This is a genomic window from Pseudomonas aylmerensis (assembly GCF_001702265.1).
Taxonomy (GTDB): Bacteria; Pseudomonadota; Gammaproteobacteria; order Pseudomonadales; family Pseudomonadaceae; genus Aquipseudomonas; species Aquipseudomonas aylmerensis.
Genome location: NZ_MAUE01000033.1, coordinates 56,962 through 110,757 on the forward strand (window position 1 = coordinate 56,962; position 53,796 = coordinate 110,757).

Here is a 53,796-nt window from a genome sequence, read left to right on the forward strand (position 1 = left end):
AAAACGCGGTCTTGCGGCGATGCCGCAGATTACCTTGTTTTCTGAAAAGGCTGACAGTGTGATACCGACGCAAAGACCAACGGCTACGTGCGCGCGTCGTTACGTGCGACCCAATCGAGGATCGCCTCGACGGACTGCTCGACCGACAGCGCCTGGGTATTCAAGTGGACTTCCGGAAAGATCGGCAGGTCATACCGCGAATCAATACCGGTGAAGTTCTTGATCAGCCCGGCGCGGGCCTTTTTATACAGGCCCTTGGGGTCGCGTTGTTCGGCGGTTTCCAACGGCGCATCCACATGCACTTCCACAAACGACTCATTGCCGATGATCGAGCGCGCGTAGTGCCGGCTCGCCGCCGAGGGTGAGATCAGCGCGACGATCACGATCAGCCCCGCCTCCAGCATCAGCCGCGCCACTTCGGCGACGCGCCGGATATTCTCCTCGCGGTCGTTGTCGGTAAATCCCAGGTCCCGGCACAGCCCGCCTCGCACGGAGTCGCCGTCCACGATGCAGGTAAATCGCCCCTGGGCCTGCAGGGCAATGTCCAGTGCATCGGCAATGGTCGACTTGCCGGAGGCAGAGATGCCGGTCATCCAGATGACCAACGGCCTTTGCTTCATGCGCGGGTGTTCGGCGCGTAGATGGCTGAACGCAAACGCATGCAGGTTCTGGCCTGGACCTTGCGCAACATAGCTCATGGCTTCTCTCCCGCCGTCATCGAAACAGGTTGTTTACCCAACATGAACACCATCACGCACTGCGCGAACAACAAGAGCGCAACCACCCAGTAGACGCTTGAGAACGACCCCGTCAGGTCCTTGGAAAACCCGCCGAGGAAGTTACCGCACACGCCCCCCAGGCCGATCAGGACATTGGCGATGCCAAAGGCCTGGGTCAGGCGGCTGACCGGGACGATTTGCCCGATGTAACTGGGGACAAGCCCGAAGATCGGGTAGAACGCCAACGCGAACAAAAAGGCCGCGAGGTAGAACAGTGGAAGGCTGTTGAAACTGAATACCAGGGTGGCGGCAAGCCCCGCGCTCAAAAAGCACATCGCCAGGGATGCCCGCACGCCGACCTTGTCGGCGATCCACCCGACCAGAAACCCTGACGCCATGCCCACGGCACCGATGGTGGTCCAGATAAACCCGGCATCCTGCACCGACACGCCCAGCTCATCGCGAAGAAAAGGCGCCAGGTATGTCTGGAACGGCAACAGTGCCATGCCGTTGAGAAAAGCGATGGCCCAGGTCAGGTACAGCGAACGACTCAGCCAGGGCCGATCACCGCCCGCCACTGCCGAGTGCTCCCCGGAAAAGCCGACATCCTGGCTCGCCCCCAGGTTACGCAACAGAAACCAGGCCACCAGGCACAACGCCACGGAGATCAGGCCGGCGGTGAGCCAGATCGAACGCCAGCCGCCGTTCAAGGTGAGAAACGAGACCAGCAATCCATTGATAAACACCCCGTAGCTGGTGCCACTGGAAATCAGCCCCATGACCCGCGAGCGATTCCCCGGGCTGAATCCCTTGGTGACGATCTCGGCCAACGGGATATACACCGAGGCGGAACAGCCACCGAGCAGAATCAGCAGCGCGCCGGACAGCCAGATGTTGTCGCTGATACTCAAGCCCAGCAACGCCAGGGAGGTCATCACGGTGGACACCAGGCTGATTTTCCAGCCCTCGAAAAACCGGCTGATATAGCTGGTGACCGAGGAAAACAGCAGGAAGCCGACCTGCGCGCCGCCGGTGATCACGCCGACCGTGGTGTAGTCGAAGCCGATGTCCCGGCGCATGTCCACCACGAGGTTGGCGAACAGGTAGACGCCGAACCCATAGGTGCTGGCCACGAAGCCGGTCAAGACCACCGCCAGCACCACACTGTCGAGGGTGCGGGGGTTGCTCTGTACGAGTGTACTCATGCTCTGACCCTCAGACGGCGCGCGCGGTGTGGATGACAAAATCACAGGTCATCATGTCGTAGTCGCGCTGGAAATCACCGTAGCTCTCATGCGCGCCAAACCCGGACGCAAGCACCTCGGTGGCCAACTTGCCCGGCAACAACGGATACACCTTCAAGCGATACTGTTCGGTCTCATCGAAGGTGTAGATGAACTCACACAGGTGTTGATCGACGTGCCCCAGGGTCACGCAGGCGTTGGTGCCGCAATAGTAGTAATTGCCGCTGGCCTTGAAGTTACCCGCGCGAATCGCGAAGAAATTGCGCTGATCCACAATCAGCAGGCCGCCCGGCTTGAGCAGTGCCCTGAACTTCTCCAGCACCCGCAATCGATCATGGGCTTCAAAGACGTGGCACAGCGAACTGCCCAGGCACACCACCGCGTCGAACTTGCCCAGCACGGTAGGATCCAGCGCGAGCCAATCCATGTAGTGCGATTCAATCTCCAGGCCGCGTTGCCGGAAGTTTTCCCGCGCCTTGGTCAGCATGGTGCTGCTGCCGTCCGTGGCCACCACCTCAAACCCAGCTTCCTTGAGCTGGACCGCGTGGAAGCCGCTGCCCGTCGACACATCGATCACCGAGCGCACACCGTGCTGGCGCAACAGCTCTTCAAAAAAGCCGCTCTCCCCGGCCTTTCGTTTTTCCCAATCGATCAACTCGTCCCAACGCTCCACGAAGTCTGCGGAGTATTGCGTGGCATAACTGGCGACTTCGCTGTGTTTGCGCCCTGACATCTGATTCATCACACACCTACCAAGTTGAATTTTTGAAGGCCAGGTACTTGCTCGCCAATTCCCGGGCAAAGTCGGCGGACTGCTCGATGGACATGGTTTGCTTGGAGTACCCCAGCAGCGCCTGCATGACGGCCATGCATTGCGGGTTGTAGGTGACCGATCCGTCACAGTGGATTTCGTCGATGCCATCCTGGCCCTGGCAGATGCTATTGATGCGCACCGCCTCGTCCTGGGGGCAGGCCTCGCTGAACTGCACGTCGATCCGCCCCTCGTGCAGCTTCACCGGATAGCCACCCGGCAGCCCAAGCGGGCCCGGTGCATGCACCCACACCGGCGTGGGGGAAAACAGGCCTTCGATGATGGTGACCGCAGAGCAGGCCGTCAGGAACTGCCCATCGATCCCGCCCAGGCGGCGGAACTCGGACTTCACCGTGGAGAAGATCTCTGCGTCTGACAGGTGCGTCACTGGCGGCCGGTCGCGCACCTCGTATAACAAGCGGTAGCTGGCACGCGGCGGCAACCCACCGCGCGGCACGTAGTGGCTGAAGTAGTGCTGGGTATACAACTGCACCTGCACGTCCGCGGGCGCGCACTCGAGCAACCGCGCGATGGAAAGCTGCGTGGCCGGGATCAGGTTGGCCACGTTGCCTACGCCGATATCCGGCGCCAGGCCGACCCTGGCCAGAATCGGATTGACGGCATCGGGGAAGGCCGCATTCACGGTCCTGGCCGAGATGCCGGAGGCTTTTACCGCCTGCATCAGGCAATGCATCAACGTCAGATGCATAGGCAACCAGGGACCGAATTGCGCCTGGTCGAGCTGCTCGAACGACAACCTCGGCAAGCCGGTAATCACCCGCCACGATTGCAACGACGCGCAGTTCACCAGCATGTCCGGCGCTTCTTCACGCAGCACTCGCGTCACCTTGGGGATGTCCGTCAGGTCGGCGATCACCGGCTTGATTGCGATGTACTGGCCCAACTGGGCGCAGGACAGCGCCACCAGGTTGCACAGTCGGACAGTCGACTCTTCGTTGCGCCCCAGCACCACAAATTCGAAGGCGTTTTTTGGCCCGAGAATCTTCAGGATCTGCAGGCACAGGTTGCCGGCGCCCACCAGCAGCAGTTTTTTCTTGCGCAGGGACTGGCTCACCGTGGGTAGGCTCCGTTGTCCACGGGGATGACCTTGCCGGTCATGTGCCGGAAGCCCTCACCGATCAGCAGCAAAATCACCTCGGCCACGCCGCTGGGCAGGATGGGATCCTTGAGGATCTCCTGGCGTGCGTACTCCACACGGCGGTACTCGGGGATGGTGTCGTAGATCGCGGTCTCATGGATCAGCGCCGGCGAGACCGCGTTGACACGCACAAACGGCGCGAAATTCCAGGCATTGGCCTTGGTCAGGCCGATGACCGCGGCCTTGGTCGCACCGTAGAGTGCGTCACAGCTGCCGACCTCGCCCGCGACCGAGGAAATATTGACGATGGCACGCGGGGCCTCGTGCTTCATCTCGCGCTCGGCAAAATCCTTGGACAGATAGACCAGCGCCTTGAGGTTCACATTGAGGATTTCGTCGATCTGCTCATCGGAATAGGCGTAGACGCTTTTGCCGTGGTAGATCCCGGCGTTATTGACCAGCCCGTAGATCGTTGTATGGCGCTCATACAGCGCGGGGATAAACCCCTTGATAACGGCGGGGTCGGAGAAGTCGGCGACGTGGGTCTCCAGGACCTCGCGGCCATGAACCCCCTGCAGCCGCTCCAGGCCCTGTCGATCCTTGTCGGCCGCAATAACGAAGTAACCGTCTTTAATCGCCTGTTCGACAGTCGCCCGGCCGATGCCATTGGCCGCGCCGGTAATAATCAACTTCTTCATACCACAATCCTTATTGGCAAAATTCATTCATGCGCGCATAAAACGTGCGGTGGTATTCGTACAATTCCCGCAACTTCGGAAATTGATCGAGTACTGTCATATCAATCTGTTGTTTAGCCGGTGAAATAATCCGCTCACTGTTCTCTGCCGCCACGTGCCAACTTCTCCAGGTTTTCCACTGGGGCGGGCATTCACGTTTCCACGTCATGGCGTGAGGCAGGAATTCAATCTCCAGGTAATCACATAGTTTGCGTATTACCCGTTCAGGCTCAGCCGCCAGATCATCGGCATTGATCACATAGGGCACTGTTCCGGTCAGTTTGGTGACCACGCAAAAGATGTCATATAAGGCTTTATGCCCAATGGCCTGGATAGGCATATCGGGATGGACCCGATGATGGGAAATAATGCTGCTGGCCGGTTCACGAATAAGAAAGATATTGGCTTGTTGTGCAAGAAACCCAAGATCAACTTTCAAGTCATCCAGACAGTGGTAGCACATGTCTTTATGAAACACATTGCTGCGTTCTTTAGCTGTAAGCAGGTGCTCTTTGATGCCCTCGTACGTGGTGGGCAAACTGTGGTCCCACTCATCCGAAGGAATCGCCGACGCCTCGGTAAACGCCATGTGCGCAAAGGGCTCGTGGAACACTTCAAAATCTCCACGCTCGATGAACACCCGTTCCAGCACGGTGGAACGCGAGCGCGGGTGAGCCCACAACCCGATCATCTTGTTCATGCGATCACCCCGAATTCGGCAGCGAGCAACGCGGTGAGCGACCGCTTGAACGGCTTCGCCACCGGGCAGAGTCGCACGCAGTAATCGGCCAGCCGCCGGTGCGCGCTGTTGGCCTCATTGCAGGCGTTGATAAACGCCTCATGGTTGCCGAAGTCGTACGCCTCGATGCTGTCGATGAAATAGGCTTCGCAGAAGTACGGAATCCGGATCAGCTTGGCGAAGATCGACGCCGGCGGCGTCAACGGCTGCGTCGCCGGGACAACCGGCTTGCCGTGGCTCTCACGCTCGATCAGAAACTCCACCACGTCCGGCGTCAGCGTGTAGCAGGTCGCCTTCAGCCCGGTTTTTTCCAGGTGCCAGCAATGCTTGTTGCCGCGCTCGTCGACATCGATCTTGATGCTGGACAACAGGGTCTTGACCGGCACCGTCGACGCCGCGACCAGCGCCTGGATCTGCTCGTAGACCATCAGTTCGGCCCAGCGCAGTTCCTCCGGACTCAGCGCCAGGCCGCGCTCTGCCGCCTGCAACGCAAATTCCGGCTGACAGGCAAACCGTCCGATCATGAAGGTAATCACGTGCCGGCAGTGACGGGTGTCGATACCGTGACTGCGTGCGGTCGCCATGCCCCGCTCGATGGCCTGCAGGCCGGCCTGGAACTGCGAGACCGTGAAGCAGAAGGTGATATTCACCGAACCGCCCCGGGCCACCAGGTATTCGACGGTGGCCATGCCCTCCAGGCTGCCGGGCACCTTGACCATCACGTTCGGCGCCAGCTGCTGCAGCTCCAGCCCACGGGCCGTCATGCGTTCGATACAACGCACATCCACCGGATCGACCTGCGCGCACATCCAGCCTTCGACCTGGCCCGACTGCACCCAGAGCGCCTGGAGCGCTGCGGCGCCCTCGGCGATCACTTCGTTGTAGAGCTTCTTGCGCAATTCTGCGGGCGACAGGCTCGCCAGGTTGAAGCGCGACGACCAATACTCGCGCTTGTCGAGAATCGCTGCGGTCACCAGCCGGGGGTTGGTGGTCACACTGCTGAAGCCGCTGCCCTGCGAGAACTCATCGGGCATCACCTGCTCGATATGCGCAATCGCCGCCGGGTACTTGTCCAGCAAATGACTTTTAAAAGGCGCGTACACCACCGGCGATGAATCCCACCACACTTCTGAACCGGGGTCATTGGCCTTAAGCCGTTCTCTATAACCGTGTACGCTCACAACGCCTCCTCCCTGAGTAAGGTCAATGATTAATAAGGGACAACACTTCACGCATATCGGAAAACGGTAATGCCCCGGCCGCTGCCAACTGTGCGTGGCGACTGGGCGGGCCAAACCCCAGCACTTTTATATGCGCTGCCATCGCCGCCTGGACGCCGGTGACACTGTCTTCAACTACCCAGGCGTCAGCGGTGTCAATGTTGTAAGTTGCACAGGCGGTTAAAAACACCAGGGGATCGGGTTTCCAACGGCCCAACTCATAACAACTGAATATCCGCCCCTCGAAGTAAGGCAACAGCCCGGTAATGCGCAGACAGTGTTCTATCTTGTTGCGCGGCGCACTCGACGCTACGCAATAAGGCACCGTCAAGGACTGCAGGACTTCAACCATTCCATCAGTGGCTTTCAAGTTGAGTGTCAGTGCCGCCAGGGCCTGGTGTCGAAAGTGTGCTTCGAACTGACTGTCCAACTCGATATTTAATAACCCTTGCGCTTCGCGCAGACACTCAGCGATGCGACGACCGCGGAAGCGCTCGATATACGTTTCTTCATCCAGTTTGAAACTGCCCGTTACTTGGGCATTCAGCAGGGTAATCAACACAGACAGGGTGATTTCTTCACTGTGAACTAAGACACCGTCGCAATCGAAGATAATCAACTTGGGAGCGCGTAATAACGCGGCCCGTTTTTCCTGCTCTGGTAGTTCCCCTATAACGGCCGACAGGCACATACATTTCTCTTATAGGTGGCCCCGCGATGACATCCGAACTACCAACGGAGCGGGTTGAGGTGTGCCTATAAGACACGCGACAAAAAATCCTGTCAAACGCTTTTGAGCGGTTTTTTAGTATCTTATGGTTATTTCTTATTATTCTTTTATTCCATTTATCACCATGGTTGTAGTCGCTAAAATCACACGGATGAACTTCCGTTGCGCGACGTCAGTCAGCTACTTGAACTCACGAATTTAAGGTCGGGTGGGCAATGCACATCTCGTTGGAGCAACAAGTGGCACTGGTGACAGGCGCCAGTTCCGGAATCGGCGCCGGCGCGGCCAAGGCGTTGGCCCAGGCAGGCGCCGCCGTCGTGCTCAATTACAACGCCCAGGCCGCACCGGCCGAAGCCCTGGCGGCCCAGATCAATGCAGAAGGCGGCCGGGCGATTGCCATTGGCGCCGATGTGTCCAAAGAGGCCGACGTAGAACGTTTATTCGCCCAGACCCTCGAGGCCTTCGGTCACCTCGATATCCTGGTGGCCAATTCCGGTATGCAAAAGGACGCCAACCTGGTCGACATGAGCCTGGACGACTGGAACAGCGTGATCGGCGTCAACCTCACCGGGCAGTTCCTGTGTGCACGCGCGGCCGTGCGTATCTTCAATCGCCAGGGCCTGCGTGAAGGCGTGTCGCGGGCGGCCGGCAAGATCATCCACATGAGTTCGGTGCACCAGCTCATTCCCTGGGCCGGGCATGTGAATTACGCGGCGTCCAAGGGCGGCGTGGAAATGTTGATGCGCACCCTCGCCCAGGAAGTCAGCGAACAGCGCATCCGCATCAACGGCATTGCGCCCGGCGCGATCCGCACCGCGATCAACCGCGCTGCCACTGAAGGCGCGGCAGCGAAGGAGCTGCTGAAGCTGATTCCCTACGGCCGTATCGGCGATGTGGAGGACGTGGCCAACGCGGTGGTGTGGCTGGCCAGTGATGCCTCCGACTATGTAGTGGGCAGCACCTTGTTTATTGACGGCGGCATGAGCCTTTATCCGGAGTTTCGTGGCAATGGTTGATTTGAATGACGAGCAACAAAGCGCCATCGATGCCCACGGCATCATTGGCGACATGCGCAGTGCCGCCCTGGTGAATGACAAAGGCAGCATCGATTTCTTCTGCTGGCCGGAATTCGACAGCCCGTCGATCTTCTGCTCGCTGCTGGACACCCCCGGTGCCGGGATTTTCCAACTCACCCCCGACCTGCCCAACGCGCGACGCGAGCAGATCTACCTGCCTGATACCAATGTGCTGCAAACCCGCTGGCTCAGCGACGAAGCCGTGGTCGAAGTCACCGACCTGCTGACCATCAGCGAAGAAATCGACGACCTGCCCCTGCTGATCCGCCGCGTGCGTGTGGTCAGCGGCAAGGCCACCCTCCACCTGCATTGCGCCGTGCGCCATGATTACGCGCGCGCGTCCACCCACGCCGCCCTCGATAACGGCACCGTGTGTTTCACCGCCGATGGCCAGCCAGGCCTGCGCCTGGCCGGCAGCTACCCGCTGCAGATCGAAAACGACGCCGCCGTGGCGCACTTTGAGCTGGGCCAGGAAGAAGGCGCCGAGTTCGTGCTCGGCGGCCAGGACGATGAGCGCGTGGACAGCGGCTGCACCGACCTTGCACTGGCCCATACCTTGAAGTTCTGGCGCGGCTGGATCGCGCAGTCGAACTATCGCGGACGCTGGCGCGAGATGGTCAACCGCTCGGCCCTGGCGCTCAAGCTGCTGACCTCGCGCAAACACGGCGCAATCATTGCCGCCGCGACCTTCGGCCTGCCGGAAACCCCAGGCGGCGAGCGCAATTGGGACTACCGCTACACCTGGATCCGCGACGCCTCGTTCACCGTCTACGCCTTCATGCGCCTGGGCTTCGTCGAAGAAGCCAACGCCTATATGCGTTGGCTCAAGGGCCGGGTCAGCGACTGCTGCGGCCAGCCGACCAAGATCAATATCCTCTACGGCATCGACGGTCGCCAGGAGCTGCCCGAAACCCAGCTGGAGCATTTGAGCGGCCACGGTGGCGCCAAACCGGTGCGCATCGGCAATGAGGCGGTCGACCAGATCCAGCTGGATATCTATGGCGAACTGATGGACGCGGTGTACCTGGTCAACAAGTACGGCGAGGCCATCTCCCACGAGGGCTGGAAACACACGGTGGAAGTCACCGATCAGGTCTGCGAGATCTGGAACCGCAAAGACGTGGGCATCTGGGAGATGCGCGGCGAGCAGCATCATTTCCTGCATTCGCGGCTGATGTGCTGGGTGGCCTTGGACCGCGCGATCCGCCTGGCGTCCAAGCGCTCGCTGCCGGCGCCGTTTGCACGCTGGGACCAGACGCGCCAGGCCATCTACGCCGACATCTGGAGCAACTTCTGGAACGAGGAACGCGGACACTTCGTGCAGCACATCGGCAGCACGGCGCTCGACGGCTCGATGCTGCTGATGCCGCTGGTGCGCTTCGTCGCCGCCACCGACCCGCGCTGGCTCTCGACCCTGGAAGCCATCCAGAAAAGCCTGGTGCGCGATGGCATGGTCTACCGCTACCGCAACGACGACAGCCAGATCGACGGCCTGCAAGGCACCGAAGGCGCGTTTGCCGCCTGCTCGTTCTGGTACGTCGAATGCCTGGCCCGCGCCGGGCAGGTGGAGAAGGCCCACCTGGAGTTCGAGCAACTGCTGCGCTACGCCAACCCGCTGGGGTTGTACGCCGAAGAGTTCGACAGCCAGGCCCACCACCTCGGCAATACCCCCCAGGCCTTGAGCCATCTGGCGTTGATCAGCGCGGCCACCTTCCTGGACCGCAAGCTCAGCGGCGAGAAGACCACCTGGCAACCGTGAGGTGGGCTGTGCACAATGGGGCGCCCCTCGACCCGTCACGGGAGCCCCATGCGCCAGGTACTGCTGATCATCGATGTGCAACCTTCCTTCAACCCTCCCGAGTGGCTGGTGGACGGCATCAATGCCCTGCTCGGGCGATTGCCGTCAGTGGCCACCGTGGAGCGCCATGACGAAAGCATCACGCCCTTCACCCGCCAGCTCGGCTGGCAACCGGCCCCGGATGACCCCAGCCTGATCGCGGCAGATCGCGTCTTCATCAAGCACGGCTATGCGCCGACACCCGAAACCATCGCCTACCTGAAAAGCCTCGCCCCCGAGCGCGTGCTGGTGTGCGGCATCCAGACCGACACCTGCGTATTGGCGGCGGGGTTTGCGTTATTCGATGCTGGGCTGCAGCCGACCTTGATCAGCGACTTGACGGTCGGCTCGTCGCTGGATCGCTCGGGCAAGCTCGGCGTGGATCTGTGGCGGCACCACTTCAAACAGGTGCGCAGCAGCGCCGAGCTGGACCTGGACAAGTAACCCTACTGTCTTCAGGCGCGCCCTATCCCGTCACGCCCGTGGACTACAGTTGCAACACCGCTGACCCACCGACAGGAGCCCCCATGACCGCACTGCTCTATATACGTACCTCCATGCTCGACGTGGCTTATGAAGCCCATGGCCCCGCCGACGGTACCCCGGTGATCCTGCTGCATGGCTTTCCCTACGACCCGCGCGGCTACGACGCGATCGCGCCGGTGCTGGCCGCGCGCGGGTGTCGGGTGCTGGTGCCGTACCTGCGCGGTTATGGCCCGACGCGGTTTATCAATGAGCAAGTGCTGCGCTCCGGGCAACAGGCGGCGCTGGCCAAGGATTTGCTCGAGTTCATGGATGCGTTGTCGATCCCGCAGGCCACGCTTGCCGGGTATGACTGGGGTGGCCGCGCCGCGTGCATTGTCGCAGCGCTGTGGCCGCAGCGGGTGCGCGGGTTGGTGACCGGGGACGGCTACAACATCCAGGACATCGCCAAGTCGCTCAAGCCGCGCTCGCCCGTGACGGAGCATCGGTTGTGGTACCAGTTCTACTTTCATACCCAGCGCGGCGTGGATGGGCTGACCGCCAATCGCGCGCAGTTGTGCAAGTTGCTCTGGTCACTGTGGTCGCCGTCCTGGGCCGAGGGGCCGAGCCTGTATGACCAGACGGCGCCGTCGTTCGACAATCCGGACTTTGTCGAGGTGGTGATTCACTCCTATCGCCATCGCTTCATGTACGCACCCGGCGACCCGGCGTTGGAGCCCATCGAAGTGGCCCTGGCCCTGCAACCGCCGATTTCGGTGCCGAGCATTTCGCTGTGTGGCGCCGATGATGGCGTCGGACCAGCGCCGGAAGAGGACGACGATGTGGAGCACTTCAGCGGCTTTTACCGGCGCGAAGTGTTGCCCGGCGTCGGCCACAATATTCCCCAGGAAGCCCCGCAGGCGACTCTGGCAGCGATCATTGAGTTGCTCGACCGACGCTAGGGCGCAGCCGCAAGCCGGAAGCTGAAGACGCAGGGCACGGGCGACATGCAGCGCGGCGGCATGCCGGGGTGTCACGGCGCGCTCCAGTTCGAGAAACAGTACAGATGTGTACGTTTTCGTTCAAACCGGATCGTAGAACCGTTCGCGGTAGGCCTGGGGCGTGACTTGCAGCGCGCGCAAAAAGCTGCGGCGCAGCGTCTCTTCACAGCCAAAACCGCAGTGCACGGCGATGCGCTTGATCGATGCGCTGCTGTCGGCCAGTTGCCGGCGTGCGGTTTCAACCCGGATCAACTCGACAGCGCGCGCGGGCGTCTGGCCAGTTTCGGCGCGGTAGTGACGCACGAAACTGCGCTCGCTCATGCCCGCCTGGGCGGCGAGCGTCGCGATGTTGAGGTCGAGGGTGAGGTTGTCGGCGATCCAGGCGTGCAGCTCGGCAAAGCGGCTGCCGGCTTTTTGCAGCGACAGGGTCACGCTGAACTGCGATTGACCGCCGGGGCGCTTGAGGAACACCACCAGGTGCCGCGCCACTTCCAGGGCCACGGCGCGGCCCAGGTCTTCCTCGACCAGGGCCAGGCACAGGTCGATGCCGGCGGTCACACCGGCGGACGTCCACACTGAGCCTTGCTGGATAAAGATCGGGTTGGACTCCACCGTCAGCGCGGGAAACTTGCGCGCCAGTTCCTCGCAGCGGGTCCAGTGGGTAGCGACGCGGCAACCGTCGAGCAAGCCGCTGGCGGCCAGCAGGAAAGCCCCGGTGCACACCGACGTCATGCGCCGGGTATGACGGGATTTTTCACGCACCCACTGCACCAGCGCGGCGTCTTCGGCGACGCCATACACGCCCCAGCCACCGGCGATCACCAAGGTGTCGCAAGGTGCGTCGACAGCGGGCAGCGGCTGCGCCACCAACGCCAGGCCCGCCGAGGTCATGACCGGCTCTGCCTGGTCGGCGATCACGCTGACGGCGTACGGCAACGGCAAGTCGCGTTGGCGCGCCAGGTCATTGGCGGAGGCGAATACCTGTAACGGCCCGGTCACGTCGAGGACCTGGGCGTTATCGAAAGCGAGGACGTGGATGATTCTGGGCATGATTGGCGTGATTGGTGGGTTCAATGGCGTATTCGCCAAAGCCTAGGCCTCTAGAGTGAAGTCGTCCACCCCCTTTAGCGGAGCTTCATTCATGACCTTGCAGATTGGCTTTCTGTTGTTCCCCGGCATCCAGCAACTGGACCTGACCGGCCCTTATGACGTGCTGGGCTCACTGCCGGAGGTGAAGCTGCACCTGATATGGAAGGACCTCGCACCGGTCACGTCCAGCACCGGCCTGGTGTTCACCCCGACCATGACTTATGCCGACTGCCCTGCCCTGGATGTGATTTGCGTGCCCGGCGGTTCCGGCGTGGGCGCATTGATGGAAGACCCGTCCACCCTGGACTTCCTCAAGGCCCAGGCGCACACCGCGCGCTACGTGACTTCGGTGTGCACCGGCTCGCTGGTGCTCGGTGCAGCGGGTTTGCTGCGCGGGCGCAAGGCCACGACTCACTGGGCCTACCACGACCTGCTCGCCCCGCTTGGCGCGATCCCGGTCCAGGCGCGTGTCGTGCGCGACGGCAACCTGTTCACCGGTGGCGGGATCACCGCCGGTATCGACTTCGCCCTGACCCTGGCGGCCGAGCTGTACAGCGAAGCGGCGGCGCAGCTGGTACAACTGCAGATCGAATACGCGCCGGCGCCGCCGTTTGATTCGGGCAGCCCCGACACCGCGCCGAAGCACGTGCTGGAAGAAGCCCACAAACGCACCGCCGAGTCGCGCAAGACCCGGGGGGAAATCGTCGCACGGGCGGCAGCACGGTTGGGCTGAGGTTGAGCCTGGCGAGCTGGCGGTACCTGTGGCGAGCTTGCTCGCCACAACAGGCTCAGGCCGGACGAGACATCAGCGCCAGGCGCACGGCCAGCACGGTCAACACCGTCGCCAGGCCCCATTTCTGCAACGCCGCACCCGCTGGACGGCCGGCAAAAAACCGGCTGACTGCCCCGCCGAAAATCCCCAGCAGCAGGTGAAATACCGCGGCGATGACGGTCAGTACGCCGCCCAGCACCAGCAGTTGTATCGCGATCGACCCCGTCTCAGGGCGCACGAATTGCGGCAGGAATACCACAAAGAACAGCAGCGCCTTGGGATTCAGCAGGCTGTTGAGCATGGCCTGCAAAAACACTCGGCCCAGCGGCACCCGCTCGACTTGGGCCTGCGCCCCACCCGGGCGTTTCTGCAGCGTCTTGAACACCAGCCACAGCAGATAGATCACCCCGGCAAAGCGGATCAAGTCGAACGACGGCGGCCAACTTGCGACCACCGCAGTGACCCCCGAGGCGGTCAACCCGGTCAACAGCAGGTCTGCCACGCCAATGCCCAGCGCCGAGGCCATTCCCCCGCGCCAGCCATGGGTCACGCCATGGGTGATGACAAACGCCATGTTCGGCCCCGGCGATAACAGCAACAGCAGCACAGCACCGGAAAACACCGCCAGGGTTGCAAGGTCGATCATGCTCGCGCCGTCCATGAGGAAAAGCCTGCAGATTAGTCGGCTCACCCCGGCCGAACAAAAAATTGTGCTGGATACATTGCGTGCCGGGAATTGCGAATGGCCACGACCACCGTCTAGAATGCGAAACATTATCAATTAAGACTGCTGCGCCAGGATGCCCATGTCGAGCGACCACCCACTGGACCATGCCGCCATCGGCCAGCTGTACCACGCCCATCATTCCTGGCTGCGTGGCTGGCTGAACCGCCGCACCGGTTGCCGTGAACATGCCGCCGACCTGGCGCAGGAAACCTTCGTGCGCTTGCTCAACGCGCGCAAGCAGCAGACCTTGCAACAGCCTCGCGCCTACCTGAGCAGCATCGCGCGCAGCCTGATGATCGACCAATACCGGCGCCGCGAATTGGAACGCGCCTACCTCGAAAGCCTCGCCCACTTCCCCGAGGTCGAGGTGCCGTCGGAAGAAACCCGGTGGCTGATCCTCGAAAGCCTGGAACGCATCGACCGCCTGCTCGACCAGCTCAAGCCACGGGTGCGCGAAGCCTTCCTGCTGGCGCAACTGGATGGCCTGACCTGCGCGCAGATCGCCCTGCGCCTGGGCGTGTCCAAGGCTACCGTGGAGCGCGACCTGGCCAAGGCGCTGCACGCCTGTTATCGGTTGCGCTATGCCGAACTCTGACCCGCGCCTGGTGGACCAGGCCATTCAATGGATGATCAAGCTGCGTTTCAACGTGGCCGACGACGCCAGCACCGCCGCGTTCGATCGCTGGCTGCACACCAGCGCCGAGCACCAGCAGGTGTGGCAGCGGGTGGCGACCATGAACGATGATTTCAACCAACTGCCGGCCCAGGTCGGCCGCCATGCCCTGCAAGGTGCGCGTCAACGCATCAGCCGCCGCGAAGGCTTGAAGCTGCTCGGGCTGGTGGCCGGGGCAGCGGGCTTGACCTGGCTCGGTCGCGACTACACACCGCTGCCCGGCTTGATGGCCGACTACCGCACCGCTACGGGTGAGCGGCGTTGGGTAGCGTTGGACGACGGCAGCAAGATCCAGCTCAACAGCGCCAGCGCCTTCGACGCCACGTTCAGTGCCGAGCGCCGCCTGGTGCACCTGCACCGGGGCGAAATGCTGGTGAACACGGGCGTCGACGACCGGCCACTGTGGGTACAGACCCGCGACGGTTACCTGCGTGCCCTCGGCAGCCGCTTCCTGGTGCGTGAAGAAGCCCAGGGCACGCTGCTCGCCGTCCAACAGGGCGCCGTGGCGTTATTTGCCAACAGCCGGGAGGCCAACGCGCGCCACGTGCTCAAGGCCGGCGAGCAGGTGCTGTTCGACCACACCGGCGTTCATGCGCCCATCGCCAACGGCCTCGATCCCTGGGGTTGGAGTGACGGCGTGATCAGTGCCCACAATATGCGCCTGGACGACTTCCTCAGCGAGTTGAGCCGCTACCGCAATGGCCTGCTGCGTTGCAGTGAAGCGGTGGCCGGGTTGCGCGTGTCGGGGACTTATCAGTTGAACGATACCGATCAGGTGCTGAGCCTGGTGGCGCAATCGCTGCCGGTCGACGTCACCTACCGCAGCCGTTATTGGGTGACCGTCAGCCCTCGCGTTTAACGCTTCGAAAAATAAATGAGGTGAATTCTCATTGCCGCTCGACCTGTAAGGAAAGGCCGATCAACAGGCCGGTTCTGTCCACTTCCTTCAGGAGCATCCCGCGGTCATGCAAGCGTTCCCCTCACAACGTTCTCCACTCAAGCGCGCGGTACAGGCCGCCTTGCTCGGTGCCTGCCTCAGTGGCGGCGCCGTGCCGCTGGCCGTGCTGGCCGACACCTTGGCGAGTGACACCCAGGCCCGCGACTGGAACATCGCCGCCGGCTCCCTGGCCAGTGCGCTGGACCAGTTCGCCCGCCAGGCCGGGATCAGCCTGTCGTACGACGCCACCAGCGTGGCCGGCAAGGCCAGCCCGGGCCTGAGTGGCCGCTTCGACCGCGAGCAAGCCCTCGGCCAGTTGCTGCGCGGCCAGGGCCTGCAAGCCCAGCGCCAGGGCAGCAGCAACTGGCTGCTGTTGCCGCAAGTGGCCGACACCGGCGCACTCAACCTGGGCGCCACCACCGTCACCGGCGACCGCCTGGGGGCAACCACCGATGGCACCGGGTCCTACACCACCGGCGCAGTCACCATCGGTAAAGGTCAACACAGCCTGCGCGAAACGCCGCAATCGGTGAGTGTGATGACCCGCCAATTGATGGATGACCAGAACCTCACCACCATCGACGACGTGATGGAGCGCACGCCCGGCATCACCTCCTATGAATCGCCGATGGGCGGCAAGTATTTCTATTCCCGTGGTTTCAAGATGCTCGGCCAGTACCAGTACGACGGCGTGCCGCTGGACATGGGCAAGGACTACGCACAGGCCGACAGTTTCAGCGCCAACATGGCGATCTATGACCGTGTGGAAGTGCTCAAGGGGGCCGCCGGCATACTCAAGGGTGCCGGCACGGCCAGCGGCGCGGTGAACTTCGTGCGCAAGCGGCCACAGGCCAGCCCCACCACCAGCCTGTCGCTGTCCGCCGGCACCTGGGACAATTACCGCGCCGACGTCGACACCGGCGGCCCGCTGAATGACAGCGGCACGGTGCGCGGCCGTGCGGCGGTCAGCCAGCAGAATCGTGGCTCCTACATGGACATCGCCAAGCGCCAGGACCAGGCCTTCTACGGCGCCCTCGACATCGACCTCAGCGCCGACACCACCCTCGGCCTCGGCGCCAGTTATGAAGATGTCGATGCCACCCCGTGCTGGGGCGGCCTGCCGCGCTACGCCGATGGCAAGAGTGCCAAGCTCAGCCGCTCGACCTGCCTGGGCCAATCCTGGAACGACTGGCAAAGCCGGCGCGCCACGTACTTCGCCGACCTCACGCAGCAGCTCAACGACGACTGGAAACTCAAGGTCGCGGCCGTGCACAGCCGCAACCTGCAAGACATCAAGTACGCCGCCAGCGAAGGCACCATTGCCTACGACAACCCAGCTCCGACCGCCGTCTCCTACGCGGCGCTGATGGATTACGACCACAAGGACTTCGGCCTCGACGCCTACCTCGACGGCAAATTCGAAGCCTTCGGCCTGCAGCACGAACTGATCCTCGGCGCCAACGGCAGCCGTGGCACTCAGGACGACATCTACGCGATCCAGAACCTGCCCACGCGCCAGAGCATTTACCAACCCAACCATCACTTCCCGGAACCGGCCGACAACACCTTCTGGCCCAACATGTACCGTGGCAGCACCATCAAGGAGACCGCGACCCAGTACGGCACTTACGCGACCTTGCGCCTGCGCCTGGCCGAGCCCTTGATGTTCATCGTGGGCAGCCGCGTGAGCTGGTACGAAAACCGTCGCCAGTCCTACAGCCTTGGTTGGGGCGAATGGTCGCTGCAGGATGCTCGCACGAAGGAAACCGGCGAGGTCACACCGTTCGCCGCGCTGATCTATGACCTCAACGAGCACCTGTCGGTGTACGCCAGCTACGCGGATATCTTCCAGCCGCAAAGCGCCTACGCCACCGCCGACGGCGCCGCGCTCAAGCCGAAAATCGGCGATAACTATGAGCTGGGCATCAAGGGCGAGTGGTTCGAGGGGCGCCTCAACAGCTCCCTGGCGCTGTTTCGCTCCATCGAGAAAAACGGCGCCGAAACCGACTACCTGAGTTTCTGCCCGACCTCCGCCGATGGCTATTGCTACACCGATACCGGCAAGGTCCGCGCCCAGGGCGTGGAGGCCGAAGTCAGCGGCGAACTGCTCGAACGCCTGCAGGTGTCCGGCGGCTACACGTACACCCAGACCAAGACCCTGAAGAACATCGACAGCACCGCAGAAGGCGGTGTTTCCAACAGCTACGTACCGCGCCACATGCTGCGGATGTGGGGCGACTACCAGCTCGACGGCGCGCTGTCGAAATGGAGCGTGGGTGCCGGGGTCAATGCCCAGAGCAGCAATTACCGCGTACAGACCATCAAGCTGGAACAGGCCGGCTACGCGACCTGGAGCGCGCGCCTGGCCTATCGCCTCGACGACACCTGGACCGTGGCGGTCAATGGCAACAATCTCTTCGACAAAACCTATTACAACACCGTCGGAACTGCATCATGGGGCAACTTCTACGGTGAACCGCGCAATTTCACCGTTAGTTTGAAAGGCAACTTCTGATCCCGCGAAACCCCCAGTGGCAGGGCACTTAGTGCGCCCTGCCACGCCCTCTTTGTCCCCCCTTCCTACTGCCGCTAGAAAAAGGTTTGTCCTTTAAAGAGGAAAAATCTCACATTTGTTCCTACACTCAAAAACACACCCATTCACCGAGTGTTCGGACAAGGAATGTCAATAAAATGCCGCTTAAAAGACTGATTAACCTGTCTAGCACGCCGCCCCCGCACCATCGTCAATTCGTTGACTAAGCACGAAAAGGGAAACACTCCTTTAGTCACTATCGCCGCAAAATCCCTTCAAATGGATAGCTTCACTGATATGTGCATTTGGATTGGTAGTTGCGTATTACCCAGAGTAGCCGTAGTTCGAAGTGCCCTCTAACGCCATAGCGGCTTTATTGAAGCGACAACGAACAACAGCAACTGGAGTGCAATGAGGGATGTTTTATGCGAGAAAAGTCGTCCGTCGACAGCCTGTTTTTAACGCGCGCCGGTTTTGTTGAGTTCTTTGTCGTTTTCGTCAAATTGATCCATGGCCTCACGGCCATTCTGCCGCCGCTGGTCCTGGTGCTTTTCCTGGACCCGTTGGCCCCTGAGTTGCGCCCGCATTTCATCGGCCTGCTGGTATTTTTCGCAGTGCTGACCATTATTCTGTTCCAGGCCTTGGGCATCTATTCCGAGGAGCTGTTCAGCAACCGCCTGCGCCTCAAAGCCAAGATCAAGGCCTGGACCGCAGCGTTTTGCATCCTGCTGTTCATGTACCAGATCCTGCAGTTTTTTCCGCAGTTGAGCCCGCGCAACCTGGCCGCGTGGTACGTCGCCAGCCTGGGCCTGCTGTGCCTCGAACGCCTGGTCATGCTGCGCCTGTACCGCCGGCTGATGAGCGCCGGCAAGTACCTGCAACGCACGGTGATCCTGGGCTTTACCGACACGGCCGTGCACGTTGCCGACCACCTGCAGCGCAACGGTGATATCCGCTCCGGCCTGATCGGTTTTATCGACGACCGCACCGAGCGGATCCCCAAGGAGCTGAGCAACCTGCCCTTGCTCGGCAACACTCGCGACCTGGAAAAACTGATCCGCGCCGAGCAGGTCAACCAGGTCATGATCTGCCTGCCGTGGGCCGCCGAGCAACGCATCCACGGGCTGGTCAACCGTCTGCGGCAGATGTCGGTGAACGTGATGCTGGTGCCCGACATGGCCGCCCTGCGCTACGGCCACAGCCGCATCACCGACGTGGGCGGGATCCTGATGTTCAACACCTCGCAATTGCCCTTGCGCGGCTGGTCGCCGGTGATCAAGCGCTGTGAGGATTTCCTCCTGGCGAGCCTGGCCCTGGTGGCGTTGTCACCGGTGATGCTGGCGACCGCGATTGCGATCAAACTCGATTCCAAGGGGCCGGTGCTGTTTCGCCAGAACCGCTACGGCTATAACGACAACGAAATCCGCGTGTTCAAGTTCCGCTCGATGTTCACCGACCAGAGCGACTTCACTGCCGAGCGCCAGACCACCCGCCAGGACCCGCGCATCACCCGCGTGGGTCGCATCATCCGCAAGACCAGCATCGACGAGTTGCCGCAGCTGTTCAACGTGCTGCTGGGCAACATGTCCATGGTCGGCCCGCGCCCGCACGCCACCGCCACCAAGGCCGCGGGCATTCCCTTCGAAGTGGCGGTGAGCGAGTACAGCTCGCGGCACCGGGTCAAGCCCGGCATCACCGGCTGGGCGCAAATCAATGGTTACCGGGGTGAGACCGACACCCTGTTCAAAATCCAGAAACGTGTCGAGTACGACCTGGAGTACATCTCCAAGTGGTCGGTGTGGTTTGACTTGTACATCGTCTTCATGACGGTCCCGGCCGTCCTTTCCACCAAGGAAGTCTATTGATGAATACCCTCAACGGATTAATTCCCTGCATCATTTCCGGTGGTTCGGGCACGCGGCTGTGGCCGGTGTCCCGGCAGAACATGCCCAAGCCGTTCATGCGCATGCGCGATGGCCAGAGCCTGCTGCAAAAGACCTTCCAGCGCGCCGCCAAGCTGCCCGGCGTGGAAAGCGTGTTGACGGTGACCAACCGCGACCTGCTGTTTCGCACCCTGGATGACTACCGCCTGGTCAACAAGGCGCACCTGCCGCTGGATTTGCTGCTGGAGCCGTTCGGCCGCAACACGGCCGCGGCGATTGCCGTGGCGGCGCTGCATGTGCAGGAGCATTTCGGCGGCGATGCGCAATTGCTGGTGATGCCTGCCGACCACTTGATCCTCAATGAAGTCGCGTTCGCCGCGGCGGTGACCCAGGCCCGCGACCTGGCCGAGGCCGGCTACCTGGTGACCTTCGGCATCCAGCCCGACCACCCGGAAACCGGCTTCGGCTATATCGAACAAGGTGAGCCGCTGAGCACCGGCAACCGGGTCAAGCGCTTCGTCGAGAAGCCCGACCTGGCCACCGCCCAGGCCTACCTCGACGGCGGCAAGCACCTGTGGAACGCCGGCATGTTCTGCTTCAAGGCCAGCACTCTGGTGGAGGAACTGGCCACCCATGCCCCCGACGTGCTGGAGGCCGCGCGCGCCGCGCTGGAACACAGCCAGAGCCTGCAGAACAAAACCTCGCGCCAGCGTGAGCTGGACGCCGATGCGTTTGGCAGCGCCCCGGATATTTCCATCGACGTGGCCCTGATGGAAAAGTCCCAGCAAGTCGCCGTGGTGCCCTGCGATATCGGCTGGAGCGACATCGGTTCCTGGGAAGCGCTGCGCCAGCTCACGCCCAGCGATGCGCACGGCAACCAGGTCAACGGCGAAGCGATCCTGCATGACGTGCACAACTGCTACATCGACTCGCCCAAGCGCGTATTGGGCGCGGTGGGCGTGCGTGACCTGATCATCGTCGACACCCCGGATGCGCTGCTGATCGCCGACGCCAACCGCAGCCAGGACGTGCGCTACATCGTCGCCGAACTCAAGCGGCAGAATCACCTGGCGTACAGCCTGCACCGTACCGTCACGCGGCCGTGGGGCACCTACACCGTGCTCGAAGAAAGCAGCCGCTTCAAGATCAAGCGCATCGTGGTCAAGCCCCAGGCCTCGCTGTCATTGCAGATGCACCACCACCGCAGCGAACACTGGGTGGTGGTCAGCGGCGCGGCGCAGATCACCAACGGCGAGCGTGAATTCCTGATCAACGCCAACGAGTCCACGTACATCCCTGCCGGGCACAAACACCGGCTGACCAACCCCGGCATCATCGACCTGGTGATGATCGAGGTGCAGAGCGGCGAGTATTTGGGCGAAGACGACATCGTGCGCTTCGACGACATCTACGGGCGCGCCCCTCTTGAGGCGAAGAAATGACATGCGCACTTCGCTAATCATCCCGACCCGAAACGCCTCCAGCCACCTGGCGCGCTTGCTGCCGGCGCTGAAGATGCAAACCCTGCAACCGGACGAGATGCTGGTAGTCGACAGCGCCTCCAGCGATGACACCGTGGCGCGTTTTCGCGAGTTCGGTGCGCGGGTCGAGGTGATCGACGCGCGTGATTTCAACCACGGCGGCACGCGCCGCTGGGCCAGCGAACAGGTGGGTGGCGACGCGCTGATCGTCATGACCCAGGACGCCATCCCCGCGACCCCGCAGACCTTCGCCAACCTGCTGGATGAATTGCAGCAGGACCCGCTCAACGGCGTGGCTTATGGTCGCCAGCTGCCGCACCCCGATGCCGGGGTGCTGGGCGCGCAGTCGCGGCACTTCAACTACCCGGAGCAGAGCCGCAGCAAAAGCCTGGCCGATGCGCCCGTGCTGGGGATCAAGACCTGCTTCAGCTCCGACTCGTTTTCGGTGTACCGGCGCAGCGTGCTGCAGGCGGTCGGTGGCTTTCCCGCCGACGTGATCGGCAGCGAAGACGCCTACGTTGCGGCGCGCATGCTGCTCGAAGGCTACAAGGTGCGCTACGCCGCCACGGCGCTGGTGCATCACTCCCACGATTACAAACTCATGGATGAGTTTCATCGCTACTTCGACATTGGCGTGTTCTACGGTCGCGAGCCGTGGATCAGACAGGCCTTTGGCGACGCCGGCGGTGAAGGCAAACGCTATGTGCTGGCCGAACTCGCGGCCTTGCGCAAAGCCGGTGCCTTGCACCGCGTACCCGAAGTGCTGGTGCGCAGCGCGTTCAAGTTGCTCGGCTACCGCCTGGGCCATCTTGAGCGCCGCCTGCCGCTGGCCCTCAAGCGGCGCATCAGCATGTTTCCCGGTTATTGGAGGTGAGCAGCATGACCCACAGGAAGTCCCGCTTGATCAAACCCGCCGTGCTCGCCTTGGCCATGCTGGCCCTGTCCGCCTGCAATACGCCGGCACGCATCGTCCCGCCCGACGACCAGACTGTCGAGGACGGCAAGCGCGCCCTCGACCAACTCGCCCAACTGCCGCCGGCGGTGGAACGCATCCGCATCGGCGACCAGTTGCGTATCGTCCGCGATGCCGGCGAGATGCCGACGCTGTCGGCGTTCAACGTCAGCACCATCTACGAGCTGACGCTGTACACGGTGCAGAACGACGGCAAGATCAACTACCCCTTCCTGGGGCCGATCCAGGTGGCGCATCGCACCCCCGCTGAGGTCGCCGCCGACCTGACCAAGAGCCTCGCGCCGGTGTACCGCGAGCCACGCGTGACGGTGAACATCAACCAGGCACCGGGCAACTCGGTGATTGTCGGTGGCGCGGTGAACAACCCGACAGCGGTCCAGATCGCCACGGCCAACACACTCGAGCAGGCAATCGTCGGCGCCGGCGGGGTCAACCCCTCGGGCAACGCGAGCATGGTCGCCTTGCTGCGTGAAGATGCCCAAGGCGCCTACCACGCCTACTTTCTGGATTTCAGCCAGTACCTCAAGACCGGCCCCAACGGGCGCAAACAAGTGCCGCTGCAACGCGGTGACGTGGTGTTCGTGCCCAAATCCAACGTAGGCGAGCGCATCCAGGGCGTGGATACCTACCTGAACCAACTGATCCCGTTCACCAAATCCATTGGGGTTGGCTACAACTACACCAGAACCAGCGGCGGCAATAACTAAAGGAGCGACATCCCATGATCGAGATCCGTTCTTTTCGTGATCTTCTGCGCCTGTTTTTCATCTTCCGCCACGAGTTCAAGCTGGCGGCCATCGCAGCGCTGGTGATTATCCTGCTCGGCGCTTTCCTGCTGCCGGCCAAGTACGAGTCCACCGCACGCCTGCTGGTCAAACCGGGGCGTGATTCGACCCTGCCGATCGAGATCAGCAACCGCCAGGCGCTGGTGATGCCCAGCACCCAGCGCGACCCGATCGTCGATGAGGAGCGCCTGCTCACCGGGCGTCCGATCGTGCGTGCGGTGGCCGAGCACTACCTGGAAGTGATCAACAATGCGCCGCCGCCCGAAGGCTTTTTCAAAAGCGCCAAGCATTACCTCAAGCAAGGCGTGGGCGCAGTCTTCGATGGCCTGCGCGTGGTTCTGGAAACCCTCGGCGTGGTGGAAAAAACCACCCCGGTGGAACGCCTTGCCGCCGGCCTGGAAAAAAGCTTTGAGGTGAGCCACGCCGCCGGCTCCACGGTGATGGACATCAGCTTTACCTGGGGCGACCCGGAAATTGCCCAGGCGGTGGTCAAGGACTGGGTCGAGACCTACATCAACGAACGCACCCAGGCCCTGGGGCGCAAGAGCCTCTATGCCTTCTACGAAGGCCAGGTGAATACCAGCGCCACCGAGATCAAGAGCTACAAGGAGCAGATCCTCAAGCACCTGAACGAGATCGGCGCGGCGAGCATCACCGACCGCCTGGAAGACTTGTCCGAGCGCATCAACGTGCTGCGCGGCGAGACCTTCAATACCACCCGCCTGATCGCCTCGTCCGACAGCGCCATCGAGAGCACGCGCAACCAGCTCAAGGGGCAGCCCAAGGAAGTCACCACGGTGCGCCAGATCGCACTGAACCCGCAGCAGCAGGACTTGCGTCGCCTGCTCAACCAGAAGCTGCTGGAACGCGCCGACATGATGCGCACCTACACCGACAACGCGCCGCCGGTCAAAGCGCTGGACGCATCGATTCGCGCCATGCAGACCCAGGTCGCCAACGAGAGCAACACCGTGCAGGCCTCGGAGAACCGTGCGCCAAACACCCTGGAAATCCACCTGCAGCGGGTGCTGCTGGATGAGTCGAGCAACAACCTGGCCCTGCGCACCCAACTGGTTCAACAGCAGAAGCAACTGGTGAATCTCGAAGACCAGCGCAAGCAGGCCCTGGAGATCGAGCCGGAGCTGGCGCGCCTGTCCCGTGAGCTCAGCGCCACCGAGCGCAACTACGCGCTGTACGTGGACAACCTGGAAAAATCGCGCATCGACCGCGAGCTGGACAACAGCCAGATCAGCAACATCGCGGTGATCGAAGAAGCCACCCTGAACCCGGGTCGGATCTTTCCGAAAACCCTGTTGATGCTGGTGTTGGCGATTCCGTTTGCAATCGTCGTCGGCCTGCTGGTGATCTACCTCTGCTACCTGCTCGACCAGCGCATTCACGACGGAGGCCTGGTGGAACGCAAGTTCGGCTTGCCGCTGTGGACCACCCTGCCGGAGCTGGACACCACCACCGCGCAAAGCGCCAACGCCTTCAATGCAAGTATCTACCGGCTGTACAGCCTGTTGCAGCCCGACCGCATTGCCGAACGCGGCCTGACCCTGGGGCTGACGTCGGCGCGGCATGGCGAAGGCGTGACCTTTGTGGTGGAACAGCTGCGCCTGTTGTTGCGCGAGAACGGCATCAATGTGCGGGTCGGCGGGCTTGCAGCCGCCGCACCCGGCGAAGTGGTGCTGCTCGACGCCTCGGCCTTGCTCGACAACCGCGAAGCCTTTATCACCTTGCGCCGCGCCGACCTGATCGGCCTGGTGGTGGAAGCACGCAAAAGTACCGTGCCGGTGGTCGAGCATGCGCTGTCGATCCTCAATACCGCGTTCGGCAAGGTCGACGGCATCATCATCAACCGTCGCAAGTTCGAAGTACCGAGCAAAGTGCTGCAGACCATCGCCAAGTACCGGGGAGCGTTCTGATGCGTATCGCCCTGCTCGCGCCCTTGCCGCCGGAAAAAAACGGCATCGCCGACTACGCGAACCACTTTCGCACGGCGCTGGAGCAGCTTGGGGTGACGGTGCTGACGCCGTTGGCCGGGGTGGCGGGCACTTCCGAGGCGATCAAGCACGCGGTCGCGACGTTCAACTGGCAGACCGTGGACCTGGTCCACGCCGAGCTGGGCGGCGGGCGCCTGGGTGAGTTCCTGGCCCTGCGCGAGTTGCGCAAGGCCTACTCGCACTTGCCGCTGACCGCCACCGTCCACGACCCGGAGCGCATTGTATGGCGCCGTGAGCGCCTGCCGTTTCCGCTGAACCTGCTGGAGCGCTTGCCCAGCCCCTTGCCGCAGGCGGCCGTGGTGCTGGCCGACCCATTGACCCTGCGTGAGGAACGCCAGGTCGCCAAGGGCCTGACCCGCCTGGTGACGCTGACTCGCCTGGGCGCCGATTGCCTGCGCCTGCGCATGCAACTGCCGACCGGCAAGGTGGCCGTGATCAACCATGCCAACCTCGCCGTGCCACCGGCACCGCTGCCCGCGCTCGACACCCTGCGCCTGCTGTATTTCGGGTTCATCTACCGCGGCAAAGGCATCGAAGACCTGGTGCAGGCGCTGGCCGATGTCTTCGCACAGGCCCCTGAACTGCGCGGCCACGTGCGCCTGACGCTGGCCGGCGGCACGGCGGCGGAAATGGCCTTTGGCGCCGGCGGCAACTACCTGGAGCAACTCAACAGCCAGATCGCCGCACTCGGCCTGACCGACGCCATCGACTGGCGGCTGAACCTGCCGGCCGACGAGATTGCCCAGACCATCCAGGCCCATCATGTGATGGTGCTGCCCTACCGCGAATCGAAAAAACTCGGCCTGCTCGGGCGCCAGCGCGGCACCAGTGGCGCGCTGTCCTGGGCCGCCGCCTGTGGGCGCGGAGCAATCACCTCCGACGCACGCGCGTTTGCCGAGGAAGTTGCCAGTGGCAATGGCGCCATCTATCCCGAAGGCGATGTGGCAGCGCTGGCCGAACAATTGCTGCGCCTGGCGCGCACGCCGGCGCTGGCCAGGGACTGGGCCGAACGCGCCGGCGAGATCGGCCGCGAACGCCTGTGGCCGCTGACTGCGCAGAAGTTCACCGAAGTGTTTGCCGAAGCCATCGCAGGAGCCCGCCATGGCGCGTAGACGCACGTTCCTTGCCAGCCTTGCGGTGGTCGCCGTGCTGGGCCTGACCACCGTTTTGTGGGGGCGCCAGGCGGATGCCGAAAGCCATGTGCTCAAGGGCAACAAGACCGTGGTGTGGAAGGACTTTTTGGGCGTGAACGCACAGTTCCTGTGGTTCAGTCCCCAGCGTTACCAGATGCAGATCGACCGTCTCAAGGACCTGGGCCTGGAGTGGGTGCGCCTTGACCTGCATTGGGATCAGTTGGAGCCGGCGCAGAACCAGTATCAGGTGGCCACCCTCGATCAACTGGTCGGCAAGCTGCAAGACAATCAACTCAAGTCGGTGTTCTACCTGGTGGGTTCGGCGCCCTTCGCCACCACCGCGCCGGCCGGTGCGCCCTATCAGGACCAGTACCCGCCCAAAGACCCGAACGTGTTCGCCAACCGCATGGCGCTGCTGGCCCAGCGTTACCCCAGCGTCAACGCCTGGCAGGTGTGGAACGAACCGAACCTGCTGGGCTTCTGGCGCCCGGTGGCAGACCCGGCCGGCTACGCCACGCTGCTCACCGCCAGCGCCGCCGCACTGCGCGCGGTCGCCCCGAACACCCCGGTGGTGGCGGCCGGCATGGCGTTCTTCAGCGAAATGCCCAACGGCCAGACCATGTTCGACGCCCTTGCCGCGCTGGGCGTGGCCAGCCTGAACACCGTCGTGTCCTATCACCCCTACACCCAATTGCCCGAAGGCAACGATCCGGCCAACCTCGACTTTATCGCCAAGACCACCCAGCTCAACCAGGCCCTGCGCAACGGCGGCGTGCAAACCTTGTGGAGCACCGAGTGGGGCTGGTCGACCTACCCCGGCCCCAAGGACGCCCAGGACATCATCACCCAGCAGGGCCAGGCCGATTACGTGGTGCGGCGCCTGGCGCTGATGAGCGCGCTGGATTACGACCGCATCTTCCTGTTCACCTTGAGCGACCTCGACCAGCGCGCCAGCGTGCGCGACCAGTTCTACGGGCTGCTGGACATCGACGCCAACCCCAAGCCGGTCTACACCGCGCTGAAGTATTTCCTCGACGTCAGCGGGCCGTCGCTCACCCCGGGTGACCCGCCGGTCGCCGACGCCTTGCCCGACGGCCTGTTCAGCATTGGCTGGACGCGTACCGATGGGCGCAAGGTGTGGTTCTTCTGGTCGGCCGAAGGCGGTAACGCGCACTTGCCCAACCTGGCCAGCGCTACCCTGTACGACCCGTTGCGCGGTACGCAAACCCCGGTAAGCGGCACCAACGGCCTGACCGTACCGGTCAAGCCGAACCTGCAAATCCTGTTATGGGACTGAGGCCTGCCATGCGCATTTTATGGATCCTGCCCTACTCGCCCTGGCCCGCCACCAGCGGCGGCAAGACGCGTCAGTTCCATCTGCTGCGCAGCCTCGCCGCGCGGGGGCACCGGATCACCTTGCTGCTGCATGACAAGCACCCGGTGTCGCTCGCCGACCGCCAGGTGCTGGAGGCGTTTCTCGAGCAACTGATCGTCCTGCCGCGCCGCCCGCTGCGCAGCGCCACGACCCTGTTGGCCGGGCTGTTTGCGCCCTACCCGCTGCTCGCCAGTGTGAACGGCCTGTCGGGCGCCTTGCAGGACACCTTCAACAGGTTGCTGGATGAGCACTGGGATGTGGTGCAGATCGAGCACACCTACACCTTCCAACCTTACGAAGACGCGCTGGCACGCAAATCCCAACCGTTCGTGCTGACTGAGCACAACGTCGAATCGGCCCTCGGCGCCGCCACCTACGACCGTCTGCCGCGCTGGGCGCTGCCGTTCATTCGCTACGATCAATGGCGCTATGCACGTTGGGAGCGCCGGGTCATGCGCCAGGCCACACAGGTAATCGCAGTGACCGACAGCGATGCCCAGGTGCTGGAAAAAATCGCCGGCAAGCCGGTGCCGGTGGTGGTCAATGGCGTGGACTGCGACCACTTCGCCGCCGCCCGGCCCGACCCGTCGACACGCCGCGTGCTGTTCCTTGGCAACTACGAATACGCGCCGAACGTGGACGCCATCGAGTGGGCCCTGGATGACATCCTGCCCAAGGTCTGGGAGCGCTGCCCGCAGGCGCGCATGAGTGTCTGCGGCTTCGGCATGCCGGCCAGTTGGCGCGAACGCTGGCAGGACCCGCGGATCGAATGGCAAGGCTTCGTGCCCAACCTGCTGGCGCTGCAATCGAGCTGTTCGGTGTTCCTCGCACCGTTGCGCCATGGCGGCGGCTCCAAGCTCAAGGTGCTGGAAGCCCTGGCTGCCGGCCTGCCGCTGGCGAGCACCGCACAGGGCGTGTCGGGGCTGGACCTGGTGGAAGGCCTGGACTACCTCGGCGGGCAAACCGCGACCGCCTTGGCGGACGCGGTGGTGCGCCTGTTGCAGTTCCCCGATGCCGCCGAACCGATGGGTGAAGCCGGCCGCGCCTATGTACGCCGCGCCCATGACTGGAGCGTTGCCGCCAGCCAGTTGGAGCAGGTGTACGCGAGCCTTTTACCGCTCACATACAAGGAGCCCGCATGCGTGTAGGCCTGGATTACCGCACCGTCGGCACGTCGCCGCAATCGGGCATCAGCCGCCAGGTGTATGCGCTGGAAAGCGCCCTGCGCACCTTCCCAGGCATCGAGCTTGAGCGCTTTACCGTGGCGCCGCTGGGCGACGAAACCCGCTTGAAGGCCCATTGCCCGGCCTGGGGCTGTGCCAAGACCGCCATGCACCAACCGCAGAATCGCCTGCGTTTCGAGGCTGGTTTTTTGCCGCACGCCTTGCGTGAGCAGCACATCGACCTGTACATCAGCACCTTCAATATGGGCCTGCCGTTGCCGCCCAAGCCCAAGGGCCTGCGCAGCGTGGTGCTGTTGCATGACCTGTTCCAGATCACCTTGGACAACTACCACGCCAACCGCCTCAAGGCGCTGATCTACAAGACCAGCGATCGCCTGTCGATTGCCTACGCGGTGCACAGCGCCGACCGCGTGTGGACGCCGTCGCAGTACAGCGCTGATGAGACCGCGCGGCTGTTTCCCAAGGCTGCGGGCAAGATTCGCGTGTTGCCCAATCAGGTCGACGCCTTTGCCGAGCTGGCAGCGGACCTGTCGGCGCGCCAACTGCCGGAGCGCTACTGGTTGCTGGTGGGCACGCGCGAGCTGCGCAAGAACGTGCCGTTTCTGGTCGATGCCTGGCAGCAGGCGCGACGCCAGGCCCCCGGCGTGCCGGAGTTGGTGCTGGTGGGCAGCCTGGAACACCTGCCCGAATCCCAGCGCACGCTGCCGGGGATTCGGGCGCTGAGCGGCGTGTCGGATGCCGAGTTGCATGCGCTGTACCGGCAGGCGTCGCGCCTGTGGCAACCGTCTTACGCCGAGGGCTTTGGCCTGCCGGTGATCGAAGCCCTGAGCGTCGGCACGGCAGTGGCAGTGGCCAGCGGCACCTCGCTGGATGAAATCACCCCGCCGTCGGCGCCACGTTTTTCGCCTACCGACGGCCCGGCGCTGGTGCAGTTGATGGTCAGCCTGGCGCAGCAGCCTATTGAAGAATCCGCCGCGCAACGGCGCCAATGGGCGGAGCGTTTCAACCATCACGCCTACCGTCGACGCCTGGCCGAACTGATCGAGGAACTGAAGTGAGAGTGAATCTGGCAAGCCTCGTGGCGGTGCTCTTCGGCCTGCTGTTCGGCGCCCTCGCCCTGCTGCTGTCACCGGCCAAGGCCTTCCTCGCCGTGGTCGGCCTGGCGGGCGCGGTGACGATCCTGCGCTTTCCGTTCTGGGGCCTGTTGCTGTTTGCCCTGGTGGCGACGTTCATGCCGTTTTCGACGATCAACCTGGGCATCCGCAGTACCGTCAGCGAAGCGATCCTGGCGCTGACCTGGGGCGCCATCCTGTGGCACAGCTTTCTCGCGCGCCTGCCCGACACACCAGGCCTGGCGCGGCGCCCCACCGACCAGATGCTGTTGTGGCTGATGCTGTTCAGCGTGTTCCCGTTCATTGTCGGCCAAGTCACTATCCATGCCGACACCAGCGGCGTGGCCAACTGGCTGCGCTGGTTGCTGAACCTCTCCGGGGTATTTATCGCGGCCAAACTGCTGGTGGACCACAAGCACCGGGAAGCGCTGGTGATCGCCCTGCTGCTGGGTACCCTGGCGATGCTGGTGCTGTCGATCGCGGTATTTGTGCGCACCCGCTCCGGCGCCGGGATCGCGCCGATCCTGGCGCTGTTCAACTACGCCAACTTCGACATGCTCAAATTCGGCCTGGAGGCGATGTCCTCGCGCATGGGCTCGCCGTGGACGCACCCGAATGCCATCGGCGGGATCATGGCGCTGCTGCTGCCGTTGGCCTTCTGTTTCGGCATGACCGAGCAAGGCTGGAAACGCGCTCTCGGCCTGGGCGTGGCGTGCCTGGGGGCGGCCGCCTTGCTGTTGGCGAGCAGCCGCGGCGCGATGGTAAGCCTGGCGTTGGTGCTGATGTGGATGGCCACGCGGCGCGTGCCGTACACCGGGCGGCTGTTGATGATCGGCGCGGCGCTGACCGTGGCGCTGGTGATTGCCTACCCGCCGTTGCAGGAGCGCCTGGCAACGATTTTCTCTTCGGACAACGCCAGTACCGAAGTGCGTTTCGACGAATACCGCATGTTCCCGCAGGCGGTGGCGGCCTACCCGTTCGGCATCGGCTTCAAGGTCGACCCGCCGGTGCCGGGTACGCATTTCCTGGGGATTTCCAACCTGTGGCTGAACTACATCTACAAGATCGGCATCGTCGGCATGCTGTTCTTCGTCGCGGTGACCGTGCGCTGGTGGCGTGAGGCCCGTCCGGAAAAAGGCCCGATTCGCCTGACCAAGGACAACGCCCTGTGGCTGGGCACCACCGGTGGGATTCTGTCGGCGCTGGTCAGCGGTTTGTTTGACCACTACTTCAGCTTCGCAGTGGTGATGGTGGCGCTGTTCTGGTTGATGGTCGGCATCAATGTGCTGGAGGCGCGGCGCCTGTTTCCGGCGCGCCTACCGCAGGTCAAGACAGTGGTGTTTCGCAAGCCGCTGCTTGATGGCGCGCGTCCCTGATGCTGGGCTCGGCCGTTTGGCTGACCCTGGCGACCCTGCTGGGCCTGTGCCTGGGGTTTGCGCGTGAATGGTTGCTGGTGGCAGCGTGGGGCGCGGGTGAGCGCAGCGATGCGTTTCTGATCGCGCTGTTTTTACCGGAAGCGCTGCGCATGTCCCTGGCGGGCGGCGTGCTGAGTGCCGCCGCGCTGCCGCTGTACCTGCAGCGCAAGGACGGCGAGCGCCTGGATTGGCTGGCAGTGTTGTTCCCGGCGTTGATGCTGATCGCGCTGGCCACCAGCCTGCTGCTGACGCTGCTCGCGCCATGGCTGGTGCAACTGCTTGGCCCAGGCTTGGCGGCCAGCGCCACCGCCCTCGCCGCGAGCAATTTGCAGATCGTCGCCTGGTGCGTGCCGGGGTTGATGCTGCATGCGCTGTTCAGCATTCCGTTGCAGGCGGGCGAGCGTTTTGTGCTGGCGGGGCTGGGCTCGTTGCTGTTCAACCTGCCGCCCGTGACCTACCTCGCCCTCGCCGGCACCGCGACTCAACCGCACTCGCTGGCCCTGGCTTGCCTGGCGGGCAGCTTGCTGATGCCGCTGGCGTTGTTGCCGTCGGTGTGGCGCCAAGGCTGGCGGCCGTGGCGTTGGCAGCTGACCTTCGCGCCGCTGCAGGAGCTGGGCCAGCGCATCGGCCCGCTGTTGCTGAGCAACGGCGCCAGCCAGGGCCTGGCCCTGATCGAGCGCCTGGTGGCGTCGCTGTTGGGCGAAGGCGCGGTGACCTGGGTCAACCTGGCCCGCAAATTGATGAACCTGCCGCTGATTGCGCTGATGAGCCTCAATCAGGTGCTGCTGGGCATGATGAGCCGGCGCCAGGGCGATGAGCGCCTGGCCCTGCTCAAGCGCGGCCTGGAAACCGCCAGCGTGCTGACCCTGCCCGCCGGCGTCGGCCTGGTGGCGGCAGCGCCGAGCCTGGTGGCGCTGCTGCTGCCCAAGCAATCGGCGGATTCGCCATTGCCGTTGCTGCTGGCCTGGTTCGCCGTGCCGTTGGTATTCGGCGCCTGGAACGCCTTGCTCGCCCGCTACGCCTATGCCGCCGGCGACACGCGCCAGCCGTTGCGCTGCGAGTTGCTCGGGAGCCTGGTCAACGTGTTGCTGCTGGGTGCCCTGCCCTTTGTGTTTGGCCTGGCCGGAATCCCGCTGGCCGCGCTGGCCGGGGTGATCTGCACCGCGTTGCTGCTGATGCAGCGCCAGGCATTGCTCGACGCCCTGCCCTGGGTGCGCCAATGGCTGCTCAGTGCACTGGTGATGGGGTTGGCGGCGCTGGCGCTGTTTCGTATTGAAGGCGTGTGGCTGCAACTGGGGTTGAGCACCTTGGCCGGCATCCTGGTGTTGCTGGGGATGGGACTATGGCTCAAGCCGTGGCGCAAGGCATGACGGCGTGCCAGTTCCTGCCAGGGGCTGTGCGGTTCACAGAGGGAGGATGAACAGGTGAAACATCGTTGGATTCAAATGGATATCGCCAAAGGCATCGGCATCCTGGTGATCGTGTATGCCCACAGTTGGTTTGTCGCCACGTCCCCGGACTTGATGTACCCGATCCTGGCGTCGTTCGTGCTGCCGTTGTTCTTCTTTCTGTCCGGGGTGCTGTTCAAGCCGGAGCAGCCCTTCGGGGAGATGGCCGTGCGCAAGGCGGATGGCCTGCTCAAGCCGTTTTTCTTCACCATGCTGGTGTATGTGATCGTGCGCGATGTACTGCGTGGCCAACCGCTGCTGCCGGACATCGGTGGCGTGCTGTATGCCTCGGTGGACACCATCCCGTGGCAAGCAATGTGGTTCCTGCCGCATTTCTGGGTGGCGATCCTGTTCAGTTGGGCGGTGTTGCGCCTGATCCAGCGCCTGCCGCTGGCAGTGAGTTGCGCGCTGACCCTGGTGCCGCTGTTGGTGGGCATCTGGATGCTGCCGTTTTTCTGGCAACTGCCGGTGACCCTGGGCGGGCAAACCTGGGTGCTGCCCGGCCTGCCCTTCAGCCTGGATATCACCCTGATCAGCAGCGCCTGTTTCATCTACGGCTACCTGCTGCGCAATTGGCTGCGCACCCATGCGGGGTCGCTGCTGACCTTGTTGGTGTCGGTGGTGTTGTTCGCCGCCGTGTTCCTCTATCGGGGCGACACCATGGACCTGGCGCAGCGCCGCTACGACCACTGGCTGTGGACCAGCCTGCTGGCGGTGATTGGCGTGTACGTGTGCTGGGCGCTGGCGCGGGTGCTGATGGTGTCGGCGCTGATCACGCGGGTGATGACCTATATCGGCCAGTCGACCCTGATCCTGTTGATCTTCCATGGGGAGATCCAGCACAAGACGTTTGACCTGATGGAGCGCCTGGGCCTGCCGCCATTTGTCGCGGCCTGCATCGGTTTTGTGGTGGGGGTCGGGGTGCCGTTGTTGATCGGGGAAGTGATCAAGCGCGTGGCGTTCTTGCGGTTTTTCTACTTTCCGTTGCCGCAGCGTAAAGTCTCTGAACCGCGCACCTGAAGCCTGTTTGGCAAGGAAGCTTGCTCCGGCTGAGGTACGCAGCGCCGCCAAAACGCTTGCGGCTGCTGCGCCGTCGAGCGGGAGCAAGCTCCCTCCCTACATAAGCGCTTCGATCAGCGCCGGGTCAGCCAGCGCCTTGGGCGCAGGTCAATCATCCAATTGCTGTTGCGGCGCGGCATGCTTGGCCGGCTTAGCCGCCTTGGCGCCTGGCTTCGCGGCCGGCGCGGCAGCGGGTTCAGGCTCGGCCGGGGCGGCCATTTCTTTCTCGGCCATCGGCATCTGGTCGATCGCGCTGAAGAATTCCTTCAGGTCGAGGGTATCCGGTGGCACGGTCTTCTCGACTTTCTTCTCGCCATCCTTGCCAACCAGGATCACCTTGGTGCCGCTGCCGGCGCCCAGCTTGAGGGCACGGATCAGTGCGTTGGTTTCAGGCGGCGTGAGTTTCTTGTTGTCCTTGGGGTCCTTGGCGAACTTCTCGCCCTCGGCCCCGATGCTGCCGAACTTCACGGTGTAGAACACCATGCTGCGCTCTTCAAAGGCTTGCTTGGTGGCCGGCTCTTCCAGCTGTTTCTTCAGGTCCGTCAGCGCGGCGTTGCCGGAGTCCAACTCCACCACCACCAGCGGCCGGGACTTGCCCAAGTCCTGCTTGAGCGGGTTGATATCATCAGCAGCCAACAGCGGCCCCGTAAAAGCCATCAAGGTAGCCAGGGTCAGCGACCGGATGAGCATGCGCACCTCCTTTGAATTCCATGCAGGGTTCTTGAGTTTCATGTCTGCGACAGTCAAATTCAAGGATGATTCCTACACCACTTTAAGAAAGCGTAGGCCAGGACGCCCGCTACGCAAGGGTTTGGATAGGTTCAGGAGTCATTGTTTCTTCTGATTGCGGAAGCCCAGGCGCTGAGTTTTTCGCAGGCCGCCAGCGCGATTTGCTCATCTGTCTTGCCTGGATAGTGGCGGTCCACGGCGTCTGCGGCGATCAGCCCGGCAATCAGCGGCGTGCCCACCGCATCGGTCAAATCCAGCCACTCGCCCCAATTGGCGGGCGCGTCGTACCAGCGCAGGTAGCCGTCCTCGGACGCCGGCCACCAACGCTGATCGAACTGCAGCACGACTTTTTCCAGGCGGCCCATGGTGAACAGCTCCAGGGCGTGGCGATACGTCGCCGGCAAGTCCGGGGTAAAGCTCAATTGCTTGAGCACCGGTATCGGCACCGTGCAGATGCAGGCATCGGCATCCCGATCATCCACGCGCACACCGTGCTCGTCCCAGCTGATGTGCTGCACAGGGTGGTTGAGGTGGATATCCAGGCCGCTGGCAGCGTCTGCCAGCAGTTGCTCGTAACCGTGCGGCAAAAACTGGTCGCCATGGCCGACGCCCTCCTCGTCAAGCGTCTGGGTCGCCAACTGGTCCAGTGGCAAACCGGCTTCGAGGATCAGGTTCGCGTCGATGGCATAGCGTGCCGCGCGGCGCTCGCTGGTGGTCAAGGTGGCCAGGTAGCGGTCGACGCCCGGCGCCAACGGTTGCTGACGGTCGGTGGCCTGTTTGAGTCGGGCATAGGCGCGGTTGATGTCCGGCAACGGGCCGTCCCACGCGGCGGCCAATGGCTGCGAGAAGTCCGTCGGGCGCCGCTCCAGGCCCAACTGCTCGGCACGCCGCGCCAGCGGGTTGATCGCATACTGCTGCAACCAGGCGGCGCCCACATCCACCATCTGCCCACCGAGGGCTACGCTGTGCACTCGCCCGCCGATGCGGTTACGCGCCTCGAGTACGCGCACCGCCACGCCCTGCGCCTGCAAGGCGCGGGCAGCGCCGAGGCCGGCAAATCCGGCACCGATGACAATCACCGTTCGAGCCGAGGTCGCGATCACCGCATTGGCTGCGCGCAGCCCGCTGTCCCAGGCGCTGTGGGTCATGGCCGAGTGATCGTGGTTGAAGGCTTCGCCAGCAAGAAACAGACGATTATCAATCGGCGTTGACAACAGGCGCCGCAGGCTCGGCTCGCCACCTGGCAACAACGCGCTGTAGGCGCCCTGGCTGAAGGGGTCATCGCACCAGCGCGTGACGTGCCACGCGACAGGCCGCGGCGCGGTCATTGCGCGGGCCAATGCCGCGCGAATACGGGGGCCACGACGGGATCGGCATCCACTTGCGCAAGGCTCTGGGCAAAACCCGGCGCCAGGGCGGCCAGCGCTTCGCGCGCCGCGTCCCAGCGCGACACCGCCGCCGCCATGATGCCCAGCGCATTCGGCTCGCCGCTGGGCGCAAACAACTGGTCGGCAAACTGATCGGCAAACACCACCCAGGCCTGGTGCAGATAGCGCCGCGTGCCGGTGATCAACTGGTTCTGCACCACGGGTTCGGCCTCGCCCAGCCAGCGTTGCGGATAGTCGATGATGCCAATGGCCGAATAACAGTTGGCGGCGATGTACACCAGGCCGCGCAGGATCTGCCCACGGTTGCCCACCAGCAGGTTGGCGTCGGGGTATTCCAGGCCCAGGTGGATCAGGATCGCCGCACTCTCCGTCAACACCTGGCCATCAGGGGTGACCAGCGTGGGGATCTGCTTGAGCGGGTTGATGCGGGCCAGGGCGTCGGTGCCCGGGCCTTCCTGCCAGGAACTGGCATCCACGCGGTGCCACTCGACCGCGCAACGCGCCAGGGCGATTTCGATCATGCAGGAGCCGGACTCGTCGGTACCGTAGAGCGTGTACATGGGCCTTTCCTCCTAGCGCAGCAGCTTCGCCTGCAGGTTGGCTTTCACCTGCGGCCATTCCGAATCGATGATGCTGAAACGCACCGAGTTGCGCTTGCGCCCGTCGGGCATGATGCGTTCATGGCGTACGATGCCTTCCTGCACGGCGCCCAGGCGCAGGATCGCAGCACGGGATTTTTCGTTGAGTTCATCCGTGGTGAACTGCACCCGCACGCAGTCCAGCACCTCGAAAGCGTAGGTCAGCAGCAGGAGCTTGGCTTCGGTGTTGATCGCGCTTTTTTGCGTCGACAGCGCCAGCCAGGTGTGGCCGATCTCCAGCTTGCGATTGACCCGGTCGACCTTCCAGAACCGCGTGCTGCCGACCACCTGGCCGGTGTCGCGGCGCACGATGGTGAACGGGATCACGCTGCCCGCAGCACGCCCGGCCAGCGCGGTATCGATGTACTGGTCGACGGTGCCGGGGCCCGGCACGTTGGTGACCTTGAGGTTCCACAGCTCGCCATCGGCGGCGGCGTCGAGCAAGGCGGCCTTGTGTTCGGGTTGCAGGGGCTGGAGTTCAACTGTAGTGCCGGTCAAGGTAATGTGAGTCATGGGAGCTGCGCCGTCGGGTGGTCGTCAGTGACCAAGAGTGCAGGCTCGCGCAGTGCCTCGGCAAGTGTTTTAGAACAGGCCCATTTGCCCGCCGACCAGGGTGCCGAAATCGTCATTCACGAACGGCAGGATCGCATCGGCCACCGGCTGCAGTTGGCGGGTGACGTAGTGGTCGTAGTCAATCGGCGCCTGGCGCACCTCCAGCGGTTCGGGGCCGTTGACGCTGATCACGTAGCTGATCCAGCCGCCGCGCTGGTACTGGCGCGGACGCCCGAGGCGGTCGTTGTATTCATCGGCCAGGCGCGCGGCACGCACGTGCGGCGGCACGTTGCGCTCGTAGTCATCCAACTGGCGGCGCAGGCGCTTGCGGTAGATCAGCAGCTCATCGAATTCGCCGCTGAGGGTACGGCGTACGTAGTCGCGAATGTAGTCCTGATGGGGCTGGCGATGGAAAATGCGCTGGTACAACTCCTGCTGGAACTGCCGGGCCAGGGGCGACCAGTCGCTGCGCACGGTTTCCAGGCCTTTGTAGACCATCTCTTCGCTGCCGTCGCTGCGCACCACCAGGCCGGCGTAGCGTTTCTTGCTGCCCTCCTCCGCGCCGCGAATGGTCGGCATCAGAAACCGGGTGAAGTGGGTTTCGTACTGCAGTTCCAGCGCGCTTTGCAGGCCGTATGCCGTACGCAGGTGCTCACGCCACCAGGCGTTGACGTGCTGCACCAGCGCGTGGCCGATGCGGCTGGCGTCCTCTTGGGTATGCGCACCGCCGAGCCAGACGAAGGTGGAGTCGGTGTCGCCGTAGATCACTTCATAGCCCTGCGCTTCGACCAGCTCGCGGGTCTGGCGCATGATCTGGTGGCCGCGCATCGTGATGGACGACGCCAGCCGCGTATCGAAAAACCGGCAACCACTGGAGCCGAGCACGCCGTAAAAGGCGTTCATGATGATCTTCAGCGCTTGGGACAGCGGCGCGTTATGTTCGCGCTTGGCCTCTTCGCGGCCTTCGGACACCCGCGCGACGATGGCCGGCAGGCAATGGCGGGTACGCGAGAAACGCGCACCACGAAAGCCTTCCACAGAGGTGCTGTCGTCGGGGTGCTTGAGGCCTTCGATCAGGCCCACCGGGTCGATCAGGAAACTGCGGATGATCGACGGGTAGAGGCTTTTGTAGTCGAGCACCAGCACCGATTCGTAGAGGCCGGGGCGCGAGTCCATGACAAAGCCGCCGGGGCTGGCCTCGGGCGGCTTGTCGCCGAGGTTCGGCGCAACGAAGCCCTGGCGGTGCATCAGCGGCATGTACAGGTGGGTGAACGCGGCGACGGAGCCGCCGTTGCGGTCAGCCGGCAACCCGGTGACGCTGGCGCGTTCGAGGAGGAACTTGAGCAGCTCGGTCTTGGCGAAAATCCGCGTGACCAGTTCACAGTCCTTGAGGTTGTAGCGCGCCAGGGCGGGCTTGTCCTCGGCGAACATGCGGTTGATTTCGTCCATGCGCTGGTACGGCGTGGAGATGTCCTTGCCCTCGCCCAGCAGGGTCTGCGCGACGTTTTCCAGGCTGAAGGATTCGAAGCTCCAGGTGGCCGAGCGCAGGGCCTCGATGCCGTCGATGATCAGCCGCCCGGCCGCGGCGGCGAAGTAGTGGTTACGGCTGCCATGCTCGCGCCAGGCCATCGGTTCGCCGCCGCGCCCGAGCAACAGCGGCACGCCCAGGCGCTGGGCATGTTCGTGGAGCACGCGCAGGTCGAACTGCACCACGTTCCAGCCGATGATTGCATCGGGGTCATGGAGGGCGAGCCATTGGTTGAGGCGCTCGAGCAGTTGGGCGCGGGTGTCGCAGTAGTCGAGCTTGAAGTCCACCGCGTCGGTTTTATTCGGCGGGCCGAGCATGTACACCTGGCGCTCGCCGCAGCCTTCGAGGGCGATGGAATAGAGATCGCCCTGGGCGGTGGTCTCGATGTCCAGCGACACCAGTTTCAGCGGCGGGCGGTAATCGGGCGCGGGTTTCATCTGCGCGTCAAGCAGCGTGCCGTCGGCATCGGCGACGCCGCCGAACCACACCGGGGCGGTGATGAAGCGCTCCATCATGTAGCGCTCGGGCGGGCGCACGTCGCCCTCGTAGACATCCACCCCGGCGGCACGCAGGCGTTTTTCCAGGTCCATCGCCTGGCGGTGCTGGCGTGTGTACAGGCCCAGCACCGGGCGATGGTGGAAGTCGCACAACTGCAGCGGGCGCAATTCGATATCGCGCTCGCCCTTGAGCAGCCAATCCAGCGGCTTGCGATGGGCCTCGGGGATAAACATCACCGAGGTCTGCACGGGTAGGCGGATACACCGTGGCCCGTGGTCGGTGGCCAGCCAGAAACTGACCTCCGTGCCCGCCGGGGTATCGCGCCAATGCCGGGTCAGGACAAAACCCTGCTGTAAATCCACCGTACCGCACCTCAGGAATCGCTTTCAGGGCGTGATTCTACTCGGCATCCGGGCAAACGCGATGGGCGATGGCATTTATCCGCCAACCCGCGCAGCAGGACACTGCGCGGGCCGCTGGTCGGCCGTCCGCGCAGGCACGCTCACGCGCTTCACAATTTTGTTGCAGAACATTAATAACAATCACTATCATTCGCGCTGGAGTCGTATCCGCGCAGCGAGGACGCGCAACGTTGTTGCCCTTTTCCTCACCACTGACGGTTCGCCGTCCGGATCGACCATGCCCACCCGTACCCCATTCGCCGTGCCGTTTCGCCCGACCCTGCTCGCCCTTTGCTGCTCCCTGAGCCTTGCCGCTCACGCCGCAACCCCAGCCACCCCGCAGGATGCGAACCACAGTCAGGATGGCAACACGCTGGAACTGGGCGCCACCAACATCAACGCCGACGCCCCATCGCCCGGCGCCCTGCCCCCGGTATATGCCGGCGGCCAGGTGGCACGCGGCGGCCAGTTGGGTGTGCTGGGCAACCAGGACATCATGGATGTGCCGTTCAGCATGTCCTCCTACACCGAGAAACTGATCCGTGACCAGCAGGCCGAGACGGTTGGTGATGTCCTGCTCAATGACTCGTCCGTGCGCCAGGCGTCAGGCTTTGCAAACCAATCCCAGGCGTTCGTGATTCGTGGCCTGCCGCTCAACGGCGACGATATTTCCTTCAACGGTTTGTACGGCATCCTGCCGCGCCAGTTGATGTCCACCGACGCCCTGGAACGCGTCGAAGTATTCAAGGGTCCCAACGCCTTTATCAACGGCGTGACGCCGAGTGGCTCGGGCATCGGCGGCGGTGTGAACCTGCAACCCAAGCGGGCCGATGACGTGCCTCTGCGCCGCTTCAGCACCGATATCAGCAACGATGGCCGCATCGGTGAACACCTGGACATCGGCCAGCGTTTTGGCGAAGACAATCGGTTTGGCGCACGGGTGAATATTTCCCAGCGCGAAGGCGATACCGGTGTGGACGACGAGAGCCAGCGTTCGAAGCTGTTTTCGGTCGGCCTGGATTATCGCGGTGATGCCCTGCGCCTGTCCGGCGACTTTGTGTATCAGAAGCAGCAAGTCAACGGCGGGCGTAACTCGGTGTTTCTCGGCCCGGGCCTGACCAGCATTCCCAACGCGCCCTCGGCGGACACCAACTACGCGCCGAAGTGGGACAGCACCAGCCTGGAAGACACCTTTGGCATGCTGCGCGGCGAGTACGACCTCAATGACAACTGGACCGCGTATGTCGCGGGCGGCGCCAAGCACACCCGCGAAATCGGCCGCTACTCGTCGCTCACCGTGATCGACGCGCAGGGCAATGCCACCGTGAGCGGCTCCAATATCGCCCACCAGGAAGACAACACCAGCCTGATGGCCGGCCTGAATGGCAAGTTCCAGACCGGCACCGTCAGCCACAAGCTGAACCTCGGCCTGACCGGCACCTGGACCCAGGCGCGCAACGCCTTCGACTTTGCCTCGGGCACGCAAGCGACCAACCTCTACAACCCCGTCGATGTGACAGCGCCAGCCAAGGGTGGCTTCACCTCCGGCAGCGACCTGAACGACCCGGGCATCACCGCCAAGACCTTCGCGCGCAGCGCGGCGGTGTCGGACACCCTCGGTTTCATGGATGACCGCCTGCTGTTCACCGCCGGCCTGCGTCGCCAGGAGCTGGTGGTCCAGGGTTATGAATACGGCACCGGCTCACGCAACGCCAACTACGCCAAGGGCATCACCACGCCGGTGTATGGCCTGGTGTTCAAGCCGTGGGACCACGTGTCGTTCTACGCCAACCATATTGAAGGGCTGGCATCCGGACCGACCGCCCCGGAAACCGCGGCCAATAACGCCAGGGTCACCAACAACGGCCAGACCTTCGCCCCCGCGCGTTCGAAACAGACCGAAGCCGGCGTCAAAGTCGACATGGGCACCTACGGGGCGACACTCGGTGTGTATCGCATCGAGCAGCCGACCCAGGGCTATTCCCAGCTGAATTCGGACGGCACCGCGACCTATGTGTTCCAGGGTGACCAGGTCAACAAGGGCGTGGAGCTGAATGTCTTCGGTGAACCTGTCCCAGGCCTGCGCCTGCTGGGCGGCGCCACTCTGATAAACACCGAGGTCAGCGGTACGGCCAACGGCACCAACGACGGCAACCGCGCTATCGGCGTGCCTTCGTTCCAGCTCAATGCCGGGGTGGATTGGGATGTGCCGGGCCTGCAAGGCGTGAGCGTGAATGGCCGCATGTTGCGCACCGGCGGCCAGTACGCCGACGCGGCCAACAACCTCAGCCTGCCGACCTGGAACCGGTTCGACGTGGGCGCGCGCTATAACTTCAAGGTCGATCAGCGGGACGTGACGCTGGGCGCCACGGTGGAGAACGTCGCCAATACCAAGTACTGGGAATCGGCATTGGGCGGTTACCTGACCCAGGGTGATCCGCGCGTGGCGAAGTTGTCGGCGACGGTGGACTTCTAAACGTCAACGGGTGGCAGCCTGGGCTGCCACCCGTTGCAGGCTACCAGTCGTAGGACACGGCCAACGATGCCGTGCGCTCCTGCCCGTAATAGCAGCCAAAGGCATAGTTGCATGCCGAAACGTACTCGCGATCAAACAGGTTCTGCACGTTCAGGCTGGCTTCCGCGCCCTTGAGCGTGGGACTGACACGGCCCAGGTCGTAGCGGATGGTCGTGTCGTACACCACAAACGAAGGGGTTTTGAAGGTGTTGCCCGAATCGCCGTATTTCTTGCCGGTGTAACGAGCGCCCCCACCGACGGTCAGGCCTGCCAGGGCATTGCTCGCGAAGTGGTAGTCGACCCAGGTACTGGCGGTCCACGGTGCCTGGGACTCGTTGCGGTTGCCTTTATCACCATAATTGCTCTTGGTGTAGAACGAGTCCAGGTAGGCCACCGCGCCAATCACCTCGAACTGGCCAACACGCGTCTTGCCTTCGAACTCGACACCCCGCGAGCGCACCTCGCCTTCCTGCAACTGATACTCCGGGTACTCAATGTCGCCGGTCAGCACGTTCTTCTGCTTGATCTGGTACACCGACAACGTCAGCAATGAGCTGTCGTTGGGCTGGTATTTGACCCCCGCCTCGTACTGCTCGCCCTCCACCGGCTTGAACGCCGAGGCCCCGCGCTGTGGGGCCTGGCTGCCGATGCTGGGGAAGAACGACTCGGCGTAACTGACATAGGGCGCCAGGCCGAAATCAGTGAGGTAGGTCAAGCCGATTCGTCGGGTGAGTTTCTTGTCTTTCTGGCTGACCGTGCTGTCGGCCAGCAGGTCGCGGTTCTCGACTTCGGCCCAGTCTTCACGCAGGCCGACGGTGAGGATAAAGCGGTCAAGCTTGATCTGGTCCTGGGCGTACAGGCCGGTCTGCTTGATGGTGTTGTCCCACTTGGTGGTGAGGGTCGGCTGGCCCAGGGTGTGGTAGTTGCTGGGTTTATACAGCTCGATGATTTCTGCACCGTACAGGTTGTAGCCCTGGTACTTGCGGGTGAACTGGCGGTAATCGACGCCGGTCAGCAGCGTATGGTCCAGCGCGCCGGTGGCGAATTTGAACTGCAGGTTGTTATCAATCGTGTAGGCAGAGTTGTGCTGGCGCCAGTCGAGCTTGGTGCGGGTGGCGCGGGTGTCGTCGATGCTGTTATCCGGGAGCGTGACGAAGCGGTTCAGGTAAAAGCCTTTGTAGCGGTCGTTGACGTCGGTGTAGCGCGCCGTCGAGTGGTATTCGAGGTTGTCGTTGAAGGCGTGGGAGAAATCGAAGCCGAGCACGTACTGGTCGCGGATGTAGTCGTTCCAGTCCGAGTCGCCCAGGAAGGTGTCGCGGTCGATATGCCGGCCCTCGGCGCTGCGGTACAGCGTGCCAATGGCGGGCAGCGCCTGGTAGTCGGCCAGGGACTTGTCGCGCTGCAGCTGCGCGTAGACCGTCAGCGCCGTCTCGTCGGTCGGCGCCCAGGTGAGGCTGGGCGCGAGCAAGGTGCGGCTGTCGGTGGCGTGGTCGACCATCTCGTTGCCGTCACGGGCCAGGGCAATCAGGCGATAGCTCAAGGTCTTGGCCTGATCGATTGGCCCGCTGAAATCCAGCGCACCGTTGACCCGGTCATAACTGCCGATGCCGAACTTGACCTGGTGCCGCGCCTCGGTGGTTGGCCGCTTGGAGACCATGTTGATCATCCCGCCCGGCTGGTTCTGCCCGTACAACACGGATGCCGGGCCCTTGAGCACTTCGATACGCTCGAGGGTGTACGGATCGATTTGCGGGGCGCCGCCCAGGCTGCCGGCGTACGGCAGGTAGGCGCCGTCGAGGTACAACAGGGTTGGCGCGAAGCCACGGCTGGCGACTTCATCGGCAATGGTGTTGCGGTCGGTGTAGCCGTTGGTGTCGATGCCCGGCGTGTAGCGCAGGGCCTGCGTGAGGTTGCGTGCACCCTGGACCGCGACCTGGTCGGCCGTAACCACGTTGACCGTCTGCGGGATTTCCAGAATCGGCGTATCGGTCTTGGTCGCGGTGCCGCTGCGCGTGGCGACGTAACCGTCTACCGGGCCCCAGGCATTTTCCGTGGCCGCCCCGGTCACGGTGGTGGGGCTCAGGTTCAGCGAATTGCCTTCGGGTAGCAGGTAAAGGCTCCAGGTACCGTTGTCGGTAATGATCAAGCCCAGCCCGCTGCCGGCCAGCGCCTGTTGCACGGCCTGCTCCGGCGTCAATTGGCCCTGGACGGCGGCAGCCCGGCGACCTTGCAGCAAGGCCGGGGTCACCGACAGCGTGCGCCCGCTTTCGCGGGACAAACGGCTGAGGGTGTCACCCAGCGCGGCCGCAGGCAGGTCGAAATAATGGGTGGTGTCCTGGGCCATCGCAGGTTGGCCGATGACGGCCAGCGTAATGGCCAGCGTCAGCAGGCAAGGACGAATCATCAAGGGTGCCATAGGGGTGGATACTCGTTGTCAGGTTGGCGTTCTCTAACCCTGACTCGCGAGACGTGCGATCCCCTCACGGCCTGTGAAAATAATCGTTTATTGCACGTCAATCAGCGTCAACCACGGCCCATAGCGGCGAATGCGCAACGGGAATGTCTGGGCAAGCGATTGCAGCGTCTGCTCGGCATCATCCAGCGGGTACACCCCGTACACACGCAGCGCCGCCGCTTGCGGGCTGATGCGCAGCACGCCCCGGCGATACGGGCGCAAGGCATCGATCAGCGAGCCCAGCGGCTCGTCGCGAATGTCGACCCGACCGTCGCGCCAATCCACCCGCCCGGCTGCCGACAACGGTACCGGCCGCACCCATTCCTCGCTGAACCACGCCGCCTGCCCCGCTTCCACGCGCCGCTGGTGACCGCCCTGGGTGGTGACTTTCACACTGTGCAGTTGCACCGAGGTCAGGCTGCCGGCGGCTTCCTGGCTGACCATGAACTGCGTGCCGAGGGCCTGGACTTCGCCCTGTGCGGTGGTGATGACAAACGGCCGGCGGGCATCGGCGGCGACATCGACAAACACCTGGCCTTCACGCAGATGCACGACCCGGCGTTGCTCAGTGAACTGGATATCCACCGAGCTGCGCGCGTTGAGGCTCAAGCGGCTGCCGTCGGCCAACGTGAAGGTACTGCGCTCGCCGGTGGCGGTCCGCCGATCGGCCCACAACCCGTTGAGCGGTTGGGCACGGTCGAGCAGCGCAGCGCCACTGACGCCAAACAACACCAGGGCCAAGCCGCCACGCAGCACCTTGCGACGCGACACGGTGTCGGGCGTCATCAGTGCGTGGGACGCCGCACGCAATTGGCCAGGGCTGTGCGCCTCGACCCGGTGCAGCGCGGCAATCGGTTGCTGCAACAGGTTGCCCACCCGCTGCCAGGCCGCCGCATGCTCGGGGCTGGCGTGCAACCAGGCGTCGAAAGCCTGGCGCAGGTCGCGGTCCTCGCCGGCCGCCTCGAGGCGCAGCAGCCAATCGACGGCCTCGCGGGTACAAGCATCCACCTTGGGCTGCGTCATGCCAGCTCCGCCGATTCCGCGAGGCAATGCAGGAACGCCCTGCGCAAATCGCGCTCGACAGTCGCCAGGGAGACATTCAGTTGCTGCGCGATCAGAGGTTGGGTCAAGCCTTCGAGACGACTCAGGATAAAGATCTGGCGTACCCGCGCCGGCAGGCCGTTAAGCAGCCGGTCAATGCTTTCCAATGCTTCGCGGACCAACGCAAGGTCTTCTTCGGAAGGGCTGTAGCACTCCGGCAGTAAAGCCAGGCTGTCGAGGTAGCTTTGTTCCAGGCGCTTGCGCCGCCAGAAACTGAACAACAGTCGGCGTGCAACCGTGCTCAAAAACGCCCGCGGCTCCTCAAGTTGGGTGAGCTGGCGCGCATCGAGCACGCGGATGAAGGTGTCCTGGGTCAGGTCTGCGGCATCCTGGGGGCACTTCAACTGGCGATACAACCACGCACGCAACCACCGATGGTTATCGTCGTAGAGCGCGGCTAAAAGGGCCTTGGGATCAGTAGGTGTGGACACGCAACACTGCCAGACGTTAATGATAATTCATCTCATTATCTGCGCAGACTCTGGCACATTGCAATCGTTAAAACACCCAGCCTGCAGCGCATTTGTGTATCTGCGCCCCTCCACTAGACTCAGGAGTTCCTCTTACATGGAAGTACCTTAAATGAAAGTAACGCGCCCTCTTCGCCACGCCATCGCCCTGGTCACACTGCTGGCCGCCGGCAACCTCACGGCCTTCGCTGCCGATATCCCGCTGTCCAAGACCCTGGAAGCCGACGAAGTCACCACCAAAGTGCTGGCCGTGGATGCCGCCAAGCATCAGGTGGTGCTGCAAGGCGCCGACGGTGGCGAGGTGCATGTGCAACTTACCGACGCCGCCAAGGACCTGGGTAATCTCAAGGTCGGCGACCAGGTCAAAGTGCTGACCACGCATTCGGTCGCCGCCGTGCTGGACACCGATGTGGACAAAAGTGCACCGGATGCCAGCGAAAAAACCGGTGTGATCCGCGCCACCGCCGATAATCCCAACCCAGGCGGCGCAGCGTTCCGTCAGGTACAGGTGCAACTGAAGATCACGCACATCGACTTGAAGAAAAACCAGGTCACCCTGGAAAATCCGGCCGGTGCGAGCAAAGTGTTGAATGTCGAGAAACCAGAGATTCGTGCCGGCCTCAAGGACCTCAAGGTCGGTCAGAGTGTGCTGGTGACGTTTACCGACACCCTGGAAATCACCACCGCTCACGAAGGCTGACAGTTATCAACGCGGGCATCAGTGATGATGCCCGTTGGGGTCAGGCCTGGCGGGCCTGGGTCAAATATTTTTCGATGTTGTTCATCTGCTCGTCCCAGCCCCGGGAGTTCATCTTGAAGGCTTTCTGCCGACGGGCTTCGGGCACTTCATCGAAGCCGGATTCGACGACCCGCAGCAAAATGCCCGGCGCGCGATCCTCGATGGTGAACTCCACCAGTGTCGGGGTTTCCTGGTCGTAGTCGACGCCCTCCTCCACCGCAAAGGGGTGCCACCAGAAAGAGAACAGTGTCTGTGGCAGGATACGTTCGATTTTGGCATTCCAGATCACATGCTCGTACCCCGGATAAGTGATCGGCGCCTTGATGGTTTCCCCCGCTGCAAAGGTTTTGCCCTTCAGGGCAATTCCGAACCAGTTGCCGAATTGCTCGGCATCGGTGAGTGCTTCCCAGACGTGTTTGCGTGAAACGTTAAGCAGGACTTTTCGTTCTATGCGATCTAATACGTGCATAAGTCACCTCCTCCATTGACAGTAGGCGACATCGAACAATGCGCAACCTTGGGTTGTGCGCGATGATGATGACCCCATCCTTGACCCGACATTACGTTATGACTGACGCGTTGAATGGAAGTTGCTTCTGCAAGGCCGTCCGCTACCAGGTGGAGCGCCTGGACATGCCCATCAGCCACTGCCACTGCGACAGCTGCCGCAAGGTGCACGCGGCCGCGTTTGTGGCGACAGCCGGGGTGATGCGTGAGCATTTTCGCTGGACGCAAGGCGAGGGTCTGTTGTCGTCATTCGAGTCTTCGCCGGGCAAGCTCAGGCATTTCTGCTCGCGCTGCGGCTCACACCTGATGGCCGAGCGTGGGCACCAGCCGCATGTGATTGTGCGGGTGGCGACGCTGGACGATGATCCGGGCGTGCGGCCCACCGCGCACATCTGGACGGCGCATGACGTGCCCTGGCTGGCCTACACGGGCGTAGACCAGTGGGACGAGTGGCAGGTGTGACTCAGACGTGCGGGTCACCCGGTGCTTTAGCCGGGGTCGCATACTGCGGCTTGAGGTGACCTTCCTGGTCGAGCAGCCAGGCGTCCATGATCTGCCGCACCACCGGGCCTGCCACCCGACCACCGGCTTCGCCGTTTTCGATCATGACCGAGATCACGATCTTCGGATGCTCGGCAGGGGCAAAGCCGACGAACAAGGCGTTGTCGCGATGCCGCTCCAGAGTCTTGTCGCGGTTGTAGCGCTCACCTTGTTTGATCGCGACCACTTGCGCAGTACCACTCTTGCCGGCGATGCGGTATTGCGCACCTTGCGCGGCGGCCCGAGCGATGCCGCGCGGGTCATGCATCACCAACTGCATGCCATGGTTCACCTGCTCCCAGTCACGCGGGTCCTTGAGGACCACATTCGGCATCGGGTTCTCGTCTACGGGCGGCACGCCGTTGATGGTCTTGGCCAGGTGCGGGCGATTCCACACGCCCTTGTTGGCGATCAACGCTGTCGCCTGGGCCAATTGCAATGGCGTGACCTGCATATAGCCCTGGCCGATACCGAGGATCACGGTTTCGCCTGGGAACCATGGCTGGCGGCGGGTCGCACGCTTCCAGGCCTGGGATGGCATCAGCCCGGCTGACTCTTCGAACATGTCCAGGGAGACTTTCTGGCCCAGGCCGAACTCCGCCAGGTAGTCGTGCAGGCGGTCGATGCCGAGCTTGTGTGCCAGGTCGTAAAAGTAGGTGTCGTTGGAACGCATGATGGCGGCGTCCATGTCGACCCAGCCGTCACCGCTGTGGTTCCAGTTGCGGTATTTGTGATCAAAATCGGGGAGCTGGTAGTAACCCGGGTCGAACACGCGGGTCTGGGCGGTCACCACACCGCTGTCGAGGCCGGCAATGGCCACCTCAGGCTTGATCGTCGAACCCGGCGCATAGAGCCCGCGCAGGACGCGGTTGAACAGCGGCCGGTCGATGGAATCGTGCAGCGCGGCATATTCCTTGAAGCTGATGCCGGTGACAAACAGGTTCGGGTCGAAACTCGGTTTGCTGACCATGGCCAGGACTTCGCCGGTTTGCGGGTCGAGCGCGACCACCGAGCCACGGCGATCGCCCAAGGCTTCCTCGGCGGCTTCCTGAAGGTGGACGTCGAGGCTGAGCACAATATTTTTGCCAGGGATCGGGTCGGTGTGCTTGAGCACGCGCAGCACACGCCCCTGGGCGTTGGTCTCGACCTCTTCGTAACCGACGTGGCCGTGCAGTTCGGACTCGTAGAAACGCTCGATGCCGGTCTTGCCGATGGACTGTGTACCGCGATACTCCACCGAGTCGAGAGCCTTGGACTCTTTCTCGTTGATGCGCCCGACATAGCCGATGGAGTGTGCAAAGTGCGCACCCAGCGGGTAGTGCCGGACAAACTGCGGCTCTACGTCGACGCCAGGCAAGCGAAACTCGTTCACGGCCAGGACCGCGATCTGCTCTTCGGTCAGCTCGTAAAATAATGTCACCGGGACGAAAGGATGGCGTGCCTGCTTCAAGGCCTTGTCGAACACCGCACGGTCTTCAGCAGGCAGGTGCAGCAGGTTGACGATGGCGTCCAGCTCACCCTTGAGGTCTGTGGTGCGCTCCCGGGTGATGGTCAGGTTGTAGCTGGGACGATTGTCGGCGAGCACCACGCCATTCCGGTCGTAGATCAACCCGCGAGTCGGTGTTATCGGCAGGACGTGGACCCGATTATTCTCGGAAATCGTCGAGTGATAGTCGTACTGCACCACCTGCAGGAAATACATGCGGCCCACCAGGGCACAGGTGATGCCGATCACCAGCAGCGCGCAGGCGAGCAGGCGCTTGTTGACCAGGCGGTTTTCTTTTTCGTGATCCTTGATGGGTATTGGTTCAGGCATTTCTACAGCATCTCGTTGAAGAAGGTCGACGCCGCATCCTGCGGATAAAGATCAGTCCTTGTGAAAATGTGCTGCACCATACCAAAAATGCAGAAACACTTTGCATCGATTTCCCCGAACGGCATGCCGATAGCGATTTTTGTCATGAAAGTCTGGGATCAAGCCTCAGCAAGACTTTCAGATCAGGAAGCCTATTCGTGGCCGGGGAACGCGGTGTCCTCTACCGGGGGTGCTTTTCGACCGCCCAAAACAAAACCCCTGTCTGCGTTAGCAAACAGGGGTTCTGGAATTTAATCTTGACGATGACCTACTCTCACATGGGGAAACCCCACACTACCATCGGCGATGCATCGTTTCACTGCTGAGTTCGGGATGGGATCAGGTGGTTCCAATGCTCTATGGTCGTCAAGAAATTCGGGTACTGAGTCGTGACCATGTGGCCTCGCTTCAGCAAATTGGGTATGTGACAGCTTTCGGTGTTTTGTGAGCGTCGAACTTTCGGTTCATTTCGTCTTCACACACCGCAATCTGGTGCTCTTTTGCCTTTCAGCTCGAAGCAAGCAAATTGCTTGGGTGTTATATGGTCAAGCCTCACGGGCAATTAGTATTGGTTAGCTCAACGCCTCACAGCGCTTACACACCCAACCTATCAACGTCGTAGTCTTCGACGGCCCTTCAGGGAACTCAAGGTTCCAGTGAGATCTCATCTTGAGGCTAGTTTCCCGCTTAGATGCTTTCAGCGGTTATCTATTCCGAACATAGCTACCCGGCAATGCCACTGGCGTGACAACCGGAACACCAGAGGTTCGTCCACTCCGGTCCTCTCGTACTAGGAGCAGCCCCTCTCAAATCTCAAACGTCCACGGCAGATAGGGACCGAACTGTCTCACGACGTTCTAAACCCAGCTCGCGTACCACTTTAAATGGCGAACAGCCATACCCTTGGGACCGGCTTCAGCCCCAGGATGTGATGAGCCGACATCGAGGTGCCAAACACCGCCGTCGATATGAACTCTTGGGCGGTATCAGCCTGTTATCCCCGGAGTACCTTTTATCCGTTGAGCGATGGCCCTTCCATACAGAACCACCGGATCACTAAGACCTACTTTCGTACCTGCTCGACGTGTCTGTCTCGCAGTCAAGCGCGCTTTTGCCTTTATACTCTACGACCGATTTCCGACCGGTCTGAGCGCACCTTCGTACTCCTCCGTTACTCTTTAGGAGGAGACCGCCCCAGTCAAACTACCCACCATACACTGTCCTCGATCCGGATAACGGACCTGAGTTAGAACCTCAAAGTTGCCAGGGTGGTATTTCAAGGATGGCTCCACGCAGACTGGCGTCCACGCTTCAAAGCCTCCCACCTATCCTACACAAGCAAATTCAAAGTCCAGTGCAAAGCTATAGTAAAGGTTCACGGGGTCTTTCCGTCTAGCCGCGGATACACTGCATCTTCACAGCGATTTCAATTTCACTGAGTCTCGGGTGGAGACAGCGCCGCCATCGTTACGCCATTCGTGCAGGTCGGAACTTACCCGACAAGGAATTTCGCTACCTTAGGACCGTTATAGTTACGGCCGCCGTTTACCGGGGCTTCGATCAAGAGCTTCGCGTTAGCTAACCCCATCAATTAACCTTCCGGCACCGGGCAGGCGTCACACCCTATACGTCCACTTTCGTGTTTGCAGAGTGCTGTGTTTTTAATAAACAGTCGCAGCGGCCTGGTATCTTCGACCGGCATGAGCTTACGGAGCAAGTCCTTCACCCTCACCGGCGCACCTTCTCCCGAAGTTACGGTGCCATTTTGCCTAGTTCCTTCACCCGAGTTCTCTCAAGCGCCTTGGTATTCTCTACCCAACCACCTGTGTCGGTTTGGGGTACGGTTCCTGGTTACCTGAAGCTTAGAAGCTTTTCTTGGAAGCATGGCATCAACCACTTCGTTAACTAAAAGTTAACTCGTCATCAGCTCTCGGCCTTAGAATCCCGGATTTACCTAAGATTCCAGCCTACCACCTTAAACTTGGACAACCAACGCCAAGCTGGCCTAGCCTTCTCCGTCCCTCCATCGCAATAACCAGAAGTACAGGAATATTAACCTGTTTTCCATCGACTACGCTTTTCAGCCTCGCCTTAGGGACCGACTAACCCTGCGTCGATTAACGTTGCGCAGGAAACCTTGGTCTTTCGGCGTGGGTGTTTTTCACACCCATTGTCGTTACTCATGTCAGCATTCGCACTTCTGATACCTCCAGCAAGCTTCTCAACTCACCTTCACAGGCTTACAGAACGCTCCTCTACCGCATCACTTACGTGATACCCGTAGCTTCGGTGTATGGTTTGAGCCCCGTTACATCTTCCGCGCAGGCCGACTCGACTAGTGAGCTATTACGCTTTCTTTAAAGGGTGGCTGCTTCTAAGCCAACCTCCTAGCTGTCTAAGCCTTCCCACATCGTTTCCCACTTAACCATAACTTTGGGACCTTAGCTGACGGTCTGGGTTGTTTCCCTTTTCACGACGGACGTTAGCACCCGCCGTGTGTCTCCCATGCTCGGCACTTGTAGGTATTCGGAGTTTGCATCGGTTTGGTAAGTCGGGATGACCCCCTAGCCGAAACAGTGCTCTACCCCCTACAGTGATACATGAGGCGCTACCTAAATAGCTTTCGAGGAGAACCAGCTATCTCCGAGCTTGATTAGCCTTTCACTCCGATCCACAGGTCATCCGCTAACTTTTCAACGGTAGTCGGTTCGGTCCTCCAGTTAGTGTTACCCAACCTTCAACCTGCCCATGGATAGATCGCCCGGTTTCGGGTCTATTCCCAGCGACTAGACGCCCTATTAAGACTCGCTTTCGCTACGCCTCCCCTATTCGGTTAAGCTCGCCACTGAAAATAAGTCGCTGACCCATTATACAAAAGGTACGCAGTCACAGAACAAAGTCTGCTCCCACTGCTTGTACGCATACGGTTTCAGGATCTATTTCACTCCCCTCTCCGGGGTTCTTTTCGCCTTTCCCTCACGGTACTAGTTCACTATCGGTCAGTCAGTAGTATTTAGCCTTGGAGGATGGTCCCCCCATATTCAGACAAAGTTTCTCGTGCTCCGTCCTACTCGATTTCATGACTAAGAGATTTTCGCGTACAGGGCTATCACCCACTATGGCCGCACTTTCCAGAGCGTTCCGCTAATCTCAAAGCCACTTAAGGGCTAGTCCCCGTTCGCTCGCCACTACTAAGGGAATCTCGGTTGATTTCTTTTCCTCAGGGTACTTAGATGTTTCAGTTCCCCTGGTTCGCCTCTTGCACCTATGTATTCAGTACAAGATAACCATCTTATGATGGCTGGGTTCCCCCATTCAGACATCTCCGGATCAAAGTCTGTTTGCCGACTCCCCGAAGCTTTTCGCAGGCTACCACGTCTTTCATCGCCTCTGACTGCCAAGGCATCCACCGTATGCGCTTCTTCACTTGACCATATAACCCCAAGCAATCTGGTTATACTGTGAAGACGACATTCGCCGAAAATTCGAATTTCTCAATTAAGAGAACTCACAAATTTTACCTTAGCCTGATCCGTTACCAGTGAAAGTAACGTTCAGTCTATCTTTCTATCACATACCCAAATTTTTAAAGAACGATCTAATCAAAGACTAGAAATCAA

At 62.4% G+C, this 53,796-nt stretch carries 43 protein-coding genes and 2 rRNA genes; 23 read left to right on the forward strand and 22 right to left on the reverse strand.

Annotated elements, in window-relative coordinates:
• Window positions 1-83: 83 nt before the first annotated feature.
• The 8 genes from cysC to BBG20_RS22335 all read right to left on the reverse strand — a co-directional run bounded on the left by cysC (window position 84) and on the right by BBG20_RS22335 (window position 7,260).
• Entirely contained in the window at window positions 84-698 is a 615-nt protein-coding gene (gene cysC / locus BBG20_RS22300; RefSeq protein ID WP_065907185.1) for an adenylyl-sulfate kinase, read from the reverse strand.
• Window positions 695-1,924, reverse strand: coding sequence for an MFS transporter (locus tag BBG20_RS22305; protein WP_065907186.1), 1,230 nt, complete (start codon window positions 1,922-1,924; stop codon window positions 695-697). The genes cysC and BBG20_RS22305 overlap by 4 nt, the downstream gene beginning before the upstream one ends.
• Before the next feature lie 10 nt (window positions 1,925-1,934).
• Window positions 1,935-2,705: a class I SAM-dependent methyltransferase gene (locus tag BBG20_RS22310; RefSeq protein ID WP_065907189.1), complete on the reverse strand. Its 771-nt coding sequence runs from the start codon at window positions 2,703-2,705 to the stop codon at window positions 1,935-1,937.
• A gap of 7 nt (window positions 2,706-2,712) precedes the next feature.
• Window positions 2,713-3,849, reverse strand: a complete 1,137-nt coding sequence (locus BBG20_RS22315) for a Rossmann-fold NAD(P)-binding domain-containing protein (RefSeq protein WP_065907192.1) — start codon at window positions 3,847-3,849, stop codon at window positions 2,713-2,715.
• Window positions 3,846-4,571 (reverse strand): SDR family NAD(P)-dependent oxidoreductase, encoded by a 726-nt coding sequence (locus BBG20_RS22320; RefSeq protein ID WP_065907195.1) that lies wholly within the window; start codon window positions 4,569-4,571, stop codon window positions 3,846-3,848. Before BBG20_RS22320 ends, BBG20_RS22315 begins: the two co-directional genes overlap by 4 nt.
• 10 nt (window positions 4,572-4,581) lie before the next feature.
• Window positions 4,582-5,310 (reverse strand): sulfotransferase-like domain-containing protein, encoded by a 729-nt coding sequence (locus tag BBG20_RS22325; RefSeq protein WP_065907198.1) that lies wholly within the window; start codon window positions 5,308-5,310, stop codon window positions 4,582-4,584.
• Window positions 5,307-6,383: a transaldolase family protein gene (locus tag BBG20_RS22330; RefSeq protein ID WP_216864351.1), complete on the reverse strand. Its 1,077-nt coding sequence runs from the start codon at window positions 6,381-6,383 to the stop codon at window positions 5,307-5,309. The genes BBG20_RS22325 and BBG20_RS22330 overlap by 4 nt, the downstream gene beginning before the upstream one ends.
• Before the next feature lie 169 nt (window positions 6,384-6,552).
• Window positions 6,553-7,260: an HAD family hydrolase gene (locus BBG20_RS22335; protein ID WP_065907202.1), complete on the reverse strand. Its 708-nt coding sequence runs from the start codon at window positions 7,258-7,260 to the stop codon at window positions 6,553-6,555.
• A gap of 254 nt (window positions 7,261-7,514) precedes the next feature.
• Between BBG20_RS22335 and BBG20_RS22340 the strand changes: the two genes are divergently transcribed.
• The 4 genes from BBG20_RS22340 (at window position 7,515) to BBG20_RS22355 (ending at window position 11,636) form a co-directional block, all read left to right on the forward strand.
• On the forward strand, window positions 7,515-8,315 hold the full coding sequence (locus BBG20_RS22340) for a glucose 1-dehydrogenase (RefSeq protein WP_065907205.1): 801 nt from the start codon (window positions 7,515-7,517) through the stop codon (window positions 8,313-8,315).
• Complete coding sequence (locus tag BBG20_RS22345) at window positions 8,308-10,134, forward strand: glycoside hydrolase family 15 protein (protein WP_065907208.1); 1,827 nt, start codon at window positions 8,308-8,310, stop codon at window positions 10,132-10,134. Before BBG20_RS22340 ends, BBG20_RS22345 begins: the two co-directional genes overlap by 8 nt.
• Before the next feature lie 48 nt (window positions 10,135-10,182).
• Window positions 10,183-10,656 (forward strand): cysteine hydrolase family protein, encoded by a 474-nt coding sequence (locus BBG20_RS22350; RefSeq protein ID WP_065907210.1) that lies wholly within the window; start codon window positions 10,183-10,185, stop codon window positions 10,654-10,656.
• 83 nt (window positions 10,657-10,739) lie between these two features.
• Window positions 10,740-11,636, forward strand: a complete 897-nt coding sequence (locus tag BBG20_RS22355; protein ID WP_065907214.1) for an alpha/beta fold hydrolase — start codon at window positions 10,740-10,742, stop codon at window positions 11,634-11,636.
• A 120-nt stretch (window positions 11,637-11,756) separates the two neighbouring features.
• Here BBG20_RS22355 and BBG20_RS22360 read toward each other — a convergent pair whose 3' ends face one another.
• Window positions 11,757-12,725, reverse strand: coding sequence for a GlxA family transcriptional regulator (locus tag BBG20_RS22360; protein ID WP_065907216.1), 969 nt, complete (start codon window positions 12,723-12,725; stop codon window positions 11,757-11,759).
• Window positions 12,726-12,816: 91 nt separating this feature from the next.
• On the opposite strand from BBG20_RS22360, the gene inhA reads away from it, so the two are divergent.
• Window positions 12,817-13,497 carry an isonitrile hydratase gene (gene inhA / locus BBG20_RS22365; protein ID WP_065907219.1) on the forward strand — a complete coding sequence of 227 codons (681 nt, stop codon included), beginning with the start codon at window positions 12,817-12,819 and terminating at the stop codon, window positions 13,495-13,497.
• Window positions 13,498-13,552: 55 nt separating this feature from the next.
• Here inhA and BBG20_RS22370 read toward each other — a convergent pair whose 3' ends face one another.
• Window positions 13,553-14,182: a LysE family translocator gene (locus BBG20_RS22370; RefSeq protein WP_065907308.1), complete on the reverse strand. Its 630-nt coding sequence runs from the start codon at window positions 14,180-14,182 to the stop codon at window positions 13,553-13,555.
• Between the two features lie 160 nt (window positions 14,183-14,342).
• Between BBG20_RS22370 and BBG20_RS22375 the strand changes: the two genes are divergently transcribed.
• The 15 genes from BBG20_RS22375 to BBG20_RS22445 all read left to right on the forward strand — a co-directional run bounded on the left by BBG20_RS22375 (window position 14,343) and on the right by BBG20_RS22445 (window position 34,221).
• Window positions 14,343-14,858: a sigma-70 family RNA polymerase sigma factor gene (locus tag BBG20_RS22375; RefSeq protein WP_065907222.1), complete on the forward strand. Its 516-nt coding sequence runs from the start codon at window positions 14,343-14,345 to the stop codon at window positions 14,856-14,858.
• Window positions 14,845-15,795 carry a FecR domain-containing protein gene (locus BBG20_RS22380; protein WP_065907229.1) on the forward strand — a complete coding sequence of 317 codons (951 nt, stop codon included), beginning with the start codon at window positions 14,845-14,847 and terminating at the stop codon, window positions 15,793-15,795. Before BBG20_RS22375 ends, BBG20_RS22380 begins: the two co-directional genes overlap by 14 nt.
• A 106-nt stretch (window positions 15,796-15,901) precedes the next feature.
• Window positions 15,902-18,388, forward strand: coding sequence for a TonB-dependent siderophore receptor (locus BBG20_RS22385; RefSeq protein WP_065907232.1), 2,487 nt, complete (start codon window positions 15,902-15,904; stop codon window positions 18,386-18,388).
• Between the two features lie 443 nt (window positions 18,389-18,831).
• Entirely contained in the window at window positions 18,832-20,271 is a 1,440-nt protein-coding gene (locus tag BBG20_RS22390) for an undecaprenyl-phosphate glucose phosphotransferase (protein ID WP_065907235.1), read from the forward strand.
• Window positions 20,271-21,731, forward strand: a complete 1,461-nt coding sequence (locus tag BBG20_RS22395; RefSeq protein WP_065907238.1) for a mannose-1-phosphate guanylyltransferase/mannose-6-phosphate isomerase — start codon at window positions 20,271-20,273, stop codon at window positions 21,729-21,731. The genes BBG20_RS22390 and BBG20_RS22395 overlap by 1 nt, the downstream gene beginning before the upstream one ends.
• Before the next feature lies 1 nt (window position 21,732).
• Window positions 21,733-22,644, forward strand: coding sequence for a glycosyltransferase family 2 protein (locus BBG20_RS22400; RefSeq protein ID WP_065907241.1), 912 nt, complete (start codon window positions 21,733-21,735; stop codon window positions 22,642-22,644).
• Window positions 22,645-22,649: 5 nt separating this feature from the next.
• On the forward strand, window positions 22,650-23,450 hold the full coding sequence (locus BBG20_RS22405; RefSeq protein WP_207200643.1) for a polysaccharide biosynthesis/export family protein: 801 nt from the start codon (window positions 22,650-22,652) through the stop codon (window positions 23,448-23,450).
• A gap of 14 nt (window positions 23,451-23,464) precedes the next feature.
• Window positions 23,465-25,456, forward strand: coding sequence for a GumC family protein (locus BBG20_RS22410; RefSeq protein ID WP_065907248.1), 1,992 nt, complete (start codon window positions 23,465-23,467; stop codon window positions 25,454-25,456).
• Window positions 25,456-26,646, forward strand: coding sequence for a glycosyltransferase (locus tag BBG20_RS22415; RefSeq protein ID WP_065907251.1), 1,191 nt, complete (start codon window positions 25,456-25,458; stop codon window positions 26,644-26,646). The genes BBG20_RS22410 and BBG20_RS22415 overlap by 1 nt, the downstream gene beginning before the upstream one ends.
• Window positions 26,636-27,964, forward strand: coding sequence for a GH39 family glycosyl hydrolase (locus tag BBG20_RS22420; RefSeq protein ID WP_065907253.1), 1,329 nt, complete (start codon window positions 26,636-26,638; stop codon window positions 27,962-27,964). The genes BBG20_RS22415 and BBG20_RS22420 overlap by 11 nt, the downstream gene beginning before the upstream one ends.
• 8 nt (window positions 27,965-27,972) lie before the next feature.
• The gene (locus BBG20_RS22425) at window positions 27,973-29,190 is read left to right on the forward strand and encodes a glycosyltransferase family 4 protein (protein WP_065907254.1); all 1,218 of its coding nucleotides are present in this window, start codon (window positions 27,973-27,975) and stop codon (window positions 29,188-29,190) included.
• Complete coding sequence (locus tag BBG20_RS22430) at window positions 29,181-30,284, forward strand: glycosyltransferase family 4 protein (RefSeq protein ID WP_065907256.1); 1,104 nt, start codon at window positions 29,181-29,183, stop codon at window positions 30,282-30,284. Before BBG20_RS22425 ends, BBG20_RS22430 begins: the two co-directional genes overlap by 10 nt.
• A gap of 2 nt (window positions 30,285-30,286) precedes the next feature.
• On the forward strand, window positions 30,287-31,714 hold the full coding sequence (locus tag BBG20_RS22435; protein WP_065907258.1) for an O-antigen ligase family protein: 1,428 nt from the start codon (window positions 30,287-30,289) through the stop codon (window positions 31,712-31,714).
• Window positions 31,714-33,123 carry a murein biosynthesis integral membrane protein MurJ gene (gene murJ, locus BBG20_RS22440; RefSeq protein ID WP_065907261.1) on the forward strand — a complete coding sequence of 470 codons (1,410 nt, stop codon included), beginning with the start codon at window positions 31,714-31,716 and terminating at the stop codon, window positions 33,121-33,123. The genes BBG20_RS22435 and murJ overlap by 1 nt, the downstream gene beginning before the upstream one ends.
• A 75-nt stretch (window positions 33,124-33,198) precedes the next feature.
• Entirely contained in the window at window positions 33,199-34,221 is a 1,023-nt protein-coding gene (locus BBG20_RS22445; protein ID WP_065907263.1) for an acyltransferase family protein, read from the forward strand.
• A gap of 147 nt (window positions 34,222-34,368) precedes the next feature.
• Here BBG20_RS22445 and BBG20_RS22450 read toward each other — a convergent pair whose 3' ends face one another.
• From BBG20_RS22450 to BBG20_RS22470, 5 genes are all read right to left on the reverse strand, one after another.
• Window positions 34,369-34,950, reverse strand: coding sequence for a DUF4174 domain-containing protein (locus BBG20_RS22450; protein ID WP_065907266.1), 582 nt, complete (start codon window positions 34,948-34,950; stop codon window positions 34,369-34,371).
• Between the two features lie 131 nt (window positions 34,951-35,081).
• Complete coding sequence (locus tag BBG20_RS22455) at window positions 35,082-36,317, reverse strand: flavin monoamine oxidase family protein (protein WP_065907269.1); 1,236 nt, start codon at window positions 36,315-36,317, stop codon at window positions 35,082-35,084.
• Window positions 36,314-36,937, reverse strand: a complete 624-nt coding sequence (locus tag BBG20_RS22460) for a glutathione S-transferase N-terminal domain-containing protein (protein WP_065907272.1) — start codon at window positions 36,935-36,937, stop codon at window positions 36,314-36,316. Before BBG20_RS22460 ends, BBG20_RS22455 begins: the two co-directional genes overlap by 4 nt.
• 12 nt (window positions 36,938-36,949) lie before the next feature.
• Window positions 36,950-37,528, reverse strand: a complete 579-nt coding sequence (locus tag BBG20_RS22465) for a GNAT family N-acetyltransferase (protein WP_065907274.1) — start codon at window positions 37,526-37,528, stop codon at window positions 36,950-36,952.
• 69 nt (window positions 37,529-37,597) lie between these two features.
• On the reverse strand, window positions 37,598-39,955 hold the full coding sequence (locus BBG20_RS22470; protein ID WP_065907277.1) for a DNA polymerase II: 2,358 nt from the start codon (window positions 39,953-39,955) through the stop codon (window positions 37,598-37,600).
• 277 nt (window positions 39,956-40,232) lie between these two features.
• Here BBG20_RS22470 and BBG20_RS22475 point away from each other — a divergent pair, with 277 nt between their 5' ends.
• Window positions 40,233-42,470 (forward strand): TonB-dependent receptor, encoded by a 2,238-nt coding sequence (locus tag BBG20_RS22475; RefSeq protein WP_065907280.1) that lies wholly within the window; start codon window positions 40,233-40,235, stop codon window positions 42,468-42,470.
• 40 nt (window positions 42,471-42,510) lie between these two features.
• On the opposite strand, the gene BBG20_RS22480 is transcribed toward BBG20_RS22475, so the two are convergent.
• The 3 genes from BBG20_RS22480 to BBG20_RS22490 all read right to left on the reverse strand — a co-directional run bounded on the left by BBG20_RS22480 (window position 42,511) and on the right by BBG20_RS22490 (window position 46,496).
• Entirely contained in the window at window positions 42,511-44,925 is a 2,415-nt protein-coding gene (locus BBG20_RS22480) for a TonB-dependent siderophore receptor (protein ID WP_065907283.1), read from the reverse strand.
• Between the two features lie 87 nt (window positions 44,926-45,012).
• Window positions 45,013-45,987, reverse strand: a complete 975-nt coding sequence (locus tag BBG20_RS22485) for a FecR family protein (RefSeq protein WP_065907286.1) — start codon at window positions 45,985-45,987, stop codon at window positions 45,013-45,015.
• Window positions 45,984-46,496: a sigma-70 family RNA polymerase sigma factor gene (locus tag BBG20_RS22490; protein WP_065907289.1), complete on the reverse strand. Its 513-nt coding sequence runs from the start codon at window positions 46,494-46,496 to the stop codon at window positions 45,984-45,986. Before BBG20_RS22490 ends, BBG20_RS22485 begins: the two co-directional genes overlap by 4 nt.
• A gap of 151 nt (window positions 46,497-46,647) precedes the next feature.
• On the opposite strand from BBG20_RS22490, the gene BBG20_RS22495 reads away from it, so the two are divergent.
• The gene (locus BBG20_RS22495; protein ID WP_065907292.1) at window positions 46,648-47,235 is read left to right on the forward strand and encodes a hypothetical protein; all 588 of its coding nucleotides are present in this window, start codon (window positions 46,648-46,650) and stop codon (window positions 47,233-47,235) included.
• Window positions 47,236-47,275: 40 nt separating this feature from the next.
• Here BBG20_RS22495 and BBG20_RS22500 read toward each other — a convergent pair whose 3' ends face one another.
• Window positions 47,276-47,743, reverse strand: coding sequence for an SRPBCC family protein (locus tag BBG20_RS22500; RefSeq protein ID WP_065907295.1), 468 nt, complete (start codon window positions 47,741-47,743; stop codon window positions 47,276-47,278).
• Between the two features lie 98 nt (window positions 47,744-47,841).
• On the opposite strand from BBG20_RS22500, the gene BBG20_RS22505 reads away from it, so the two are divergent.
• Complete coding sequence (locus tag BBG20_RS22505; RefSeq protein ID WP_065907298.1) at window positions 47,842-48,243, forward strand: GFA family protein; 402 nt, start codon at window positions 47,842-47,844, stop codon at window positions 48,241-48,243.
• 1 nt (window position 48,244) lies between these two features.
• Here BBG20_RS22505 and mrdA read toward each other — a convergent pair whose 3' ends face one another.
• The 3 genes from mrdA to BBG20_RS22520 all read right to left on the reverse strand — a co-directional run bounded on the left by mrdA (window position 48,245) and on the right by BBG20_RS22520 (window position 53,609).
• Window positions 48,245-50,137, reverse strand: coding sequence for a penicillin-binding protein 2 (gene mrdA / locus BBG20_RS22510; protein WP_065907300.1), 1,893 nt, complete (start codon window positions 50,135-50,137; stop codon window positions 48,245-48,247).
• Between the two features lie 294 nt (window positions 50,138-50,431).
• A 5S ribosomal RNA gene (gene rrf / locus BBG20_RS22515) occupies window positions 50,432-50,547 on the reverse strand.
• A 170-nt stretch (window positions 50,548-50,717) separates the two neighbouring features.
• A 23S ribosomal RNA gene (locus BBG20_RS22520) occupies window positions 50,718-53,609 on the reverse strand.
• Window positions 53,610-53,796 lie beyond the last annotated feature (187 nt).

What these genes read in the sequence shown, in the direction of transcription:
- cysC (WP_065907185.1), bottom strand. Translation starts at nt 698, where the DNA reads ATGAGCTATGTTGCGCAAGGTCCAGGCCAGAACCTGCATGCGTTTGCG.
- BBG20_RS22455 (WP_065907269.1), bottom strand. Translation starts at nt 36,317, where the DNA reads ATGACCGCGCCGCGGCCTGTCGCGTGGCACGTCACGCGCTGGTGCGAT.
- BBG20_RS22400 (WP_065907241.1), top strand. Translation starts at nt 21,733, where the DNA reads ATGCGCACTTCGCTAATCATCCCGACCCGAAACGCCTCCAGCCACCTG.
- BBG20_RS22405 (WP_207200643.1), top strand. Translation starts at nt 22,650, where the DNA reads ATGACCCACAGGAAGTCCCGCTTGATCAAACCCGCCGTGCTCGCCTTG.
- BBG20_RS22370 (WP_065907308.1), bottom strand. Translation starts at nt 14,182, where the DNA reads ATGATCGACCTTGCAACCCTGGCGGTGTTTTCCGGTGCTGTGCTGCTG.
- BBG20_RS22330 (WP_216864351.1), bottom strand. Translation starts at nt 6,383, where the DNA reads ATGCCCGATGAGTTCTCGCAGGGCAGCGGCTTCAGCAGTGTGACCACC.
- BBG20_RS22385 (WP_065907232.1), top strand. Translation starts at nt 15,902, where the DNA reads ATGCAAGCGTTCCCCTCACAACGTTCTCCACTCAAGCGCGCGGTACAG.
- BBG20_RS22325 (WP_065907198.1), bottom strand. Translation starts at nt 5,310, where the DNA reads ATGAACAAGATGATCGGGTTGTGGGCTCACCCGCGCTCGCGTTCCACC.
- BBG20_RS22445 (WP_065907263.1), top strand. Translation starts at nt 33,199, where the DNA reads ATGGATATCGCCAAAGGCATCGGCATCCTGGTGATCGTGTATGCCCAC.
- BBG20_RS22375 (WP_065907222.1), top strand. Translation starts at nt 14,343, where the DNA reads ATGTCGAGCGACCACCCACTGGACCATGCCGCCATCGGCCAGCTGTAC.
- BBG20_RS22485 (WP_065907286.1), bottom strand. Translation starts at nt 45,987, where the DNA reads ATGACGCAGCCCAAGGTGGATGCTTGTACCCGCGAGGCCGTCGATTGG.
- BBG20_RS22355 (WP_065907214.1), top strand. Translation starts at nt 10,740, where the DNA reads ATGACCGCACTGCTCTATATACGTACCTCCATGCTCGACGTGGCTTAT.
- BBG20_RS22305 (WP_065907186.1), bottom strand. Translation starts at nt 1,924, where the DNA reads ATGAGTACACTCGTACAGAGCAACCCCCGCACCCTCGACAGTGTGGTG.
- inhA (WP_065907219.1), top strand. Translation starts at nt 12,817, where the DNA reads ATGACCTTGCAGATTGGCTTTCTGTTGTTCCCCGGCATCCAGCAACTG.
- BBG20_RS22360 (WP_065907216.1), bottom strand. Translation starts at nt 12,725, where the DNA reads ATGCCCAGAATCATCCACGTCCTCGCTTTCGATAACGCCCAGGTCCTC.
- BBG20_RS22495 (WP_065907292.1), top strand. Translation starts at nt 46,648, where the DNA reads ATGAAAGTAACGCGCCCTCTTCGCCACGCCATCGCCCTGGTCACACTG.
- BBG20_RS22335 (WP_065907202.1), bottom strand. Translation starts at nt 7,260, where the DNA reads ATGTGCCTGTCGGCCGTTATAGGGGAACTACCAGAGCAGGAAAAACGG.
- BBG20_RS22380 (WP_065907229.1), top strand. Translation starts at nt 14,845, where the DNA reads ATGCCGAACTCTGACCCGCGCCTGGTGGACCAGGCCATTCAATGGATG.
- BBG20_RS22450 (WP_065907266.1), bottom strand. Translation starts at nt 34,950, where the DNA reads ATGCTCATCCGGTCGCTGACCCTGGCTACCTTGATGGCTTTTACGGGG.
- BBG20_RS22320 (WP_065907195.1), bottom strand. Translation starts at nt 4,571, where the DNA reads ATGAAGAAGTTGATTATTACCGGCGCGGCCAATGGCATCGGCCGGGCG.
- BBG20_RS22460 (WP_065907272.1), bottom strand. Translation starts at nt 36,937, where the DNA reads ATGTACACGCTCTACGGTACCGACGAGTCCGGCTCCTGCATGATCGAA.
- BBG20_RS22395 (WP_065907238.1), top strand. Translation starts at nt 20,271, where the DNA reads ATGAATACCCTCAACGGATTAATTCCCTGCATCATTTCCGGTGGTTCG.
- BBG20_RS22310 (WP_065907189.1), bottom strand. Translation starts at nt 2,705, where the DNA reads ATGAATCAGATGTCAGGGCGCAAACACAGCGAAGTCGCCAGTTATGCC.
- BBG20_RS22420 (WP_065907253.1), top strand. Translation starts at nt 26,636, where the DNA reads ATGGCGCGTAGACGCACGTTCCTTGCCAGCCTTGCGGTGGTCGCCGTG.
- BBG20_RS22465 (WP_065907274.1), bottom strand. Translation starts at nt 37,528, where the DNA reads ATGACTCACATTACCTTGACCGGCACTACAGTTGAACTCCAGCCCCTG.
- BBG20_RS22505 (WP_065907298.1), top strand. Translation starts at nt 47,842, where the DNA reads ATGACTGACGCGTTGAATGGAAGTTGCTTCTGCAAGGCCGTCCGCTAC.
- mrdA (WP_065907300.1), bottom strand. Translation starts at nt 50,137, where the DNA reads ATGCCTGAACCAATACCCATCAAGGATCACGAAAAAGAAAACCGCCTG.
- BBG20_RS22425 (WP_065907254.1), top strand. Translation starts at nt 27,973, where the DNA reads ATGCGCATTTTATGGATCCTGCCCTACTCGCCCTGGCCCGCCACCAGC.
- BBG20_RS22430 (WP_065907256.1), top strand. Translation starts at nt 29,181, where the DNA reads ATGCGTGTAGGCCTGGATTACCGCACCGTCGGCACGTCGCCGCAATCG.
- BBG20_RS22415 (WP_065907251.1), top strand. Translation starts at nt 25,456, where the DNA reads ATGCGTATCGCCCTGCTCGCGCCCTTGCCGCCGGAAAAAAACGGCATC.
- BBG20_RS22410 (WP_065907248.1), top strand. Translation starts at nt 23,465, where the DNA reads ATGATCGAGATCCGTTCTTTTCGTGATCTTCTGCGCCTGTTTTTCATC.
- BBG20_RS22340 (WP_065907205.1), top strand. Translation starts at nt 7,515, where the DNA reads ATGCACATCTCGTTGGAGCAACAAGTGGCACTGGTGACAGGCGCCAGT.
- murJ (WP_065907261.1), top strand. Translation starts at nt 31,714, where the DNA reads ATGCTGGGCTCGGCCGTTTGGCTGACCCTGGCGACCCTGCTGGGCCTG.
- BBG20_RS22500 (WP_065907295.1), bottom strand. Translation starts at nt 47,743, where the DNA reads ATGCACGTATTAGATCGCATAGAACGAAAAGTCCTGCTTAACGTTTCA.
- BBG20_RS22480 (WP_065907283.1), bottom strand. Translation starts at nt 44,925, where the DNA reads ATGGCACCCTTGATGATTCGTCCTTGCCTGCTGACGCTGGCCATTACG.
- BBG20_RS22345 (WP_065907208.1), top strand. Translation starts at nt 8,308, where the DNA reads ATGGTTGATTTGAATGACGAGCAACAAAGCGCCATCGATGCCCACGGC.
- BBG20_RS22350 (WP_065907210.1), top strand. Translation starts at nt 10,183, where the DNA reads ATGCGCCAGGTACTGCTGATCATCGATGTGCAACCTTCCTTCAACCCT.
- BBG20_RS22390 (WP_065907235.1), top strand. Translation starts at nt 18,832, where the DNA reads ATGCGAGAAAAGTCGTCCGTCGACAGCCTGTTTTTAACGCGCGCCGGT.
- BBG20_RS22475 (WP_065907280.1), top strand. Translation starts at nt 40,233, where the DNA reads ATGCCCACCCGTACCCCATTCGCCGTGCCGTTTCGCCCGACCCTGCTC.